40 protein-coding genes, 1 tRNA gene, 2 pseudogenes and 1 riboswitch (1 of these 44 running past the window's edge) are annotated in these 57,671 nt (G+C 69.4%); of the genes and pseudogenes, 28 read left to right on the top strand and 15 right to left on the bottom strand.

What is annotated here, in order from left to right:
• Window positions 1–548 carry the final stretch of an MMPL family transporter gene (locus HKK72_RS10310; protein WP_187234067.1) on the top strand. The gene continues 1,636 nt to the left of window position 1, outside the view, so the window shows 548 of its 2,184 coding nt (coding positions 1,637–2,184); its start codon lies off the left edge, out of view; the stop codon is at window positions 546–548.
• Window positions 549–934: 386 nt separating this feature from the next.
• Here the strand turns inward: HKK72_RS10310 and HKK72_RS10305 are convergent, their stop codons facing one another.
• Both HKK72_RS10305 and HKK72_RS39785 read right to left on the bottom strand, forming a co-directional pair.
• Window positions 935–1,963: an IS3 family transposase gene (locus HKK72_RS10305; RefSeq protein WP_187234066.1), complete on the bottom strand. Its 1,029-nt coding sequence runs from the start codon at window positions 1,961–1,963 to the stop codon at window positions 935–937.
• Window positions 1,960–2,379 carry a transposase gene (locus tag HKK72_RS39785; protein WP_222720553.1) on the bottom strand — a complete coding sequence of 140 codons (420 nt, stop codon included), beginning with the start codon at window positions 2,377–2,379 and terminating at the stop codon, window positions 1,960–1,962. Before HKK72_RS39785 ends, HKK72_RS10305 begins: the two co-directional genes overlap by 4 nt.
• A 215-nt stretch (window positions 2,380–2,594) precedes the next feature.
• On the opposite strand from HKK72_RS39785, the gene HKK72_RS10295 reads away from it, so the two are divergent.
• From HKK72_RS10295 to HKK72_RS10280, 4 genes are all read left to right on the top strand, one after another.
• Window positions 2,595–3,683, top strand: coding sequence for a hypothetical protein (locus tag HKK72_RS10295; RefSeq protein ID WP_187234065.1), 1,089 nt, complete (start codon window positions 2,595–2,597; stop codon window positions 3,681–3,683).
• Between the two features lie 719 nt (window positions 3,684–4,402).
• Window positions 4,403–4,591: a hypothetical protein gene (locus HKK72_RS39780; RefSeq protein ID WP_222720552.1), complete on the top strand. Its 189-nt coding sequence runs from the start codon at window positions 4,403–4,405 to the stop codon at window positions 4,589–4,591.
• A 194-nt stretch (window positions 4,592–4,785) separates the two neighbouring features.
• Window positions 4,786–5,544: a hypothetical protein gene (locus HKK72_RS10285; RefSeq protein WP_187234064.1), complete on the top strand. Its 759-nt coding sequence runs from the start codon at window positions 4,786–4,788 to the stop codon at window positions 5,542–5,544.
• On the top strand, window positions 5,493–5,927 hold the full coding sequence (locus HKK72_RS10280; RefSeq protein ID WP_187234063.1) for a hypothetical protein: 435 nt from the start codon (window positions 5,493–5,495) through the stop codon (window positions 5,925–5,927). Before HKK72_RS10285 ends, HKK72_RS10280 begins: the two co-directional genes overlap by 52 nt.
• 497 nt (window positions 5,928–6,424) lie before the next feature.
• On the opposite strand, the gene HKK72_RS10275 is transcribed toward HKK72_RS10280, so the two are convergent.
• Together HKK72_RS10275 and HKK72_RS10270 are read right to left on the bottom strand one after the other, a co-directional pair.
• Window positions 6,425–9,895: an NB-ARC domain-containing protein gene (locus HKK72_RS10275; protein ID WP_187234062.1), complete on the bottom strand. Its 3,471-nt coding sequence runs from the start codon at window positions 9,893–9,895 to the stop codon at window positions 6,425–6,427.
• Between the two features lie 756 nt (window positions 9,896–10,651).
• The gene (locus HKK72_RS10270; RefSeq protein ID WP_187234061.1) at window positions 10,652–11,563 is read right to left on the bottom strand and encodes a LysR family transcriptional regulator; all 912 of its coding nucleotides are present in this window, start codon (window positions 11,561–11,563) and stop codon (window positions 10,652–10,654) included.
• A gap of 270 nt (window positions 11,564–11,833) precedes the next feature.
• Between HKK72_RS10270 and HKK72_RS10265 the strand changes: the two genes are divergently transcribed.
• The 3 genes from HKK72_RS10265 to HKK72_RS10255 all read left to right on the top strand — a co-directional run bounded on the left by HKK72_RS10265 (window position 11,834) and on the right by HKK72_RS10255 (window position 14,067).
• Window positions 11,834–12,454: an NADPH-dependent F420 reductase gene (locus HKK72_RS10265; protein ID WP_187234060.1), complete on the top strand. Its 621-nt coding sequence runs from the start codon at window positions 11,834–11,836 to the stop codon at window positions 12,452–12,454.
• 52 nt (window positions 12,455–12,506) lie between these two features.
• The gene (locus HKK72_RS10260) at window positions 12,507–13,439 is read left to right on the top strand and encodes an SDR family oxidoreductase (protein WP_187234059.1); all 933 of its coding nucleotides are present in this window, start codon (window positions 12,507–12,509) and stop codon (window positions 13,437–13,439) included.
• A 73-nt stretch (window positions 13,440–13,512) separates the two neighbouring features.
• A complete protein-coding gene (locus tag HKK72_RS10255) occupies window positions 13,513–14,067 on the top strand; it encodes an NADPH-dependent F420 reductase (protein WP_222720551.1) in 555 nt (184 codons plus the stop codon).
• Window positions 14,068–14,124: 57 nt separating this feature from the next.
• Here HKK72_RS10255 and HKK72_RS10250 read toward each other — a convergent pair whose 3' ends face one another.
• Both HKK72_RS10250 and HKK72_RS10245 read right to left on the bottom strand, forming a co-directional pair.
• Complete coding sequence (locus tag HKK72_RS10250) at window positions 14,125–14,748, bottom strand: NADPH-dependent F420 reductase (protein WP_187234058.1); 624 nt, start codon at window positions 14,746–14,748, stop codon at window positions 14,125–14,127.
• A 33-nt stretch (window positions 14,749–14,781) separates the two neighbouring features.
• On the bottom strand, window positions 14,782–15,516 hold the full coding sequence (locus HKK72_RS10245) for an SDR family NAD(P)-dependent oxidoreductase (RefSeq protein ID WP_187234057.1): 735 nt from the start codon (window positions 15,514–15,516) through the stop codon (window positions 14,782–14,784).
• 144 nt (window positions 15,517–15,660) lie between these two features.
• On the opposite strand from HKK72_RS10245, the gene HKK72_RS10240 reads away from it, so the two are divergent.
• A complete protein-coding gene (locus HKK72_RS10240; protein WP_187234056.1) occupies window positions 15,661–16,272 on the top strand; it encodes a TetR/AcrR family transcriptional regulator in 612 nt (203 codons plus the stop codon).
• 386 nt (window positions 16,273–16,658) lie between these two features.
• Here HKK72_RS10240 and HKK72_RS10235 read toward each other — a convergent pair whose 3' ends face one another.
• The gene (locus HKK72_RS10235; RefSeq protein WP_222720550.1) at window positions 16,659–17,699 is read right to left on the bottom strand and encodes an IS3 family transposase; all 1,041 of its coding nucleotides are present in this window, start codon (window positions 17,697–17,699) and stop codon (window positions 16,659–16,661) included.
• A complete protein-coding gene (locus tag HKK72_RS10230; RefSeq protein WP_187234055.1) occupies window positions 17,696–18,154 on the bottom strand; it encodes a hypothetical protein in 459 nt (152 codons plus the stop codon). Before HKK72_RS10230 ends, HKK72_RS10235 begins: the two co-directional genes overlap by 4 nt.
• A 203-nt stretch (window positions 18,155–18,357) precedes the next feature.
• On the opposite strand from HKK72_RS10230, the gene HKK72_RS10225 reads away from it, so the two are divergent.
• Window positions 18,358–18,975, top strand: coding sequence for a hypothetical protein (locus HKK72_RS10225; RefSeq protein ID WP_187234054.1), 618 nt, complete (start codon window positions 18,358–18,360; stop codon window positions 18,973–18,975).
• Between the two features lie 159 nt (window positions 18,976–19,134).
• On the opposite strand, the gene HKK72_RS42720 is transcribed toward HKK72_RS10225, so the two are convergent.
• The gene (locus HKK72_RS42720; RefSeq protein ID WP_187234072.1) at window positions 19,135–19,272 is read right to left on the bottom strand and encodes an AsnC family transcriptional regulator; all 138 of its coding nucleotides are present in this window, start codon (window positions 19,270–19,272) and stop codon (window positions 19,135–19,137) included.
• A 204-nt stretch (window positions 19,273–19,476) separates the two neighbouring features.
• On the opposite strand from HKK72_RS42720, the gene HKK72_RS10215 reads away from it, so the two are divergent.
• The gene (locus tag HKK72_RS10215; RefSeq protein ID WP_187234053.1) at window positions 19,477–20,457 is read left to right on the top strand and encodes an aldo/keto reductase; all 981 of its coding nucleotides are present in this window, start codon (window positions 19,477–19,479) and stop codon (window positions 20,455–20,457) included.
• 346 nt (window positions 20,458–20,803) lie between these two features.
• Window positions 20,804–21,454 (top strand): annotated as a pseudogene (locus HKK72_RS10210) (helix-turn-helix domain-containing protein); the annotation flags it as partial.
• A gap of 54 nt (window positions 21,455–21,508) precedes the next feature.
• Here the strand turns inward: HKK72_RS10210 and HKK72_RS42715 are convergent.
• A pseudogene (locus tag HKK72_RS42715) lies at window positions 21,509–21,754 on the bottom strand (DUF6933 domain-containing protein); the annotation flags it as partial.
• A gap of 302 nt (window positions 21,755–22,056) precedes the next feature.
• On the opposite strand from HKK72_RS42715, the gene HKK72_RS10205 reads away from it, so the two are divergent.
• The 9 genes from HKK72_RS10205 (at window position 22,057) to HKK72_RS10165 (ending at window position 44,268) form a co-directional block, all read left to right on the top strand.
• Window positions 22,057–24,006: a S8 family serine peptidase gene (locus HKK72_RS10205; protein WP_187234051.1), complete on the top strand. Its 1,950-nt coding sequence runs from the start codon at window positions 22,057–22,059 to the stop codon at window positions 24,004–24,006.
• Window positions 24,003–28,607 carry a DUF6603 domain-containing protein gene (locus HKK72_RS10200; RefSeq protein ID WP_187234050.1) on the top strand — a complete coding sequence of 1,535 codons (4,605 nt, stop codon included), beginning with the start codon at window positions 24,003–24,005 and terminating at the stop codon, window positions 28,605–28,607. The genes HKK72_RS10205 and HKK72_RS10200 overlap by 4 nt, the downstream gene beginning before the upstream one ends.
• Before the next feature lie 16 nt (window positions 28,608–28,623).
• Window positions 28,624–29,775 (top strand): Kelch repeat-containing protein, encoded by a 1,152-nt coding sequence (locus HKK72_RS10195; RefSeq protein WP_187234049.1) that lies wholly within the window; start codon window positions 28,624–28,626, stop codon window positions 29,773–29,775.
• Window positions 29,772–32,987, top strand: coding sequence for a hypothetical protein (locus HKK72_RS10190; protein ID WP_187234048.1), 3,216 nt, complete (start codon window positions 29,772–29,774; stop codon window positions 32,985–32,987). The genes HKK72_RS10195 and HKK72_RS10190 overlap by 4 nt, the downstream gene beginning before the upstream one ends.
• A complete protein-coding gene (locus HKK72_RS10185; protein WP_187234047.1) occupies window positions 32,968–38,247 on the top strand; it encodes a hypothetical protein in 5,280 nt (1,759 codons plus the stop codon). The genes HKK72_RS10190 and HKK72_RS10185 overlap by 20 nt, the downstream gene beginning before the upstream one ends.
• Window positions 38,240–40,138: a hypothetical protein gene (locus tag HKK72_RS10180; RefSeq protein ID WP_187234046.1), complete on the top strand. Its 1,899-nt coding sequence runs from the start codon at window positions 38,240–38,242 to the stop codon at window positions 40,136–40,138. Before HKK72_RS10185 ends, HKK72_RS10180 begins: the two co-directional genes overlap by 8 nt.
• A gap of 1,777 nt (window positions 40,139–41,915) precedes the next feature.
• Entirely contained in the window at window positions 41,916–42,863 is a 948-nt protein-coding gene (locus HKK72_RS10175; RefSeq protein ID WP_187234045.1) for a sulfotransferase domain-containing protein, read from the top strand.
• 153 nt (window positions 42,864–43,016) lie between these two features.
• A complete protein-coding gene (locus tag HKK72_RS10170; protein WP_187234044.1) occupies window positions 43,017–43,535 on the top strand; it encodes an RNA polymerase sigma factor in 519 nt (172 codons plus the stop codon).
• Complete coding sequence (locus HKK72_RS10165) at window positions 43,522–44,268, top strand: hypothetical protein (RefSeq protein WP_187234043.1); 747 nt, start codon at window positions 43,522–43,524, stop codon at window positions 44,266–44,268. The genes HKK72_RS10170 and HKK72_RS10165 overlap by 14 nt, the downstream gene beginning before the upstream one ends.
• 372 nt (window positions 44,269–44,640) lie before the next feature.
• Here the strand turns inward: HKK72_RS10165 and HKK72_RS10160 are convergent, their stop codons facing one another.
• Window positions 44,641–45,237 carry a hypothetical protein gene (locus tag HKK72_RS10160; protein ID WP_187234042.1) on the bottom strand — a complete coding sequence of 199 codons (597 nt, stop codon included), beginning with the start codon at window positions 45,235–45,237 and terminating at the stop codon, window positions 44,641–44,643.
• A gap of 1,072 nt (window positions 45,238–46,309) precedes the next feature.
• On the opposite strand from HKK72_RS10160, the gene HKK72_RS10155 reads away from it, so the two are divergent.
• Together HKK72_RS10155 and HKK72_RS10150 are read left to right on the top strand one after the other, a co-directional pair.
• On the top strand, window positions 46,310–46,543 hold the full coding sequence (locus HKK72_RS10155; RefSeq protein WP_261986702.1) for a DNA-binding protein: 234 nt from the start codon (window positions 46,310–46,312) through the stop codon (window positions 46,541–46,543).
• A 6-nt stretch (window positions 46,544–46,549) separates the two neighbouring features.
• A complete protein-coding gene (locus tag HKK72_RS10150) occupies window positions 46,550–47,086 on the top strand; it encodes a hypothetical protein (protein ID WP_187234040.1) in 537 nt (178 codons plus the stop codon).
• Window positions 47,087–47,114: 28 nt separating this feature from the next.
• Here the strand turns inward: HKK72_RS10150 and HKK72_RS10145 are convergent.
• Window positions 47,115–47,188: transfer RNA gene (locus tag HKK72_RS10145), tRNA-Arg, on the bottom strand.
• A 222-nt stretch (window positions 47,189–47,410) separates the two neighbouring features.
• Complete coding sequence (locus tag HKK72_RS10140; RefSeq protein WP_187234039.1) at window positions 47,411–48,769, bottom strand: FAD-binding oxidoreductase; 1,359 nt, start codon at window positions 48,767–48,769, stop codon at window positions 47,411–47,413.
• Window positions 48,770–48,790: 21 nt separating this feature from the next.
• Between HKK72_RS10140 and HKK72_RS10135 the strand changes: the two genes are divergently transcribed.
• The 4 genes from HKK72_RS10135 to HKK72_RS10120 all read left to right on the top strand — a co-directional run bounded on the left by HKK72_RS10135 (window position 48,791) and on the right by HKK72_RS10120 (window position 53,671).
• Window positions 48,791–49,588: a phosphotransferase gene (locus HKK72_RS10135; RefSeq protein WP_187234038.1), complete on the top strand. Its 798-nt coding sequence runs from the start codon at window positions 48,791–48,793 to the stop codon at window positions 49,586–49,588.
• Window positions 49,589–50,290: 702 nt separating this feature from the next.
• Window positions 50,291–51,508 (top strand): cobalamin biosynthesis protein, encoded by a 1,218-nt coding sequence (locus HKK72_RS10130; protein ID WP_187234037.1) that lies wholly within the window; start codon window positions 50,291–50,293, stop codon window positions 51,506–51,508.
• A complete protein-coding gene (locus tag HKK72_RS10125) occupies window positions 51,505–53,001 on the top strand; it encodes a cobyric acid synthase (RefSeq protein WP_187234036.1) in 1,497 nt (498 codons plus the stop codon). The genes HKK72_RS10130 and HKK72_RS10125 overlap by 4 nt, the downstream gene beginning before the upstream one ends.
• Before the next feature lie 112 nt (window positions 53,002–53,113).
• A complete protein-coding gene (locus HKK72_RS10120; RefSeq protein ID WP_187234035.1) occupies window positions 53,114–53,671 on the top strand; it encodes a DUF1444 family protein in 558 nt (185 codons plus the stop codon).
• A gap of 48 nt (window positions 53,672–53,719) precedes the next feature.
• Here the strand turns inward: HKK72_RS10120 and HKK72_RS10115 are convergent, their stop codons facing one another.
• Together HKK72_RS10115 and HKK72_RS10110 are read right to left on the bottom strand one after the other, a co-directional pair.
• The gene (locus HKK72_RS10115) at window positions 53,720–54,769 is read right to left on the bottom strand and encodes a Gfo/Idh/MocA family oxidoreductase (protein ID WP_187234034.1); all 1,050 of its coding nucleotides are present in this window, start codon (window positions 54,767–54,769) and stop codon (window positions 53,720–53,722) included.
• Between the two features lie 203 nt (window positions 54,770–54,972).
• Window positions 54,973–56,496 (bottom strand): AMP-binding protein, encoded by a 1,524-nt coding sequence (locus HKK72_RS10110; protein WP_187234033.1) that lies wholly within the window; start codon window positions 56,494–56,496, stop codon window positions 54,973–54,975.
• A 190-nt stretch (window positions 56,497–56,686) separates the two neighbouring features.
• A riboswitch (cobalamin riboswitch) is annotated at window positions 56,687–56,863 on the top strand.
• 39 nt (window positions 56,864–56,902) lie between these two features.
• On the opposite strand from HKK72_RS10110, the gene HKK72_RS10105 reads away from it, so the two are divergent.
• A partial coding sequence (locus HKK72_RS10105; RefSeq protein WP_187234032.1) for a cobaltochelatase subunit CobN occupies window positions 56,903–57,671 on the top strand: 769 nt, incomplete at its 3' end.

The raw sequence follows: 57,671 nt of genomic DNA, 5'->3' as shown, positions 1-57,671 counted from the left end.
TGACCGGTGTGCTGAACGTGGCGTCGACCGGCGCGGCCTACGGGGTCATGGTCCTCGTCTTCCAGCATCAGTGGGCAGAGGGGCTTCTCGGATTCGAGTCCAACGGGGCGATCGTGTCCTGGGTGCCGTTGATCCTCTTTGTGGTGCTCTTCGGGCTGTCAATGGACTACCACGTGTTCGTCCTGAGCCGGGTGCGGGACTACGTCGCAGCGGGATCAGACCCGCGCGAGGCCATCCGGCAGGGCGTGATGCGCTCAGCCGGAGTGGTGACAAGCGCGGCGGCCATCATGCTCGCCGTCTTCGCCATCTTCGCGACTCTCTCCACGGTCGAGATGAAGCAGCTGGGCGTCGGCCTGGCAGTGGCGATCTTGCTCGACGCCACTCTCGTACGCGGCGTGCTTCTGCCCGGGATGCTGGCACTTCTGGGCAGCGCGGCCTGGCCAGCGAGCGTACGGGCGGGAGGGGAACACCTCTCACCCGTGGCGGAGGCTCCGAGCCGGGCGGCAACTGATTCCAAGCCGTCGACCGAGCCGGCGACAGAACACTGAACGATCCGAAAGGGCACGTTGTGGCTCATGCCGTCCGAAAGCCAGCCTTCGCTGGCAAGATACCGGCAGTAGTCGTGCGCTGGCTGATGTCCGTGGTTGCTCGGTGGTCGCTCGTATGCCATGGAACGGAGCGGTACGCCACGGCACGACGCAGCGTTTAACGGCGGAGTCGCGGATGTACCGCACAGGCCGACAGCGAGAGTGCCGGTCCGGTGCGCATGGAGCGGCTTTAATCCGTCGGTTCTGGGTTTGAGTCCCAGGCGGCCCACCACGTCTGGCTGAATCGCTCCGGGTCTGATGGAGACTCTGGTCTGCCCCGGGTGTGGTGGCAGGGTCTCGGCAAAGCGGTACGCGTCAAGTCAAACGGGACAAGAGGGCATCTATCGCTAAGCTGATACCTCCTGGGTGTGTTGGTCGGAGTCTTCGTCGGGCCTGTTGATCCATGTCACGGTCGGGATCTTGGGCAGTCTGGGCTTGCGGGTGAATCGCTGAGGGTTGGCCGCGCGGAAGGCTTCGATGGTCGCGGCACGCTTGTCCTGGATGGCGTGCGCGGTTCCGATGTGCACGGTGAATGGTGTGTGAAGGCCGACCCCGGAATGGTAATGCCGGTGGTTGTAGTACTCGAGGAACCGGCGGCAGAAGCTTCGTGCGTCGGCGAACGAACCGAACTGGCCGGGTAACACCGGGCAGTACTTCAAAGTTCTGAACTGCGCCTCCGAGTACGGGTTGTCGTTGCTGACCTTCGGTCGGGAATGCGATTTGACGATCCCGAGCTCGGAAAGAAGCTCGGCGACCGAGATCGACGTCATCGCGGTGCCACGATCAGAGTGGAGCGTGCCGGGCGCGATGCCGCCATTCGCGCGGATGGCGTTCTCGATGAACCTCTCTGCGAGCTCGCCGGATTCACTGAGATGGATCTCCCAGTGCACCACGTACCGTGAATAGATGTCGATCATCACGTACAGGTCGAAGAACCGGCCACGGACCGGACCAGGCAGTTTCGTGATATCCCAACTCCACACCTCATTCGGCGTGCGGGCCTCAAGCTGGGGCTTTTTCTTGGCCTCGTGCCGCGCCTGAGCACGGCGCTCCCGCACCTGCTCGCGAGCCCGCAACTCCCTGTACATCGTGGACGGCGAGGCCAGGTAGACACCACGGTCCAACAGCGCCGCCCATACCTGCCGCACGGCCTTGTCACGGAACTCCTCGCTATTGAGGGTCGCGATCAGCTGGTCGCGTTCGGCCTCGGTCAGCGCATTCCGCGGAGCCGGCCGCACAAGCGGATCCGGCTTTTCCGGCTTCGGTGTCCGCCGCCGATACAGGGTGGACCTGCTGATCCCGGTGATCCGGCAGGACGCCTGGATACCGACATATGCCTCAAGACTTTCACGGGCTTCCTCGCGAAGCCCGGTCACGAGTTCTCCGAGTCCGCGCTCCCGGACATCATCTCCAAGAGCGCGTGCCATTTTCCCACGATCTCCAGGGCTGCCTCGGTCTGCTGCAGCTTGCGCGCCATCCGCTCTTTCTCACGGAGCATCTTCGCGTTCTCCTTACGCAGCCGCTCCAGTTCAGCCCGCTCGGCCGACTTCTCCTTCCTTGGAGGAACGGCCGTGCCCGAGGCGGTCAACTGGCCGTTGTCGCGCTGTCGGCGCCACTTCTGGATGCTGGATTCATACAGCCCCTCCCGGCGCAGCAGCGCACCTTTCTCGCCGTGCTCGGCAGCGTCGTACTCCTCGATCATCCTGAGCTTGTAGGCGGCCGTGAACGTCCGCCGCTTGGGCCGGTCGGCCCGCGGCCCCTCACCAGCGTCGTGGAGATCATGCCCGGTCATCGTCACTCTGCCCGGTACCCGTTATCGCCCTGCTCATATCAGTCTGGGAACTTCATCCCCTTGTGTCCCACTTGAGCTTGGCACAGAGAGGAGCACCAAGCCGCCTTGCGCGTCTTACAGCTGTCCCCAACCAATGCAGCGAGGGGATCAAGGCTGGTCGCGGGCGACTTCGGGTACCCTGCACCATCCGACACGTTTGAAAGTATTTCACCGCTATGCCAAACGATGCTATCCACGGGAGTTCCGCAGAGTTCGCCGCCTGTCTCGTGGCCACCACCGCCGCTCCGCTCGACCCCGCGTCGGCGGACGCTCCACAGGTGCTGCACTGGCCCGGGCGCAGGCTGCTGGTGCAGCGCGGGGACACCGAGCTGGCCGTCCGCGACCTGGACGGGGAGGGAACGGAGGTCCGCTTCCCCGCGCCCTGGCCTCGCCGGTACGGCTCGGTGGCGGTCTCTCCCACCGGTGATGTCGCCGTCTTCGCCGGCGTGCACGCGTTGCGAGCCGTGGATTCGACCGGCGCCGCACGGTGGGAGACCCGGCACGGTTGCTGGTCCGCCGCCGTGTGCACCGAAGCCCATGCCTCGTTCTCCGAGTACGCCGACGACTACTACCACGGCCACGCAGACAGCGGCTCGGCAGCCTTCTCCTCGGACGGCAAGCTCCTCTGGGCCCACATCCGCAACTACGCGGGGGGCGACGTCAAGGAGGAATGGCTGATCCTCGACCCCGCCGACGGCACGGTGCTGGCCCGGGCCGAGACGATGACCGTGGGATCGGGCTCCGTCCACTTTCCCCATCCGGACCCGGCGTACATGGGGCTGACCGTCCTCGAGGGCGAGGAGGACTCGCCCGTGCTGTGGGGACACTGGGATGGCGCGAAGCTCACTGTCCAGCGGTTCGTCGAGGAGGTCCTCCTCGCCGTGAGCCCGTCCGGGGAGCACTTCCTGACCACGGATCCGGGGCAGTGGGCCCTCTACCTGCACCGGGCGGAGGACGGCATGGAACTGCGGCGTCTGAACGCCGCGGAAGCCGTGCCCCCTCCCTCAAGCGAGGACGACGACCGCGTTTGTTGGGACTACGAGGCGGCGTTCCCGTACGACGACACCGCCGTGGTCGGCACCGAGTACCACGCGGAGGTCCCCCGCCACTGGTGTGTCGACCCACGCACGATGGCCCTGCGCGGCCGCATCGCCTACCCCTTCCATGTCTCAGGATCTCCCCGATCGGCAGGGCAGGGCGCCTGGTACACGGTCTCCAAGAACCAGACCACCCTCCACCTGTGGAAGCTGCCGCACGGGGACTGAGTCATGGAGAAAGCGTCGTGCTCGCCGTCGGCGAGCAGCACGTACTTTCGATGAAGCTCCCGCAGCACCTGCTCGTTGACGTTGTCCATGGCCTACCAAGGCCGTCCCCATTGCAGGAATCGGGACGAGGACACCGGGGCGATCCGGGCGCACGTGTGCACGGCCTCGCAGGGGCCGTCCCCATTGCAGATCGGCGCCGCTCTTCGGGCCGATATCGCCGTACAGGTGTCCACGGCCTCCCAAGGCCGTCCCCAGTGCAGGACCCGAATGACGTGCGTCCCGCCAGCCAGAATCGGGGTGTCCACGGCCTCCCAAGGGCCGTCTCCATTGCAGGCCCGAGTGGTATCCGCATGACCATGACCGATTTCTGAGGTGTTCACGGCCGCGGAGCCGCCACAGCCTAGACACGGACTGGAGTCGGCAACGGGAACCACGCAGATGGCTGCATAGTTTCCCGGGCCGCACCGGATAGCCGGCCTTGGTCGTTACGCTCCTCGTTATGACGACCAGGTTCACTGCCCAGGCGGCGGGCGCAGATGAAGAACCCGAACTCGAATGCCTGACGGCGGGCGTCGCCGAGGGCGAGGACGGCAGCGGCATGGTCCTGCTGTTCATGTGTGGTCTCCACGAGCCCGACGAGCAGGACATCGCGCTTCGGCGACACCCATTGCCTGGTCACAGCAGACCAGGGAACCGCCTACGGTGTCGTCCAGGAGGTCATGCTCCGCGACAAGGTGCTTCACATCAAGGTCGCTGCCGACAGTCTGGACGTGTTGGGACTGGACGACCAGGAGATCGAGGCGTTCCTCGATGTGGATGACGATGCTATCGATCAGCTTCGTGATGGGCTGCGGCGTGTCGTGGCCTATGGCCGCCCCGACGCCCGTCCGGTGGTGGTCGAGCTCTGATCTGTCGGGCCCCACTGGCCGGCGGGCTGGGTAGTCGACCGTCGTCAACGTGGTTGGCGAGATTGATCATGACGGCTTCAGCTCGATGCCGAACGCATGGCCCCGATGCCGGCTGACGTCGGTGGTTGCTCGGTGGTTGCTCGTATGTCATGGAACGGTCTGGCACGACGCGGCACAACCCGGCATCGGAAACGGTGAGCATCGGCTGCTGCCCAGTTCCCGAGACCGCGACCGCGGGCGGCGCCAAGCGCTACCGGCTGCACGGCGAGGAGTTCAAAGGGACGCGCGCCGAGAGCGAGGGCGCTGCCCCCGAACCGATCAAACGCTCGTGGACGGTGCTACCGGTCGTGCATACCGCGGTCGCCATCCTCGAACAGCTCACGACGATCGAGTTCCTCTTCCCGGTCCGTCCCTACTGGCTCAGTTCCGCCGCCAACGGCCGGCACCGAACGTCGTCGGCCAAGGCCTCCGAAACCGCTACCGGTCGAGGTGCCCACGGGCATGGGCGACGGCGGCGCACCGGAGCCGTCATTACGGCCAAGACCGCCAACCAGCGCATCGCGCAGTTCATCCTCTGGGTCAACGACTTCGCCCAGCGCAACGACATGGCCGGCGAGATGATCCCTGCCGATCCGGATGGGCCCGTCATCATGAGGCGCTTCCGCCGCACTCTGGCCTGGCACATCGCACGTCTGCCCGGCGGCCGCCTAGCGCTGGCGGTCCAGTACGGCCACCTGCGGCCCTGGGCTTCGACGGTGACTGACGGTTACAGCAGCCGCGCCCGTCATGGCCTACGGCGCGTGCTCGACGTGGAGACCGCCCGGGCCATGGCCGACTACCTCACCGACCTCGCCGAGAGGCTCGAACAGGGGAAGGCGTGTCCGGTCCCGCTGCGCGCCGCATGCTGGAGGCCGCCAGCGACGCAGCCGCGCGTTTCGAGGGAATGTTCTTGACCCCGAAGCAGGCCAACGCTCTGCTCGCCGAGCCCCGATTCAACATCTACGACAACCCGGAAGCGTTTCTGACCTGCAACAACGACCCGGCCAAGGCGTTGTGCCATCCCGACCGCACTAGCCCGGGAGGCAGCCGCGACCGTCCCCCCGCGATCGACCGATGTGATCCGGCATGCGGCAACATCGCTCGCACCGATTCCCACATCCAGTCGCTCCAGGCCGAGATCACCCAGCTCACGGAAGAGATCGCCAGCTCGTTGACACCCATCCCGCTCCGCGGGCGGCTATCTGCCTGCCGCCGCCATCTGCAGGGGATCGCAGATAGACACCAAAAGACCCGCATCGCCAGGTCTGACACCGGAAACGAGGTCGATCGGCGGTGACTGACGACGAAGAACGCGACCAGATCACTGCAGCCATGCACCGCCTTCTCGCCGGGACGGCCGCTGCGCAGCTCCGGCAACCTCGACGTCCTCTCTCTGGCGACCGAAGCCGGACTGAAACGCAACAAGCTCACGCATAAGCACACCGATCTCAAAGATCTCTTCTACGCCGAAGTCCGCGCGCGAAACCGAACACCGGAAAGCGAACTCAAGCTGCGCGAACAGGTCAGCGACCTCCAGGCCAAGTAGCTGGTCTCAAAGCGGAGCGTGATCAATACCGCATCACATCAGAGGTCTTCGCCCGCGCGATCCATGTCCTGACGATCGAGAACGAGGCCCTTCGCAAGGACCTGGCCCGTGCTCAGGCGCGCACAATCCGGCCGATCAACCCCGGTGGCTGAGTGATCGAGCGCTCACGTGCTGGACTGAGGCCGGCGTGATCATCGACCACTGGCGTTCCCCTGGCCGCCCCGCACCCTTATGGCCGTTCGCCGTCCTCAGTTCCGGCGAATCTCCAGCCGAGAGGCTGTCCTGTCCGTGAGGATTCGGATCTCGTCGTTGGAGGGCATGACGACCTTCCGTATGGCCTCGTCGTTGTGCCACAGTGCGACCGTCGCTGACGTCGCGACCTCCCACACCCGCACCGCCCGGTCGCGACCGGCTGTGACGAGGTGGGTGCCGTCGGGGCTGTAGGCCATCGCCCACACCATGTCGGTGTGGCCGATGAGAGTGGTGTGCTGACCAGTGGTCAGGTCCCATATCCGCACCGTTTGGTCCTGGCTGCCCGTCGCCAGGTGAGTGCCGTCCGGGCTGAAGGCCACCGCCCTCACTGGACCGGTGTGGCCGGTGAGGACGGAGTGCTGGCCGGTGGCCAAGTCCCACATCCTCACCATCCGGTCCTCGCTGCCGGTGGCTAGGTGAGTGCCGTTAGGGCTGTAGGCCATCGCCCACACTCCGTCGGCGTGACCGGTGAGGGAGACGTACTGGATGGCTGCCAGATCCCACACCCGCACCTCATCCTGGACACCGCCAGTAGCGAGGTGGGCGCCATCCGGGCTGTAGGCCATTACCCAAACCCAATCGTTGCCAGTGGTGACAACACTCTCACCATCAGTAGCTCTGCTGGTGTCTGTGGTGAGGATGTACCTGAGGGAGTTGCCGCCGCTGATGAGGGTGCTGTACTCGCCGGTCGCTAGATCCCACACCCGGACCGTTCGGTCGTCACTGGAAGTGGCGATGTGAGTTCCGTCGGGGCTGTATGCCGCTGCTCTCCCCCTCTTGGTGTGGCCGGTAAGGGCGGCTAGCTGACCGGTCGCCAGGTCCCGCACCCGCATCGTGCCGTCGTAGCCGACCATGGCGAGGTGGGTTCCGTCGGGGCTCAGCGCGGACGCGGATGACTCCTCGAGCTCAGCGGGATCGTCCTGGCCGGCCATCGCGGGCTCCCACACACGCACGGTCCGATCGTGGCTGGCGGTCGCGAGATGAGTGCCGTCGGGGCTGTACGCCACCGCCCACACCGCACCGACGTGGCCGGTGAGGGTGATGTGCTGGCGGGCGGCCAGGTCCCAGACCCGCACGGGCCGATCGTCACAGGCCGTGGCAAGGTGGGTCCCATCGGGGCTGTAGGCCAACACCCAAGGTGCTCTGGGGTGCGCGGCAGTGAGCTCCGACACTTCTCCGCTGTCGAGAGTCCACCCCAATACGGACATGCCGTCGTTGTTGCAGATCGCGAGATGGGCTCCGTCGGGGCTGAAAGCCAACGCCCACATCCAGCCGCCCAGGGGGCCGAGGGTGGTCTGCTCGCCAGTGGCCGTGTCCCACACTCGCACCGTCGCGTCGTGGCTGCCCGTGGCGAGGAGACCGCCGTCAGGGCTGTAAGCGACCGCCCGAACCACATCGGTGTGGCCTGTGAGGGTGGTGTGCCGACCCGTGACCAGGTTCCATATCCGCGCTGTCCTGTCCTTGCTGCCCGTGGCGAGATGGGTGCCGTCGGGGCTGTAGGCCAGCGCCCACACTCCGTCGGCGTGACCGGTGAGGACGGTACCTCGGCCGGTGACCAGGTTCCACACCCGCACCGTCCGGTCATTGCTGCCCGTAGCGAGATGGGTGCCGTCGGGGCTGTACGCCACCGCCCGCACCTCAGCGGTGTGGCCTGTGAGGGTGGTGTGCCGACCGGTGGCCAGGTCCCATATCCTCACCACCCCATCGTTGTCGCCCGTGGCCAGTTGAGTGCCGTCGGGGCTGTAGGCCACCGCGTTCACTTCGCCGAGGTCACCGGTCAGGGTGCGTTGGAGCGAGGTGGTGGTGGACGTGAGGATGTCGGGGGCGAGGGGGACGATCCACGTGGTGGCGTGAGGTGGGGTGAGGGCGGCGGCCCAGGCGCTGATGGCGGGATCGGGGTGGCTGAGGAGCCGTCCCATGAGCTGGCCGGTGAGGAGGTCGGGGTCGAGGGACACGGCGGCCGTGGAGATGGCCAGGGCACGGCGGATCGTTTGGGTGAGGGGCGTGGGGGCGTGGGTGTAGTCGGTGAGCAGGGCGGCGAGACCGGCTGAACGGATGCGGTGGAGCATCCAATGCTGATCGGTGAGGAGTTCTGCCAGAGCGTCCGTGGAACCCGCCTGGTGGAGATGCCAGGCGAGATTGGCCGACAGATAGGCGTCTTCGCGGGCAGCCATGGACCACCCCGTGTCATGGCTAGCGCTCCAGCCGTCGATGAGGCACCGGTGGGAGTGGGTGAGGTCAGGGGCGTCGGGATGCTGGTTCATCGCGTCGTATTGCAGGTCGTGGGCGATGTACCAGCCGTCGTACTCGGTGAGCAGGGACCGGCTGCGGAACTCCTCCAGGACCTCGGATACCGCGTACAGGTCAGGCAGGGTCGCTGCCCACAGGGCCTCGGCGGCCGAGCGGGGGAACGGGCCGCGTCCGGTGAACACCGCCAGCTCCAGATAGCGGTCTCGCGGCCCGCCCGTTCCCATGCCCGCGAACTGATCGGGCAGGTCGTCGATTCCGGCGTCGATCGCCGCCCTGAGCGTCCTGTAGCTGTAGAGCGGATCGAACCGTCCGGAGATCCGGCTGAGGTCCCGGTCGATGAGAGCGGTCACCTCTTCCGCTGAACGGCCCCGTGCGATCATCGCTCCGGCCATCGCCACCCCGAGCGCGAGATCTCCCAAACGCGCGCACAAAGCCCGCGCCTCCGCCTCAGGGACGGGTCTGTCGTGAGTCCAGCGGGCCAGGAGCGCCAGCGCCTGCTCCCGCGTGAGTTCCTCCACCGGGATCCGCTCGGCGTTCAACGCCCGGGCCAGGTCCTCGCTGCGGGTCGTGAACAGCACCGACGTCCGGCCGAGGCCCACGAAGGCACGGAGCGAATCCTCGGTCCAGACGTTGTCCAGCACGATCAGCAGACGACGGCCGTCGAGCAGCGCCGTCACCGCGTCCCGTGCCTCGCCCACACTCGAATACGTGGCTCCGGCGTCGCCGAGCCGATGCCCCAGTTGGGTCAGCACCGACAGCGGTTCCACCGACGGCCCCACCGGCAGCCATGTCGTGTGCCGGAACCGGCCCCGGAAACGACCCCTCAACTGCGGCGGGCGCGCCGCGGCCGCCGCCAGTGTGGACTTCCCCGACCCACCCAATCCCACCAGCGCCACGGCGCGCGTGCCGCCTCGCAGAGCGGTAGAAGCCGCCACGACCTCGGCCGGACGGTCCACGAACTGCGGGGGCAGCCTCGGGGACTCCCCCCAAAAGCCCGGACCGCCCGCCAGTATTCGCCTTCGCCCGCCCTCCCGGGAGGCCGCCAGCGCCTCGCTCACGAACGACCCGGCAGCGCCCGCCGCCATCGCGACCAGCACCGCCACGGGCCGCCGCGCCCAGACCGGCCAGCCTTCGGGAATCCACTCGCCCGCGGCCGCCAGGGCACCGGCCGCCACCGTGAGGAACACCCACAACGCCAACCTTCGCCGACGCACCATCACATCAGGATCAACCAGCCGAACCGGCCAGGTCGATCCCACCGGCCCGCCGAGTCCAGACCGTGACCAGCAGTCCGTGGCGGACGAGCCCACCCCCGAGGAGCGAGTCGGCGTGATCAAGAGGTTCAGCAACAGGCGCTGCGCAACATCAGTTACGACAACACGCTGACTTTTCGGGGAATTCACCTTCCCCGGAATCTCGCCGTGTTGCAGCAGGTCGTGTTGCCTTCGCTATCGGCCCGTGTCCCAGGTGGTCGTCGAGGCCGCCGGGCGAGCCGACGTCTTGTGAGCATCGCGTCTCTACAGGCTCCCCGATCCGGTTTCGCCGTCAGCCAGCCCGCCTCGGACCGAATGATCCCCTCCCCGCGTCCGAGTTCCCGGGTCGGCGATCCCATCCACAGTCGCTCTACCGGCATGTGACGTTGAAACACCCAGCGTCGGTCAGCCGGTCATCCGGCGAAGGCGCCGGTCAGAAATCCCATCGGGAGCGCTGTATCCGACGCTGATTGGGCCAGGAATAGCAGCCCGCGCGGATTCTCCGCATGCTCGGTGAGATTGAGATTGAGGAGTGGAAGTGTTATCGACAATGCCTTTGACGACTTCAACAAGATCATTATTTTCACTATTTTAGAGGCGGCCCGCGTGACGATGTCGATTCTCACTGTGCGCCGGCATCGCCTCCGCCCCGAGCTCGATGCCTTCACATTGCTGTGGCCGGGTGCCCTCTGTTGGCGCTGCTGTTGTCAGTCGAACTGCTCAACCGTGCTTTGAAATGGCACCGTTTCCAAGCTGCCACATTTCGTAGTTTCCGCATTCTGCCGTGATCTCGGCCGTCGACTGAGCCGCGGTGAAGAAGTCGTCGACCACCGGCGAGGTGCGCGTTGCCGCCATGGCGAGGCACACCTGGTCGGGCGCCAGATCCGGGACGGGCACGTAGCTGATGTCCGGATGTGAGTAGAACACGGTCGCCGAACGGGCCAGGAACGAGATGCCCCGGCCGGCCGCGACGTGCTCGAGCGTCTCGTCCACCCCGCGCACCAGGTATCCGGCGTTAGGGTGCGGGCGCCTGGTGGGCTGCGTGCTCGTGTCGGCATGCCAGACCAGCGGCTCGCCGGCCAGGTCGGCCTCGGTGACCTGATCCTTGCCAGCCAGCCGGTGGCCGGCGGGCAGCACTGCCACCCGCGGCTCGGTGTACAGCGGGGCGACCCGCAGGCCGGCCTCGTCGATGGGCAGCCGCACATAGCCGACGTCGATGCGGCCGTCGAGCAGCATCGTGGCCTGATCGTCCCATTCGATCCGCTGCACGTCCACCAGAACGTCCGGGTGCCGCTCGGCGAACAGCCGTACCGCCGGGGCGACCGCGACGCCTGCCCGGAAGCCGACCATTAGCCGCTGGCTGCCGCGTGCGGCCACGGTCACCCGGCGGCGGACCGCGTGCGCCGAGGCCAGCAGCGGGCCGGCGTCGCTCAGCAGCTGCCTGCCGGCGTCAGTCAGCGCCACGCCGTGGCTGTCCCTTGTCAGCAGCGGGGTGCCGAGATCCTGTTCCAGCGCGCGGATCTGCCGGCTGAGCGCCGGCTGCGCGATGTGCAGCTCATCGGCGGCGCGGCCGAAGTGCAGCGTGTCGGCGACGGCGACGAAGTAGCGCAACTTGCGCAGGTCCAGATCCACGGAGCCTCCCGGTATGGCGATGCCTCCAGGGTATCGCCACCGCCAAAAGAAGTCTTGGACACCGATTCAGGCCAATGACATCTTTAATACGTACCTGATGGTGCCGGGGCGAACTCGGTACAAGAATTCGACAGCAGGGCCCAGGCCCAGGATGAGCACATCAGGAATCGAGCGCCGTCCGCCGCGTCATTCGGCGGCACCGACGACACGGCCGTTAACGACGACGGGGCGGGCACGGCGTCCTGTCCAGCATCAGAAAGCAGGCACACCATGAGCAGCATCAGCATTATCGGCCTGGGCGGCATGGCCCGCGCCATAGGCGCCCGCGCGGTCGAGGGCGGCAACGCCGTCGAGGTCATCGGCCGCGACGCGGCCAAGGCCAAGGACCTGGCCGCCGCGCTCGGCGGCGGCGCCACGGCCGGGGCATTCGGCACCGCCCCGGCCGGCGACATCGTCATCCTCGCGGTGCCTTACGCCAGCGCCGTGCAGGTTGTCGCCCAGTACCGGGACGCGCTGGTCGGCAAGGTCATCATCGACATCTCCAACACCTTCAACGCCGACGCCACCGGGCTGGTCACCCCTGACGGCACTTCCGGCGCGCAGGAGATCGCCAAGGCCGCCCCGGCGAGCGCGCACGTCGTGAAGGCGTTCAACACCGTCTTCGGCCACGTCCTGGCCCAGGGCCGCCCGCTGGACGTGCTCATCGCCGGCGATGACGCGCACGCCAAGGCGAGCGTGTCGGCGTTCATCGAGAGCCTCGGGCTGCGCCCGCTGGACACGGGAGACCTGGCGATGGCGCACTGGCTGGAAGGAGTGGGCCCGCTGCTGATGGGCCTGGCCCGCCACGGCGCAGGGTTCAACATCGACCTCGGCGTCAACGTCTCTGGCTGAGCGCGCCCGCACCACCGCTTCCCGCGCCACATCACTCTCAAGGAGCAGCAGCATGCGCGTTTTCGTCGCTGGCGGGACCGGCCATTCCGGTTCCTACATCATCCCCGAGCTCATCGCCGCCGGGCACGAGGTCACCGGCCTGGCTCGGTCGGACACGGCCGCGGCGGCGGTGTCGGCGCTCGGCGCGAAGGTGCGCCGCGGCGACCTCGAGGATCTCGACGGGCTTATGGAGGCGGCCGCGGACTCCGACGGCGTCATCCACGTCGCGCACAGGCAAGACCTGCTTCCGTTTGGCGGGATGGACGCCGTGTCCGCTGCGGAGCTCCCGGTCATGCTCGCGTACGGCGAGGCACTCGCGGGAACCGGAAAGCCGCTGGTCGCGGCGGGGAGCATTGGCTCGTCCGGGAAGCTGGGCCGCCCGGCCACCGAGGAGGACCCGGCCCTTCCCGTCGGCGATGAGCACAAGGGCACCCTCCGGGTCCGCAATGTCGTGGAAACCGCCGTCATCGACCTCGCCGAGCGTGGAGTGCGGTCTTCGGTCGTGCGGATTGCCAACATCATGCACAGCACGACCGATGCCGGCTTCCTCCCCATGCTGATCGTGCTCGCGAAGGAGAAGGGCTTCGCCGGCTACCCCGGAGACGGCGCGAACCTGTGGAACGCCGTGCACGTCCGCGATGCCGCCTCCTTGTTCCGCCTGGCGCTGGAGAAGGGCCCGGCCGGCAGATTCTGGCACGCGGTTGAGGACGGGGGCATCCCGTTCCGCGAGATCGCCGAGGCCATCGGCAGTCGCCTGGGCCTGCCCGCCGTCAGCATTCCCGCAGACGAACTGATGGTGCCGGGATACTTCGGGCTCCTCGCGAACATAGTCACGCAAAGCTACCCGGCGTCCAACCTCATCACCCGCCGGACCCTCGGCTGGGAACCCGCTCAGCCCAGCCTGCTCGCCGATTTGGAGAACGGCCACTACTTCCCCGCCAGCTGACGGCAGGGACCCGAATCACAACGAATCCGGCACCTGACAATCGTGCGGATCTTCTGAAAGGGATGCTGAGAATATGACCACGGTGGGATTCATCGGAAGCGGACAGATCGGCAGTGCCATCGCACGGCTCGCCATCGAGGCCGGGCACCAGGTCGTGCTCAGCAACTCGCGCGGTCCAGAAACGCTCGCGGACACGGCCGCGGAACTGGGGCCGCGGGCGTCCGCGGCGACGAGCGGGGAGGCCGCTGCGGCCGGTGACATCGTCGTGGTCACGGTGCCGGTCAAGGCCTTCCCTGACTTGCCCGCCGCGCCACCGGCCGGGAAGACGGTCATCGACACGTGCAACTACGGCCACGAGCGTGACGGCCACATCCCCGAGCTGGACAGCAAGTCGCTCACCTTGAGCGAGCTGCTGCTGCGGTACACCCCGGACGCCATGCTCGTGAAAGCGTTCAACAACATCTTTCTCGGGTACAGCGTGGTGGACGCGGGTTCGCTGGCCGACAGCTGGCGGCAGGCGACGGGCACGCCGGTATGGGGGACCCCGTACGGGCCGTACTCAGACGAGAAGGGCCAGCCGGCCGGCGAGGACGCCATCCGCGCCGCACTGGCCACCGCAACGCGGTAACCGCAAGCTGGCGCGGGCGCGGTACGGGCCCACCGCAGGTGCGAAGAGCCCGTTTGCTCAGGTGGGAAGTTCGGTGATGCTGAGGGCGAAGTCCAAGTTCCCCACCCCGTGGTTGGCGAGGCCCACCGTGACCACGCCCGCTCCTTCCAGCCAGTGCGCCATTTTCAGGCCGCCGACGTCCAGCGGGCGCAGCCCGAGGCTCTCGATGAACGCCTCCACACTTGCCTTGGCCTGCGCATCGTCGCCGGCGATGAAGACGTCGGGCCGACCCTTCTCCAGGACATGACGGAAGATGGTGTTGAACGCCTTCACCACGCTGGCGCTGGCCGGGGCCGCCTTGGCGACTTCCTGCGCGATCGAGGTCTCCTCGCGGTGGGTTAGCCCGTCGAATGTGGAGTTGAAGGGATTGCTGATGTCGACGATGACCTTGCCTGCGAGAGCGTCTCCGTACTGGGCGATGGCCGGCACGACAGCGTCGTACAGCAGGGCCACGATGACGATGTCCCCGGCCGGGGCGGTGCCCCATTCTCCCGTCGTGGTGCCGCCGCCGAGAGCCTTGGCCAGGTCAGCGGCCTTGGACTGATCGCGGCCCATGACCTCGACGGTGTTGCCGCCCGCTACCGCCCGCGCGCCGATGGTGCGGGCCATGTTCCCGGTGCCGATGATGCTGATGTTGCCCATGAGATGTCCTGTCCTGGTTGTGTGTTGTTCGGTTCAGATGGCGGTGGTGCCGCCGTCGGCGACGAGTTCCATGCCGTTGACGTAGCTGGAGTCGTCGGAGGCGAGGAAGAGGGCGGCGGTGGCGATTTCGTCGGGGCGGCCCATCTGGCCGCGGGGGATGAGGGACTCGAACTGGCGCTTGGTGGCCTCGTCGAAGAGTTCTTCCTGCTTGGCGGTGGCGACCTGGCCGGGGGTCAGGACGTTGACGCGGATGCGGCGGTCCTTGAGCTCGTTGAGCCAGACGCGGGCCCAGGCCTGCTGGACGGCTTTGCTGCCGGCGTAGACGCTCCAGCCGGGGAAGGCGCCGAGGGAGGCGTTGGAGCCGGTCATGAGGATGGAGCCACCGTCGTTGAAAAGCGGGAGGGCCTTCTGGACGGTGAACAGGGTGCCGCGGGCGTTGAGCCCGAACCAGGTGTCGAACTGGGCCTCGGTGATCTCGCCGAGCGGGGCGGGCTCGCCCCCGCCGGCGCTGGCCCACAGCACGTCGAGGCTGCCCTTCTCCCGCTTGACGGTGTCGTACAGGCGGTCCAGGTCGTTCAGGTCGGCGGCGTCGCCCTGGATGCCGGTGACGTTGCGGCCGATCTGCTTCACGGCCGCCTCCAGGGCGTCCTGGCGGCGGCCGGTGATGAAGACGTGCGCTCCCTCGTCGACGAACAGCTTCGCGCCGGCCAGCGCCATGCCGGTGGTGCCGCCGGTGATGACCGCTACCTTGCCGTCAAGCTTTCCCATAGTCGCTCCCTTGGGTCGGTGGTGCCGTGCGCACCTGGGGTGACGATGTTATGTACACCGCTCTGTGTGCTTACGGTACGGGGTGGACGGCCGGGGCGCAAACTATGTACACCGGTCGTTACCCAACTGGGGTACCATGAACCCATGACGGAGTTGGAGAAGGGCCCCAAGGGCCGCCGTCGCGGCCGGGGCGCCCGCGAGCGCATCCTCAGCGCGTCCCAGCAGCTGTTCCGCGAGCAGGGCATCAACCGCACCGGCATGAACGAGCTTTGCGCGGCGGCCGAGGTGTCCAAGCGCACGGCCTACCAGCACTTCACCGGCAAGGACGAACTCGTCGCCGAGTACCTGCGCCGGTTCGACCCCTCCGTTCTGTCCGGCGTGTTCGACCGCACCGACCTCACGCCCCGCGAACGGCTCCTCGCCGCCTTCGATATCCCCCCCACCACCCCCCTGTGCCCCTACATCGCCGCCGCCGTCGAACTCCACGACCCCCAGCACCCCGCGTCCCAGTACGCGCGCGACTACAAGAAAGCCGTCGCCGCGCGGCTCGCCGACACCGCCCGCGAAGCCGGCGCCGCCGACCCTGAACAGCTCGGCGAGCAGCTCGCGCTGCTCATCGACGGCGCCGCGGCCCGCACCCGGGTCCTCAACGCCGACGCCTTCCCCACCGCCGCCGCCATCGCCGCCGTCCTCATCGACAACGCCATCCCCGCCACAGCCAGCGACGACCGGCGACGGGAGGAAGTGTCAAGCTAACTTGGCACTCCGCGGCCGGGCTGGACGCGCTGCCGGTCACGCGGCTGCACCCGCTGGTACGCGACACCAGCCGCCCGGCACCTGGCCCGGACCTGCTGGCTTTCATGGAACTGGCCGCCCGCCTGCTGAAGGCCGAGGCAGAAGCCGCCGGGGAGACCGGCGACCCCGAGGACCCGCCGACGTGGTCGGGCCAGGCGACTGCTGGCCCCGCACGCTGCCGTAGTGCTGAACAGCCTCAGCGCTCTGCCGGACAGCTCAGACGAGACGATCGGGGCGGCAGCAGACGCTGCGTACATGGCGGCCCGGTACCGGGCAAGCCAGGGATCTTACGCTGCGGCGAGCCTGCGGGAAATCGCCGAGCGGAAGCTGTCAAACCGGATGAGACGTCAGGCTACTTGCGTGATCTGTGGTGAGTAGCCGGTCTGCTGGGTGGCATGTGGCTGGTTGATCCATACCTTGGTCGGGAGCGGTGGCGGGTAGGGCCGTCGGCTGCGGAACCGTTGGGGGTGGGCGTGGAAGGCCGCGTGGAGGGTAGCGGCCCGTCTGGCCTGGATCGCTGTGGCGGTGCCGTCGTGTACCGAGGCGGGGGTGTGCATCGCGATCCCGGAATGGCGGTGTTCGTTGTTGTAGTAGGTGAAGAACTGTCGGCAGAAGACGTTTGCGTCTTCGATGGATCCGAACCTTTGGGGCACCGCCGGGCAGTATTTGAGTGTTTTGAACTGCGCTTCCGAGTAGGGGTTGTCGTTGCTGACGTGCGGGCGGGAGTGGGATTGGTCGATCCCCAGGAGTGCGAGCAGGCCGGTGACGGTATTGGAGGTCATCGACGTGCCGCGGTCGGCATGGATCGAGCGTGGCGCGGTTCCGTCGTTGGCGGCGATGGCGTTCTGGATGAATTCTTTGGCGAGGGTGCCGTTCTCGGTGGGCCAGATCTCCCAGTGCACGGTCTTGCGGGAGAAGATGTCGATGATGACGTACAGCAGGTAATAGACGCCGCGCGCCGGCCCTTTCAGTTTGGTTATGTCCCAGGACCACACCTGGTTGGGGGCGTCCGCCTCCAGTTCGGGTTTGACGGTGGCCGGGCGCACGGCCTGGGCGCGCCGCTCCCCGGTCTGGCCGCGCTCACGCAGCAGTCGGTACATGGTGGCCTGGGAGCACAGGTAGACGCCCTCGTCCAGCAGGATCGCCCAGACTTGGCCCGGTGACTTGTCGGCGAACCGGGGCGAGTCCAGCACCGCAAGCACATGCTCGCGCTCTTGCTCGGACAATTCGGCCGGGTGGTGGAACGGCCGGCGCGGGCCGTGGCGGGGCGGGCGCGGGTTGCGGTGCCGGTGCAGCGTGGCCCGGGATCTCCCAAGGATCGCACATGCCCTTACCGTGCCGATTGACTTCTCCAGGGCCGGGAAATACTCGTCGATGACCCGATTCAATTCTCGTCGGAGTCCGCGCTGCTTGAGATGTCCTGAAGCAGCGCGAATGCTTTTCCCGCGATATCCAAAGCGGTCTTGGTCTTGCCCAGCTCGCCGGCGAGCTTTTCGTTACGGGACTCGAGCTTGGCGGCATCAGCCTTGAGCTTTTTATTCTCAGCCCGCAGCCGGGCCAACTCCTCCGATTCCGCGTCCCTTTTCGGCTTGCCGGTCGAGGCGGCCAGTGTTCCGTTCTCGGCCTGCTTCCGCCAATGCTCGATGTGAGAGTGATACAGCCGCTCGGACCGCAACAGCGCACCACGCTCGGGGCTGCCCTCGGGCAGAGCGTCATAGGCAGCCAGGACCCGCGCCTTATAGGCCTTGGTGAACGTCCGCCGCTTGGGACGGCCCGGCTGCTGTTCGGTCACCCGACCATCCTGCCCCGTCATGACGGCCTGGTCGGCGAGGGTCATCGTCACTGTCTCGATCGTCCTGTCTCGCCCTGCTACGTATCAAAAGGACTCATACGTCCCATGTCTCACAACAGTCTGACAGACAGGGGCTCCGTACCCGCATCGAGTCGCGTGAGCGGCTGCTCAAGCCCGCACCCAGGACCGTGCTTGCAAAAGACGACCAGCAGTCTGACCCGTTCCAGGTGTCCCATGCCGCCGCTAGTGCGTTGATGACTGCGGTCGACCACCTTCATGCTCTGCGCCGCATGACCATGGACTGCGAGGTGTGCCATCCAAACGGGATGACCTTCCAGATCACGGTGCATTGGACGCTGCTGCGCGCTGCTCTGGAGAACGGCTCACGCGCGATCTGGCTCCTGGGCCCGGAGGACCGTTCCGAGCGTGTGTTGAGGGTCCTGCGGCTGCAGGCGGACAACGTGGCGAACTCGGACGCGGCGGCGCAGAAACTACCCTCTGGCCCGACAGAGCCGAAGGCGCAGCGGATAGCTCGTGTGAAGGAGATCGCTGACCGCGCCGGGCTGTCCCGGGGCAAGGCTGTTGCGAAAGTCGGATACGGCGAGATTGTGCGCTACGCCGGAGACTTCGTCGCGAACGAAGCCGACCATGTCGAGTTCCTATGGCGCGCGTGCAGCGGAGCAGCTCACGGAGATACCTGGGCGATCCTGAGCCTGCAAGACCGGGAGCCGATCGACTCGGCGAACGGGATCACCACAATGCGGCTGACGGTCTCAGTCCGTGGGTTGTCCATGGTGGCCCAGGAAGTGACGGCGCTTGTCGAGGCTGGCTTCGGCCTGTTCGACTACCGGGACCAACAACCTCCGAGGTGACATCAGGCAGGCGTGAAAGCAAAGGCGCCGACCTGATGACTGCGACCCTCGCGTGGCCGACAGAGATTTTCGTCGCGCCGAGCTGGGCGCGGCAACCGTGCATCACTGTGACCGGAAAGCCCAGGACCCGCGGCTTGACCTCCGCGCGATAGCCGGTGATCATTCCGGTCTTCTCCAGCCGCTGAACCTTGTCGACCAACGCGGGGCCGACAGGGCGACCCGGCAGGCTAGTTCGGCGAAGCTCACTCTGGCATCGACCTGCAGCTCAGCGAGAATACGAAGGTCGAGGGCGTCGATTCCTTATGGTTCGTATGTCCGCTCAGGTCTGATCTTTCGATTCGCCATTCTTCTAAATCACGGGTTGGCCGACGATGGCGTCATGCCGCCCACCGGCCCTCGCGCTGCTCTCCGCGGCGCCGGCATGGACCTACTTCATCGGGAGCGCCGTCTTCCACTACCTCGGCCCGGCTTTCGCCGTGTCTCACAGGAAGGTAAGACGAAATGCGATACATGAAGCTGGGCTCGTCGGGACTGCAGGTCTCCCGGATCTGCCTGGGCATGATGACCTACGGCGATCCAGGTTCCTGGGAGTGGATGCTGCGCGAGGACGAGGCCGAGCCGATCGTACGGCGCGCGGTCGAGGCCGGTGTGACGTTCTTCGACACCGCCGACATGTACTCCGACGGCGCGAGCGAGGAGATCACCGGGCGGCTGCTCAGCAAGCTCTTCGCGCGCCGCGACGACTACGTTCTCGCCACGAAGGTCTACTTCCCGACGGGGCCAGGCCCCAACGACCGAGGACTGTCCCGCAAACACGTGCTGGCCGCCATCGACGCCTCGCTGACCAGGCTTGGAACCGACTACGTCGATCTCTACCAGATTCACCGCTGGGACTACGAGACGCCGATCGAGGAGACCATGGAGGCCCTGCACGACGTGGTGCGGGCCGGCAAGGCACGCTACATCGGGGCCTCCAGCATGTACGCCTGGCAGTTCGCCAAAGCGCAGCACACTGCTCAGACGGCCGGCTGGACCAGGTTCGTGTCGATGCAGAACCACTACAACCTCGTGTACCGGGAGGAGGAACGAGAGATGATCCCGCTCTGCCTGGACCAGGGGGTGGGCGTCATCCCGTGGAGCCCACTGGCACGCGGACTGCTCACCGGGAGCCGCCACCGCGACGGCCGGCCGCGCACGGTCCGATCCGGCAGCGACCTGCTGGCCGACAGCATGTACGACGACGCAGACTTCGACGTCGTCGACGTGGTGCGTGCGGTCGCCGGCGAACGAGGCCTGCCACCAGCACAGCTCGCGCTCGCGTGGCTACTCGGAAGGTCCGGGGTGAACGCGCCGATCGTCGGGGCGAGCAAGGTTGGTCATCTGAACGACGCGATCGCGGCGGTGGATGTGTCCCTGAGCGAAGAGGAGACGGCCCGATTGGAGGCCCCCTACCGGCCACACCAGATCATCGGGCACTCTTGAACGGGGGCGATGGCGTGGCTCACGGCGGAAAAGCGGCGGCGTACAGATCACGATCGGGTGCAGCCGAGCGCTGGGGAACGTCATTGCCGTGACGGTAAGCCGCTCAGCCGTGTGGTAGAGATCTGTTTCCGTGGATGACTCGTCCGTAGAGGCTATGAGCGCGACTGCTGGTTGCGTGTGAGCAGGTCGTCCACGTTCCGAACCTGCAAACCACGCGAACTAGCTGTACTTGCCCAGGCAGGTTGGTTGAGGTTGTGTGACGAAGTGGTCTGAACACGCGCAAGGCGAAGGCCTCCGGTTGTGGAGTGGAACTGCCTAGGAACCGCTCCGCCAACAGGAGGCCTTCGTGTCCCACGCTAACGCTGCCTCGACTCCCCGCGCGCGTCTTCGGCTGGCGCGGTTGATCGTCGATGACGGGTGGCCGATCGCCCGGGCGGCCGAGCGTTATGACGTGTCCTGGCCGACTGCCAAACGGTGGGCCGAGCGCTACCGCCGGCACGGCAGGTCGGGAATGGCCGATCGCTCATCACGGCCGCATCACAGCCGGTCGAAGACACCACAGCCCATCGTGCGCAAGATCGTTCACCTGCGCTGGAAACAGCGACTGGGACCGGTCCAGATCGCCGGACGCCTGAACATGCCGGCCTCCACGGTGCACGCCGTCTTGAGACGGTGCCGGCTCAACCGGCTGTCCCACATCGACCGCGCCACCAGTGAACCCATCCGGCGGTATGAGCACGACCGACCCGGCGCGATGCTGCACGTCGATGTGAAGAAATTCGGCAACATCCCTGATGGCGGCGGCTGGCGCTACGTCGGCCGAGCCCAAGGCGAACGCAACCGCGAGGCCACAGCCCGCCGCACCGGCGCCCGCAACACCCGCTACGAGCCCCGGCTCGGCACCGCATTCGTGCACACCGTCGTCGACGACCACTCCCGCATCGCCTACGCCGAGATCCACGACGACGAGAAAGCCACCACCGCCATCGAGGTAGTCACGCAAGTAGCCTGACGTCTCATCCGGTTTGACAGCTTCCGCGTGGGCGGCGAGCACCGCAGCGACCTGTTGCGGGAACCTGGCCATCAGGGTCGCTGCGGGAGCCAGCGGCATCAGCACCGGTAGCAGCGTCGGTTCGTTGACGAACAGCGCAACCTGGGGCTTCCAGAACACGGCGGTGGCGTACCACTGGCCCAGCAGGGTGGTGGACTCCTCGCCTTCACCCAGGCTGGGCGGGCCGATGCGGTCGAGGTCGCGCGCACGATAAGCACCCGCCCATCCTTCCTCCAGACCGGGCATGATGCCCCGTCGGGACGTCGGCGGGCCGGTCTTCACCCTTCGGGCGACGGATCGTTGATTGATGACGATCCGCTCGTGAACGTACTCTTCTGCCGCCTCCCGGCGGCCTTCTTGGCTTCGTAGTAGGCGCGGCCCTGGGTGGGATTGCGCAGCTGCACGACAGCCCGGTTCGAGACCCCCAGCGGTGAGACTACGGAGGGGCCGAGACTGGCCACGGACTGTTAAGCCAGCGGATTTCTGTGACACCTTGCCAGCGGGGCACGAGTTAAGGGGTTGTCATGGCGATCAAAGGCAGACCTGGCGTGACTGCTGGTCACTCGGAGGTCGTCACTTCGACGTCGGCTCCGACGACGTGCCCGAACTGCGACGCTGAGGTGCTGCGCGCCCTCGTCGACTGGGAAGGGCGCGGCGCGGATCCGGGCGACCGCATCGACGTGTTCGTCACGTTCGACGGGGATGTCAAGGAGATGGCCGAAGCGGGCCTCGACCCGGGCCACGTCATCGGCGATCTCGTCACCGGGTCGGTCGCCCTCGCCGACGTCGCCAAGCTCGCCGCGACGGCCGGTGTGCGCTGGATCGCCGCGTCCGCGCGCACGCACCTGCACATCGATCGCAGCATGGGCGAAGTAAAGGCCACCGCGCTCCGCGCAAGCTCTCCGCCATACAACGCGGGCGGCCTGCCCGGCCTCACCGGCAAAGGCGTCCTCGTCGGCGTCATCGACAACCGGCTCACGGTCACCCACCCCACGTTCGTCGTGCCGAACACGACGCCGCCGAAGTCGCGCATCATCGGTTACTGGGACCAGTTCTCCACCCCCAAGCCAGGACAGAAGCCGCCGAGCCAATTCGGATTCCCCGCCGGGTTCAACTACGGCGTCTGGTGGGACGAGGCCGCCGTCGCCAATGTCGTCGCCAAAAACCTCGTCGACGAGATCTGGACCAACGCCGAGTTCGACCACGGCACGCACGTCGCCGGCATCGCCGCGGGCAACGGGTCGGGGAAGGACGGCCCGTTCGCGCCGTTCACGTTCGTGGGCGTCGCGCCCGAGGCCGACATCGTCTTCGCCAACTCGGCCACGCTCGTCTCCAGCAGGGCCGTCAGCGAGGCCGTCGCGCTGTTCTACCAGCTCGCGGCGCAGCGCGGCGCCGGGGGCGTCCCCTGCGTCGTCAACATGAGCTTCGGCACCCACGAGGGGGCGCGCGACGGGACGTCCGCGCTCGAGCTGGCGATCGACAAGCTGATGCACGACGCGAGCGGCAACCCCGTCCCCGGGCGGGCGATCGTGGTCTCCGCCGGAAACGAGGGCGACACCCGCCGTCACAGCCGCAAGAACATCAACGCGTTCGGCAACGTGTCGTTCCGGCTCGAAGTGGAGGAGATCGTCTTCCCCAACGGGAGCAGGCTGTCCGAGGACCGCGTCGACGATCAGCTCTATTTCTGGTACGACGGCGCGGCGCGAATCGAGCTGCGCCTCACGCCGCCGCGGTCGACCCCGAGCGCGTGGACGCAGCCGGGCCAGCAGAGCGTGATCTCCATCGGCGGTACGCCGGTCGCGACCGTCGTGTCACCGCCGCAGCCCGACCCGAACAACGGCAAGCGCAAGATCGACGTGACGCTCAATGGTCCCGTGCGCAAGGGGATCTGGAAGATCGAGCTGCATGAGATCGGCGGCGCGGCGGCGGCGGCGGTCGACGTGTGGGTCGAGCGGGAGAACATCGACGTGTGGCCGCAGTTCGGGTTCGGCGACATCATCACCGACAACACCGTCGAATCGCCGTCCACGGCCCGCAGCGTCGTTGCGGTCGGCGCCTACGTGTCCGAGCCGGGCAGCAACTTCAGCGCCTACGGCTCGATCGCGGAGAGTTCGAGCCGTGGCCTGGACAGCGCGTCCGGGGTGCCGCCCGATCGCGTCCGACCCCATCTCGTCGCGCCCGGCCGGCGGATCATCTCCGCCGCGGTCTCGCAGGAGATGCACCCGCAGGACATCAAGGTCCGCTTCGGCGGTTGGCTGCTCAACCGCCACGTCATCTTCTCCGGCACGAGCCAGGCCGCGCCGCACGTGGCCGGGGTCATCGCGCTGATGTTCCAGAAGAACCCGACGCTCACGTACCGCGACGTGCGGCAGATCCTCGCCGCGACGACGAAGAAGGACCAGATCCCGCCCGAGCTCGTGCTGCCCAACGCGGTGTGGGGTGCGGGCAAACTCGACGCGGCCGCCGCGCTGGCGGCGACGCCCGTGAGAGCGTCATGAGCGAAGCCGGAACGTTCGAAACGGTCGCCGCGCTGATCGGCGAGGCGCTGCGGCCGCTCGCCGAGGCCCTGGCCGATCCGGGCGAGATGTTCGTCGAGTTCGGCGTCGCGATCGACCACGACGCGCTCGCCGGAGTCGCGGGCGCCGCGGCGGACACGGCCCGCGCGGTCGCCGACCTCGGCAACTTCGTCACCGCGCTTAACGTGGCGATCGACACCGACGACTCCATCGGGATCACGGCCAACGGAGCCGCGGTCGCGCAGCGGCTCGCCACGGTCCTGACCGGGCTGGCGAACGTGCACAACGGCGTGAACGCCGCGCTGAACTCGTCCTCGATCACGCCCGAGCAGCGCGCCCGGGCGCAGGCGCTGCTGGACGATCTGCCCGGCCTGATCCTCACGCGCATGGTCGTCGACCGGCTCCGCGTGCGGCTGCCCAAGGTCACGATGTTCCTCGCCGCGTCCGGGCTGCTCGAAGGGCGCGACGACCCCGGCGATCCGGCCGACCCGATGTTCCCGCCGCACTTCTCCTGGACGATCCGCTGGGACCGGATCGGGCGGTTCCTTGGCGATCCGCCGTCGGTGCTCCGCGACGCCTACGGCCTCGGCACGCCCGGCTTCGACGGGAAGGTGCTGTTCGAACTGCTCGCCCAGCTGATGGACACCGGGGACGATCGCCTCGCCCGCTCCTACATCACCACCGGCGCGGGCGGGGTCGGCGCCGTCCTGATCGGACCAGCGCTCATCGTCGGCGTGCGCGACGGCGGCATCGCCTTCCCGATGCGGCTCGGCATCGCCGGTAAGGCGACGCAGCAGTTCCCGCTCGGCGAACGCACCGCGCTCACCGTCGGCGTCGACGGCAACCTCACCGCGGGCTCCGAGCTGCGCCTCTCACCCGCCCTGGATGTGACGATCGTGTCCCCGGCGGGCGCGCCCTCGGCCACGTTCTCCGCCACGGCCGCGTTCACCGTCGGCAAGGCCGGTGAGCCGATCACCCTGCTCGGCGACACCCGGATCGGCGGCCTGAGCATCGAGACGGCGAGCCTGGGGGTGTCGCTCAACGCCCGGGCGAGCCTTGACGGAACCGCGACGGCGGAGCCGTCCGCCCAGGTGGAGCTCACCGGCGGTCACCTGGTCATCGACCTGTCGGGGGCCGACGGCTTCATCAGCAAGCTCGTCGGCGCGAAGTTCGAGACGGACTTCGACCTTCGGCTGCTGTGGACGCCGTCGTCCGGGCTCCATCTGGAGGGCAGCGAGACGCTCGAACTCGCCCTGCCCCTGCACCTGAGGCTGGGCCCGCTGGAGATCACCACGTTGCACCTGAGCGTCGGCCTGCCCGCCGACGGCTCCCTGCCGATCGAGGTCTCCGCCGACTTCAAGGGCGCGCTCGGGCCGATCAAGGCGTCGGTCGACCGCGTCGGAATCGTCGCCACGCCGCGCTTCCCCGACGGGGGCGGCAACCTCGGCCCGGTCGACCTCACGCTCGGGTTCAAGCCGCCGAAGGGCGTCGGCCTGGCGATCGACGCCGGGATCGTGGCCGGTGGCGGATATCTGTCCTTCGACCCGGAGCGGGGGGAGTACGCCGGGGCGCTGGAGCTCGAGTTCGCCGGGTTCATCGAGGTCAAGGCGATCGGGCTGATCACCACCCGGATGCCGGACGGCAGGCCCGGGTTCTCGCTGCTGATCATCCTGACCGCCGAGTTCGGCGGGGGTGGGATCCAGCTCGGGTTCGGGTTCACCCTGCTCGGCGTCGGCGGCATCCTCGGGCTGAACCGCAGGATGGACCTCGCGGCGCTCGTCGAAGGGGTCGTCACCGGGGCCGTCGAGTCGGTGATGTTTCCGCGCGACGTGATCGCGAACGCGCCGCGGATCGTCAGCGACCTGCGGAAGTTCTTCCCGCCGGAGGACGGCCGGTTCCTCGTCGGGCCGATGGCGAAGATCGGCTGGGGCACGCCGACCCTGGTCAGCGTCTCGCTCGGGGTGATCGTCGAGATCCCGCCGGGCAACATCGCGATCCTGGGTGTACTCAAGTGCGCCCTGCCCAGCCAGGACGTGGCGCTGCTCGTCCTCCAGGTCAGCTTCATCGGCGCCTTCGAGGTGGACAAGTCGCGGCTGTGGTTCTACGCGCAGCTATTCGACTCCCGTGTCCTGACGATCACCATCGACGGCGGGATGGGCCTCCTCATCGACATGGGGGACAATCCCGACTTCGTCCTCTCGGTCGGCGGATTCCACCCGTCGTTCAAACCGCCGCCGCTGCCGTTCCCGATCCCGCCGCGGGTGTCGATGGACATCCTGAACGCCCCCGGACGGCTGATCCGGGTGTCCGGCTACTTCGCGGTCACCAGCAACACGGCCCAGTTCGGCGCGAAGGCGGAGATCCGGCTGGGCTTCGACGACTTCGGCCTGGAGGGGCACCTCGCGTTCGACGCGCTCTTCCGGTTCTCGCCGTTCGCGTTCGTCATCGAGATCTCCGCCGGCGTCTCGCTGAAGGCGTTCGGGGTCGGCCTGTTCGGCATCGACCTGCACTTCAAGCTGGAGGGCCCGTCGGCGTGGCGGGCGCACGGCCGCGGCTCGATCTCCCTGCTGTTCTTCGAGATCTCCGCGGACTTCGACATCTCCTGGGGCGAGGAGCGCGCCACCACGCTGCCGCCGGTCGTGGTGCTCGAACTGCTGGAGCGCGAGGTGCGCAAGCCCGAGGGCTGGCAGACCCGGCTGCCGGCGGGCGGCGCCAACCCGCTGGTCACGCTGCGCCAGCTGCCCGCGGGCGATGAGCTGGTGCTGCATCCGCTCGGCACGCTGTTCATCCACCAGCGGGCCATTCCGCTCGGCGTGCGGATCGACCGGGTCGGCGCGCAACGGCCGAGCGACGGCAAGCGGTTCACCGTCGCGCCAATACGGGGCAGTGGCCTGGAGCGGGTGTCGGACACGGACGACCAGTTCGCCATGGCCCAGTTCCAGGACATGGACGACGCCGCGAAGCTGTCCCGTCCCGCGTACGAGAAGCAGGACGCCGGTCTTGAGCTGACCGCCGAGAAGGGTGCGATCGCCTCGCCGCGGGTGGTACGGCGCAGCGCGCGGTACGAGCTGCACATCATTGACAGCAAGCCGCCGAGGCCGACGACGGCCGCGCGCACAGCCACACGCGCAGCCGCGAACGGACAGGCGGCACCCCGGGCGCCGAAGCTCTACAGCCCGCCACCGGCGGTGTTCGGGCAGCTCCTGGACGGCAGCAGCACCGCTCGTTCGCCGATCTCGCAGCGGGAGGCGCGGCTGCGGCAACCCTTCGCGGCGGACGAGACCGTGCGGGTCACCGGCGACCGCTTCGTCGTCGCGTACCGGCGCAACAACCGTCAGGCGTTCCCGCCCGTGCTGGCGGGCTCCACCACGTCGAGCTTCCGGAGCGCGGCGACCGCGGCCGACGCCATGGCCGACTGGATCCGCGCGGACGCGACCCTGGCCGGGCAGCTGCACGTGCTGCCCCAGGCCGAGATCGGCGGAGGCGCGGCCGCCCAGCCGGGGACCTGGACGGTGGCGAACCCGCCGCAGTCCGTCGTCTCGGGCGCCGACGCGGTACGGCTGACCGGCGGCAAGGTGCTCATCGCGGGTGGCGCCGACGCCGCCGGAAAGGCCGTGACCGGCGCTGCGGTGTTCGACCCGATCGCTGGTACCTGGGCCGACGCCACTCCGCCGCTGGGGACGGCCCGGCGGCGGCACACGACGATGAAGCTCGCGGACGGACGCGTCGTGGCCGCGGGTGGGCTCGGCGCCGACAACGCCCCGCTGGCCTCGATCGAGGTGTTCGAGCCGGTCGCCGCCGTCTGGAGCACCCCGCAGGCCAAGTTGAACACCGCCAGGTACGGGCATTCCGCCACGGCGGTGGGTGAGCGGCTGCTGGTCGCGGGCGGCACCGGTACCCGGGGCGCCGCGCTGGCGTCGGCCGAGCTGCTCGATCCGGGGACGCTGACCTGGACCGAGGTCAAGCCGATGGGCTGCGCCCGCACCCGCCATCAGGCGGTGCCGATTGACGGCAAGGTGCTCGTCATCGGCGGCGCGCTGCCGACCGGCGAGGGCGAGCGCGCGCTCGCGTTCTGCGAGATCTACGACCCGGAGACCGGATCATGGACGCCGACCGGCAGCTTGCTCACCCCACGGAAAGGCCACCAGGCGACGCTGCTGGGCGACGGCCGGGTGCTCGTCACCGGAGGCGACGCGGTGCCGACCGTGCCGTACCGCCCGGACAGCCTGGCCTCGGCCGAACTGTACGACCCGGACACCGAGACCTGGACCCGCGTCGCGGACATGCCAGGCGGCGGCCGCAGCGGACACCGCAGCGTCTGGACGCCCGCCGGCGTGGTTGTGACCGGCGGCACCGGACGGCTACGGCCCACCGCCGGTTACCGCAGCGTCGTCGTCTTCGACCCGAGCTCCGGCACCTGGACGACCACCGGCCCCCTGGGCACGAGCCGATGGGACTTCCCGGCTGTCGACCTCGCGGACGGCCGGGTGTTCGTGGTCGGCGGCCTGGCCTTGGCCGGAGCGGCCGCACCCGGCCCCGATCCCACCGAGCTAGCCGCCACCGCCGAGATCTACCTTCCCTGACGAAGGGTGTAATGCGATGACCACTGCCACCCTGGCGGCCGCCGACGCGTGGTCGTCCGCCCCCGACTACGCCGCGTCGGTGAGCTGGCTCGGCCAGCACGACGCCGCCGTGGTGCTCAAGGACGGCAAGAAGGTGCTGGTCGCGGGCGGCGCCGATGCCGCGTCCGCCGCCGTCCGGCAGAGCGCGGTGTACGACCTGGAGCAGAACACGTGGGCGGCGCCCGTCCTGCTCGGCACGGCCAGGCAGCTGCACGCCCTGACCCTGCTGCCGAGCGGAAAGGTGCTGATCACCGGCGGCAGGGGCGGACCCGGCGCGCCCGCGCTGGCCACCGCCGAGCTGTACGACCCGGCACAGGGCATCTGGACGGCGACCAAGCATCCGATGGCCGCCGGACGCTGGGGCCACAGCGCGGTCCTGCTGTCGAACGGCCAAGTCCTGGTCGCGGGCGGCAGCACCACCAGGCCGGGCGGCACGGTGATGGCGGTGCCCTCAGCAGAGCTGTTCAACCCGGCGGACGAGACCTGGACCGCCGCCAAAGACATGACCGACGCCCGCACCGGGCACACCGCGGTCGTCCTCCAAGCCGGCAAGAAAGTGCTGGTCTGCGGCGGCAGCGTCCCAGTGGGCACCGGCGACGACCCGGCGCTGGCGTTCTGCGAGCTCTACGACACCGACAACAAGACCTGGACGCCGACCGGCAGCCTGCGCCATCCGCGCAGCGCGCACACCGCGACGGCGCTGTCCGATACCACCGTGCTGGTCACCGGCGGCCGTGCGCCCGGGGCGCCCGGCGACGGCAGCTTCGACCCATTCGCCCGCGCCACCGTCGAGGTGTACAACCTGACCCCGGGAAGCTGGCAGGACACCGCGCCGATGCCTGCGGGCCGGGCGCTGCACCGTGCGGTCCCGCTGGGTTCGGGGAAGGTCCTGGTGGTCGGCGGCACCGACGACGTCCGCAACGAGGCCGGATACCGCAGCGCGCTGGAGTACTCCGCCGGCGCGTGGACGACGGTGCCGGGCCTCGCCGAGGGCCGGTGGGGCTTCGCCGCCGCGGCCTCCGGGGCCAAGGTGATCGTCGCGGGCGGCGTGGCCCGTACCGGGCTGGCCGCCGCCGGGCAGGGCACCGAGCTGACCAAGACGTCCGAGCGGCGCGGGGGTGGTTCGTGAGCGCGAACGCGTACTCCTTCCTGCCCTGGCTGCGGACCGGCCTGACGACGCAGATCACCGAGCCCCCGGGGACCGAGACCCGGGCCACGATCAACGTCCAGCTGAAGCTGACCGGGGACGCCCTGAAGGACGGCGACCAGCCGCCCAGCCGCCTGGTCGAACAGCCGCTTCAGATCTACGGCCCCGGCGACGTCATCGGCGTCGACCCGCGGGCGATCTCGCGGGTCGAGCCGCTGCCGTACATCGCCACCTTCGAGCCCAACTTCCTGGCGCACATCGAGTTCTACGACGAGGTCCTCCCGTGGCGGTACAGCCCGGCCCCGCCGGATGGCGGCACGAAACGGCTGGCGCCATGGCTCGCCCTGATCGTGCTGGCCGAGACGGAGTTCGAGGACGGCGCCCTGCCGGACCGGCCGCTGCCGTTCATCACCGTCACCGACCCGCGGGCGCTGCAGCCGTCCGGTGAGCTGGGGGCGTGGGCGCACGTCCACGTCAACGGCGAACTCGACGTCCCGCTGGCAGTCGACGATCCCGATGACATGGGGGCGGCGCTCGCGAACCTCGGCCGCGTGCTGCGCGAGGCTCCGGACAGCGCGTGCTCCCGAGTGATCTGCCCGCGGCACCTGTCGCCCAAGACGCCGTACGACGCGTTCCTGGTGCCGGCGTTCGAGATCGGACGGCGGGCCGGGCTCGGCATCGCGCCGGGCGCGATCGCGGCGATGACGCCGAGCTGGGGCGTGCCGCAGGACGTGGCCACGGGCCAGCTGCCCTACTACCACCGCTGGTCGTTCACGACGGGCTCGGTGGGCGACTTCGAGTACCTCGTCCGGCTGCTGAAGCCGTTCGAGGCCAAGGAGCCGGTCGGCCGCCGCGACATGGACGCGCACCGCAAGCCCGGCTTCGGCCTGCCCGGCGTCACCACGCCGACCCAGCCGGACGGCGTGCTGCGGCTCGGTGGCGCGCTGCAGCTGCCCGACTCCGACGAGAACCCCGACGCCTGGGAGAACTGGGACAACTTCTACAAGCTGCGGCCGCCGCCCGCGCCGCAGTACCCGAACCAGTGGCAGCAGGCGATGGCCGGGCTGATCAACCTGGCCGAGGCGTACCAGCGGCAGCCGGCGGCGACGGCGAACACCGAGCTCGCGGCGAGGGTCTCCGACCTGGAGGAGCAGACCGACCCGGTGATCACGCCGCCGCTGTACGGGCGCTGGCACGCGCTCACTCCGCAGTTGCTCGTCGACGCCAAGGGCGACCCGGTCAGCGACGCCGTGCTCCGCAACTGGGTGCACCGGCTCAACCTGGATCCGCGCTTCCGGGTCGCCGCGCAGTTCGGCGCGCAGGTCGTCCAGGAGCGGCAGGAGGAGCTCATGGCCGCCGCCTGGAACCAGCTCGGCGAGGCCCAGCGGGCGAACGAGAAGATCCGGGCGGCGCAGCTGGCACGCGAGGTCGGCAACCGCCTGCACGACAAGCACTTCGAACTCCCCACCGCTCCCCCCGTGCCCCTCGACGCCACCGGACCGCGCGCCGCGGCGGAGCCGCCGCCGTTGGCCTCGGCCAGGACGCTGACGCTGACCGCGCCCGCGCACGGCCGGGTGATCGAACGCGTACCCGAGACGCTCTCCGCCCTCCCGGAGCTCGGCGAGCAGCTGGCGGTCGGGTTCAAGGTCGCGCGCAGCCGCGTCGCGACGGCCCCGGTGTCCGCGGCGATGCGCCGGATCACCCGGCCGGGCTCGCGGCTGATGAAAGTGCTGGAGTTCCCGGAGGTCAGACCCGCCGAGACACTCGTCTCGCGCATCGACGAGCTGGACATCACGGCCGCGCCCTCGAAGGGCACCCCGCCGGCCGTCGTCACGCCCGCGGAGCTGGACGAACGGCTCCCGCCGAAGCCGCCCGGCCACCCGGTCGACGTCCTGGCCCTCAACCCGCTGTTCGAGCTGCGGGAGTACGGCGAGACGGCCACCACGCCGGTCGGGGACCACGACAGCGAAGAGGCCGAGGCGTTCAAGCGCGCACTGCGAGAGCTCTACGCCGGATGGGACGACGCCGCCGCAGGCGGCCACGTCGACGACCCGCCCAAACTGGGTGTGATCGACGCGACCACCGACATGATGACCGGCCTGCGCTCGGACAAGACCGTCCTGGACAACCTCATCGCCTCGATGAACCTGCCGGACCGGCTGAGGCCCGCCACCGGCGAGCTGGCCGAGCTGACCGAGGTGATGGCCTACCCGGTGTTCGACATGCCGATGTACGAAGACCTGCTGAAGATGTCGGTGGACACGTTCGTGCCCAACCTCGGGCTGATCCCGGCGAACTCGATCACCCTGCTGGAGAACAACCGCCGGTTCATCGAGTCCTATCTGGTCGGGCTCAACCACGAGATGGCGCGGGAGATGCTCTGGCGGGAGTTCCCGTCCGACTCGCGGGGGACCCCGTTCCGGCAGTTCTGGGATCCGCGGACGGCGCTGCCCGAGCCGGACGAGACGGCCGACAAGCGACGCGAGCGGCTGTACGACATCCCGCCGATCCACAAGTGGAGCACCACCACCGAGCTGGGCGGGAACAGCCGCCGGAAGAACGACCTCGTGCTGGTGATCCGCGGCGAGTTGCTGAAGAAGTACCCGAACGCGGCGATCTACGCGCACAAAGCGGCGTGGCCCGTCCTGAAGGACCCGCCCGGGACACCTGACACCAGCGGCGAGCGCGAGCTCGCGAAGCTCCCGGCGAACCTGCCCCCGCCGCCTGAGCTGGTCAAACTGCCGATCTACGAGGCCAAGGTCGAGCCTGACGTCTACCTGCTCGGCTTCGATCTCGACGCGGACAAGGCGCGCGGCGAGGACGGTGACCTCGGCTGGTTCTTCGTGATCAAGGAGCGTCCGGGCGACCCGCGGTTCGGCGTCGACGAGGACCCGCCGGGCGAGCTGCCCCCGGTCGAGGTGTGGAACGACTTGTCCTGGGGCCGCGTCGACCCGCAGGACCGGCACGGCTTCATCCAGTTCGACGCCGACATCAAGGTCAAGCTCGCCGACGAGTTCAACGGCGACGAGGACGACCAGGAAAAAGCAGAACAGCGCCTGGACGACGAGAAGATCCTCACAGGCTGGCAGTCCGACATCAGCTCCGCGGACGTCGCCTACATGCTCTTCCAAGCACCGGTTCTGGTGGCCGTACATGCACAGGAGATGCTGCCGGATGCCCGACCTCAGTCTTGACTTCCCGGTGTTGCTCGGCCCGGTCCGGGTGGAGACGCGGTTCACCCAGGACGAGCTGCTCGTCCGGGTCTTCCCCGACGAGTGGGCCATCGACAAGTTCGAGCCCCGGCCCACCCGGGCCGAGCTCGCTGCGCTGGACGCCTACTGGACGGGCTTCTGGGCGTCCGGCGGGTCGGCGGTGGGGGAGCGGGCCGCCTGGCACGAGCTGGTCGGCCGTGTCCCCGCCGGGCGCGCGGGGTGGCTGCTGCAGGGGTACCGCCCGGCGAATCCGGCCGATCGTCCGACCGGGGTGTCGGCGGAGACGACCGTACTGGTGATCGTCAGCGCCGCACCGCTGGCGGCGAACGACCGCCAGCCCGCCGTCACGTACTGGACCGCCGTCTGGCGCGCGCACGGCGACCGCGCCAAGCTGCGGGACGCCGACATCGCGCTGCTCGCGTCCGTCGGGAAGACCCGGGCCGACGCGATCCGGGCCCGCCGCCCGCACAGTGTGGACAGCGCGCCGGTCACCAGCGGAAACAATGTCGTGGTGGCGTTCCTCGTGCTGTCCCCGCCGCCCGCGAACCAGATCGCGCCGCAGTCCTGGACCGTGGCCGCGAAGGCCACGCTGCTGCCCGACCGGTTCGTCGTCTTCGGGTATGTGAACGGCGCACAGGTGTTCTCGAAGCCCGGCGGCCCGGTGCAGCCGGAGCTCGCGGTGAGCCCGGATCCGGGCGAGACGGAGGCGAACCAGCTCAGGATCGACGAGGCCACGGGCGTGCTGACCGTGCCGCCCGCGCTGCGCTGGCTGACCGATTTCAAGGAGGCGGTCAACGCCGGGATGGGGATCCGGATCCCCATCGAAGCCGCGTTCCGGAACGGGGTCGACCGGCTCATCGTGCTGGGGTTGCGGGAGCAGGCCACGCCGGAGCAGTCCGCGACGGCGCTCGGCGGCCTGCTTACCCGCCAGCTCCGCAGCCCGGCCGGGTTCAGCCTGCTGCCCCAGGGGACGCCGACGAACAACACCGAGCAGACCCCGGCCGGCCAGGACGCCGCGGCCGAGTCGGAGGCGGGGCTGGCCACGGCGGCCGGGTTCGCCGCCACCGCCGCGGACTGGACGACCAAGACCGACGGCGAGTGGTTCGCCGAGCTGCTCGGCCTCGACCCGGCGGTGCTGGCCGGGGTGCCGAACGCTGAGGGCGCCGACCGGCGCGACGCGCGGGCCGCGCACACCGCGCTGTGGCCGGCGACCTGGGGCCACTTCCTGCAGTCGCTGCTGAACGGCGTGCTCGGTGACGAGCAGATCGCGCAGACCAGGAGCTTCTTCCTTGAGCACGTGTCCGGGCGCGGCCCGCTTTCCGCGGTGAAGATCGGCCGCCAGCCGTACGGCATCCTGCCGACGACCGTGTTCTCCCGGCTGGCCTGGCCGGACGCGGCGAAGCACCGCAAGGCGCTGAACGTGGTCCTCAAGGAGGCGGCGAAGGACTGGCAAGCCGCGCTCGAACACGTCAAGCACCTGAACGGCCCGGCCGACGTCGCAGCCGGCGTTGCGGCCGACGACCCGGCGGACGGCCCGCACCAGAAGCTGCTGGACATCCTGGCGCTGCACCCCACGTCAGCGGAGTTCCACCAGCGCTACGCGCAGAGCGTCGAGGACATCTTTAACCGGGAGAACCTGCGCGCGCTCGGCTCCCAGGTGAAGGACGCGCTCGACCAGCTGGCCATGCCGCAGCCGATCCGCGCGCTGCTCGCCCGGTTCGGCCGTCCGACGAGCGACCCGGCGGCCGACCCCGACCTGCTGCGCCGGCTGTTCACCGACGTCCACCATCCGCTGCTGGCGCCGTTGGTCGACGACCGGCCGCTGTCCGAGACCGAGCTGATCCGCGCCTACACCGCCGACCGCCGCAACTACCTGCGCTGGCTCGCCGACCATGCCCGCAACGACCTGGACAAGGTGCGCAAGGAGGAGGGCTACCTCGACAATCTGCCGCCTTCGGCCCTGCTGTACCTGCTGGCGCGGCACGCGGTGCTGCTCGGCTGGGCGGAGGCCGCGCGACGGCTCGCGCTCGCCACCCCGGGTTCCGTGGTGCCCGATCCGCGGGACGCGCCGTTTGTCCACATCAAGATCCCCAAGCCGGGCCAGCCGATCCTGAGCGAGAGCCGGTACCGCACGCTGTACTCGACGAACCCGGCGATGACCGGCAGCCAGACCATGCTGGTGCACGAATACCTCCGTACGGTGCTGGGCGCCAACCCGGCCACTGCGGAACTCGACGAGCAGACCAAGGCGCTCGGCCTGCTGGCCGGGCTGCCCACCGCGCGGCTGGAGCGGGTGCTCGCCGAGCACATCGACTGCGCCACCTACCGGCTCGACGCGTGGCGGCTCGGGCTGGCGAACGAGCGGCTGGCCGAGCTGCGGTACGGCCCGGACGGCGCAGCCCCGCCGAAGCGCGGCGTCCATCTCGGCGCGTACGGATGGCTGGAGAACGTCGCCCGGAGGGAGAGCGACGAGGTCGAGCACGTCACACCGCCCGCCGACCTGGCGACCGTGTTCGGTACCGCCCCGATCCCGCTCGACACGGACAACGGCGGCTACGTCCACGCGCCGTCGCCCGCCCACGCCCGGACGGCCGCCGTGCTGCGGGCCGGATACCTGGCCAACAAGACGCCGGACACGAGCGCGTTCGCCGTGAATCTGAGCTCCGAGCGCGTCCGGCTGGCCCTCACCATCCTGGACGGTATGCGCCAAGGCCAGTCGCTGGCCGCCCTGCTCGGCTACCGCTTCGAACGCGGCCTGCACGACCGCAGGATCGGCCTGGATCGGTACATCGCCGGGCTACGGCTGAAGTTCCCGCTCCGCGCCAACAAGATCGACGAGACCACCCCGACGCCGGACGATCCCGCGCGGCCCGAGCGCATCGAAGAGGTCGAGGCCCGCATCGTGATCGACGGGCTGGCCCTGCTCCGGCACGTGAACGCGTTGCCCGAGGCGGACCAGCACTACCCGTTCGGTTTCACGGACCTGCAGCCCGCCGACGAGGGCGTGGTCGCCGACATCGGCAAGGAGATCGACGCGCTGCGCAACGTGCACGACGCGCTCGCCGATCTCGCCGTGGCCGAAGGCACCCACCAGGCGTTGCAAGGCCATCCCGAACGCGCTTCGGCGACCATGGACGCCTACGCCAAGGAAGGCGTCGCGCCCGAGCCGTCCGTCGTGGAGACCCCGCGCAGCGGCACCACCCTGACGCATCGCCTCGGGCTCCAGCTCATGGCGGATCGTCCCCCCGGCCTCGGCACTCCGCGGGCCAAGGCCGAGCCGGCCGTGAACGCCTGGCTGCCCGCGGTGCTGCCGAGTCCCACGGCGGTGGCCGCGCTGGTGACCTGGCGGGACCCGGACGACGGCGCGAAGCGGCACCGGCTGGTGACCCAGCATGAGACCGGCCTGGACGCGATCGACCTGCTCTGGGCCCTGCGCCCGGTGGACGAAGCGGCGATGACCGACCTGGACGACCGGATCCTCGGCGTCGTAATCGAGCAGTCGAAGCCGCGCCCGGACGTCGAGCTGACGATCGAGTACACCACCCGCATCTCCGACCAGGACGGCATCGGATTCTCCGGCAAGGTCGGCTTCTTCGAGCTGTCGCCGCTGATCGCGGCGCTGCGCACGCTGCTGACGACCGCGCGGCCGCTGCGTCCGAGCGACCTGGCTCCGGCCGCCGGGAGCGCCCCGGTCGCCCGGGCCGCGGACGACGCCGTATCACTGCCGCGGGAACGCCCGGCCAAGGTCCTGGAGTCCCTGACCGACCTGCAGGACGACGTCGCCGAATTCATCGCCGACCTCGGGGAGCTGTACCCCGCCGGCGCGCCCCCGGCCCGCGCCGCGTTGATCAGCGGGATCGACACGTTCCTCGGCCGGTACGCGAAGCTGACCGTGGCGGCCGGCGGGTTCGGCCTGGTGCGCAGCAGCTGGGGCGAGTTGGCGCTGTGGCGGCGCGGCGTGTTCACCGCCGTCCTGGTCGCCGTCGCCGAGGCGGCCGCGCGGATGACCCGCGCACTCGAGGCCGCCGACGTGCTGCTCGCCCAGTACGAAGCCCTGCCGCCGTCCACCCCCGTCGAGGAGCGATTCCGGATCCTGCAGCAGGCCGAGGGCCTGCTCACCACCAAGCCGGGCCCGCGCCCACCGGACGTGGACGACCTCCGAGACCGCGTGGACGACCTCCGAGACGACTTCGACGACCGCCTGAAGAAGCTGAAGCAGATAGCCAAGACCAACAAGACGACGCTGAGCGGCCTGCTCGCCGAGGTTGCGGCACAGCTGCCGCTGACCGACGTCGATCCCGCCGGGCTGGACCTCACGCCCTACGAAGACCAGGTCGTCGCGTTCGGCGGCGAGATCCTCACCCGCGCCGGGAAACTGAAAGACGAGCTGTCCGCGCGCGGCAAGGCCGCGAACGCGGCGCTGGAGATCCACGACAAGGCGCTCCCCGGGCCGGACCGGGTGCAGGCCGCGGTCGACGCGCTCAAGGCCCTGCTCGGCGAGGACGTCCTGGCCGTGCCCCAGTTCACCGCACCAAGCCAGCTCCTCCCGCAGTGGAGCAAGGCGCGCAACGACAGCGACAGGCTCGTCGCGCACCTCACGCCCGCCCGGGACTTCCCCGTCGACGACTGGCTGCACGGCATGGCCCGCGTCAGAGAGAAGCCGCGGCTGTGGGAGAAGACCGTGACTCTCGCCAGCGGGCTCCTCGGGCCCGGCGGATTGCTCGGCATCCTCGGCTGGAAGGAGCCGGCGCTGTCGCCCGTCCAACTGCCGTACGTCGCGGGCGACCACTGGCTGGCCATGGAATTCGCGAAGGATCCGAACCTGCCTGACCAGCTCAACGAGGACCGGCTGCTGTTCACCGCGCACTACACGTCCCCGCTGATCGGCGACCAGTGCGGGCTGGTGTTCGATGAATGGACCGAGGTGATCCCGGCCGAGCGCGAGACCACCGGCATCGCGATGCACTACAACGGCCCGGACGCCGAACCCCCGCAGGCGATGCTCCTCGTCGTCCCGCCGGTACGCGACCCCGCCGGTCATTGGACGCCCGGCGACCTGATCGACGCGATCGTCGAGACCTTCGACCTGGCGAAGACTCGCGCCGTCGAGCCGGAGCATCTCGGCGGCACGGCGTACGCGCACCTGCTCCCGGCCACGGTGATGTCGGCGACCCGGCGGCAGATCACTATCGGCACCGACCTCGCGATCGCCAACCTGCGCTGGAGGGCCGCCCATGAATGAGCCGAACCCCGTCCCGCCGACGTTCGCCGAAGAACTGGCCGGACGCCGCCACCCGACCGTGGGCGTGTGGAACCGGCTGGAGGGCCGCCCCCGCACCGCCGACTTCGAGCGGGCGCTGCGCGTCGAGGTGCGCGACCCGCTGTGGATGCTGACCCGGCAGTGGCAGCTCGGCGAGTTCCGCGGCACGGACGCGGGATCGCCCGTCACCGCCACCTACTCGGTCAGCCCCTCGAGACCCACCCGGTTCCGCCCGCACGGCGGCCCACCCGAGGACCTGCCCACCGACCGGCCATTGGAGACCATGGCCGAACGGCGGCTGCTGCCGTTCGCGTTCGGCGACGAGGAGATCGCCTTCGACCTGCGCGTGATGATCGGCCACCGGTGGCTGAAGCTGCTCGGCAAGCACAACCTGCTCGGCCTGGACCTCTTCCGCTTCGAGAAGCAGTACATCGCCAAGTACCCCATCGAGCTGCCAGACCCCGAACACCCCGCGAAAGAGGACACCGCCCGGCTCGCGCATCCCGAGGTCTGGGCGACGATGCAGACGATCGCCGGCCGGCGGATGGACGGCTACCTGCTCTACCGGCACATCAAGGGCGGCGGGAACGCCGCCGACGGCATCAATGGGCTGCTGCACCGCGCCACGCTCAACAGTCTCGGCAAGCGCCTGGTCGCCTGGTTCGACGCGCTGATCGACCAGCCGGTCGGCGTCGCCGCAGAACGCCCGGACGGCGACGCCACCTGGGACCCGCGCCGCCTCGAACACCGCTTCTCCGTCTCCGCCTCGGTACCTGGCGGCGGCGAGAAGGTCGTCACCGCCCAGGAATACCCCGGCGGTGAACTGGACTGGCACGCCTTCTCCGTCGACCCCGGACCGCCCCTCGGCGGGACGAAGCCCCCGGAGAAGACGCTCAGCCGCACGGTCTTCCCGGCCCCGGTCCGCTTCTCGGGAATGCCGCTGCCGCGCTGGTGGGCGATCGAGGACGGACGCACCAACTTCGCTGCCGTCCGCCCGGACAGCACCGACCTGGCGCGCTTGATCTTCCTGGAATTCGCGCTGGTGTTCAGCAACGACTGGTACCAACTGCCCTGCGACCTACCCGCGGGCACGATGAACAAGATCCGCGGCCTGGTCGTCACCGACGTCTTCGGGGAGAAACTCTGGATCACCCCCGCCGGCGCCGGCGACGACGAGGACCAGCGGCGCTGGTCGATGTTCACCCTGGACACCATCGGCACCGCCCACGTACCCGCGGACACCGACCTCCTGCTGCCGCCGAGCGTCCCGAAGGTCGCCGAGGGCCCCGCGCTGGAAGAGGTCCTGCTGATCCGCGACGAGAACGCCAACCTGGTCTGGGGCATCGAGCAGACCGTACGGATGCCGACCGGCGAACCACGCCGCGGCAGCGAAGCCGCGGCCGAGGCCCTCACCTTCCGTCAGCGACACGCGGAACCGACATCCGACGACGAAGACCCACCTCGCGCCCCGATCTCGTACCGGGCGATGAACGTCATCCCGGAACACTGGATCCCGTTCATCCCGGTGCGCGTCCCAGGCGACAACCGGGAGATCCAACTCCAGCGCGCGGCGATGCCCAGCGTCGTGGACGGCCAGCCCGTCCCGGCCCGCACCACCCTCCTACGCCACGGCTTCGACGCAGGAAAGCAGTACTTCGTGAACGAGGAGGAAGTGCCGCAAGCGGGCACCCGCCTATCCGTCGCCTTCAACCGAACCCGCTGGCGGGACGGCCGCGTAGTGCTCTGGCTCAGCGCCCACCGCGGCGTGGGCCGCGGCGAAGCCTCCAGCGGCCTCCGCTTCGACACCCTGACCGACACCCCGATGACGCTGGCCCCATCCGAAGCCGTACCCGCGAAACGCTTCAGCGTTTGACGCGACGTCACCGCCAGATCAGCCCTCGTGACCATCTCTGACAGTCGGCTCACTCCCACATCATCGCCACCCAAATAGCATCCGAAATGCCGTCATTACGATACGATCCGCGGCGGTCATTGACAGACTTACCAGATGGGGACTGACGAGGCCAAACCGCGACCGTTTCCTTCCACAAGGACCGGCAGGACACTAAGACCGCGGGCTGGCCGCACCTGCTGGCCCTGATCGACGAGGCCGCAGCGGACGAGCGGGCGGTGTTCAAACCGTTCGTGGAAATGAGCGGCCCGGAACGACGGCAGATCGCCACACTACCGCCCACGATTGCGAAACTGACCGCGGTTAAGCATCTTGTTCTCTACGGCACGAACCTGGTGCGCATTCCACCCGAGATCGGCGCCATGACGAGCCTTGAGCTCTTCGAGCCCTACACCTCCCACCGCTTGCATTGGTACCCGTACGAACTGACCCGGTGCGTGAGGCTTGCCGACAGCACGGTGAGCACGCGGGTCCTTACGGCAACTTCGGGCGTGTGGGGCGTCGACGCGGTGCGGACCTGCAGCGTCTGCCATGGGCTGGTTGACCGCGAGCTACATCAGATGTGGATCTCTTGCCAGGTCGGTACCGACGTGCTCCCGCTGCTGGTAAACGCGTGCTCTGCGACCTGCGTGGCGGCGCTACCGGACCGCACCGCGGGTACGGACCGACGCCGCACACCGGCGGCCCGGACGTCGTGCAGCCCGCTGCCAGGTACTGAGGCACCGGCCACCACCCCGTGCCACCGCCCGGGGCAATTGCCATGTGGAAGACAAACCCGCAATGCACGCTCATGCCGCTGATCGAGCGTTGCCCGCTCGCCGACCCACGCCCTCCGACTCTGCCGCGGAGCGTGCGCTACCGCGCTGCCCAGCGGTGTAACTCTCCGTCAACATCGCACCGGCTCGCCTGCGCACGGCCGACAGGGCAAGGGCGCCGTAGCAGGTGGTGCCGAAACTCGCGAACATCGACCCGTGCCGGATCCGGGCGGTGCCCGAACTCCCGAACAACTGGTGCCGTGACTCGGGTTCTGGCGCACCTTCCGTGAAGGGTCTTGAAGTCTCGCGACTGGGCAGCGGTCACCTGTCGACTGACCAGCATCAACACCGCGCAGCCGGAACTGGTTGAGTCCACCGCCGAGTTCGTTCACGGAATGTGTGCCAGACCGTGACTCGCGAACAAACCACCTGTCGGATGGCCTTGTGAGGGTGGCCTGCCGACGCGCCCCTATAGCTGTGCCTAAGCGGCGCTGGTCACGCGTGGCTACGACGGCTTGATCTGGCCCCGCTCGGGCGGCTTGATCTGGCCCCGCCCGGGCTGGGGGCGGGTGACGGAATCCTTATGTCGGCTTGAAGTGGCCCCGCCGGGCGGGTTGCGCGCGGGAGCCTCGTGGTGCTGCGCGGCGTCAGGAGGGTCTGGTGGCGGCCGCGAAGGCTGAGCTGTTCGAGCGCACCGGCGTGATTCGTGGCGGGAGGGGCTGTCGGTCCGGGCGCTGGCCCGCAGGTACGGGGTGCACCGGCGGCTGGTGCGGGAGGCGCTGACGCATGCTGAGCCGGCGCCGCGGAAGACGCCCGGAAAACCGCACGTTCGAGCAGACCAGGCAATCACTTCGCTGCCTGGCAGGAACCGACGCTGTTTACCACCGAGGTCCGCGCCGCGTTCCGGTCATTGCGCTAGCGGGGCGCTCCGGTCATTCACGGCACGGTTGACGGCCCGATCTGGTTGCCGCCATTCTCCCCGCATGGGCTTGGGGGAACGCGTTCGCTACCAGACCTCCTTTACGGACTCGGCCCGCTGGGATGGGTTCGTGTTCCGTCCCGGCGACATCGTGATCAGCACCCCGGCGAAGTGCGGCACGACCTGGCTGCAGATGATCTGCGCCCTGGAGATCTTCAAGAGCGCGACATTCGACCGGCCGCTCGACCAGATCTCGCCGTGGCTGGACGTCCTGCTGCGCCCGCTCACCGGAGTGCTGGCCGACCTCGAGGCACAGGCGCACCGGCGGTTCATCAAGACCCATGCGCCCCTCGACGGATTGCCCTTCGACGACCGGGTCACCTACCTCTGCGCAAGCCGGGACCCCCGGGATGTGGCCGTGTCCTTGGACAGCCATGCCAGCAACACCGACCGGGCCGTGTCCCTCGCATTGCGGGAGGATGCCGTGGGCGCCGTGGTCCTTGACGAGTTGCTGGCCGCCGCTCCGTCCCTGCCGAGCGGGACCGCGCGCGAGCGCTTCTGGTCCTGGGTCAATCCGGCCGCGCCCGGGAAGGCCGTGTCCGACCTGGAGATCATGCTTCACCATCTAGACACGTTCTGGCAGGTCCGCGACCAGCCGAACATCGTGCTGCTGCGCTACGAGGACCTCCTTGATGACCTCGAAGGGCAGATGCGCTACATAGCGGCCCGGCTCGGGATCGCCATCACCGAGACAGCCTGGCCGGACCTAGTCCAGGCCGCCACGTTCGCGGTCATGAAGGGCCGGGCCGGCGAGCTCGCGCCCGAAGCCAGCCACGACGGCTTCTATCACGACCGCAGCCAGTTCTTCCACAGCGGATCAACAGGCCAGTGGCGGCAGGTCCTCAGCGAGGAGGAGCTTCCCCGGTACGCCGCCCGAGTCGCCGAATGCGCGCCCGCGGACCTTGCCGCCTGGATCCATCGGCCCGCGCTGCCGGCGGCAGGCAACCTCTAAAATACCTTGATCCACAAGTCTTGACTATTGCTCGTCGAATGTCCATCCGCACACTATGGCCCTCTGCCGCTGGTCCGCCGGCACTTGATCCGTGCTCTCTTGATGGCCTTGCAGGGTTGTAAGGAAGCGGGCCGAGCCGGACATTGCTGAGGTATGGACTCGGACGAGTTTGAGCGCTTGTTCCACTCGACCTTCCGGCGGGTGATGGCGTACTGCCTGCGGCGGACGACCGAGACCGCGGCACCGGACGTGGTCGCAGAGGTGTACGCGGTGGCGTGGCGTCGCCGACGGCACATTCCCTCCGCCGAGGATGACGCCACCCTGTGGCTGCTGGGCATCGCCCGCCGGGTGCTGGCCAATCACACCCGGAGTCGGCGGCGATGGGTGCTGCTGGTACGGCGGGTCGCGGAACAGAGCGGGCCTGTGGAACCCACCGACGACGATGACGCTCACGAAATGGCGGCAGCGCTGGCCCGCTTGCCGCCCGGAGACCAGGAGGTGTTGCGACTGGCCTACTGGGACGAGCTATCGCATCGCGAAATCGCCACCGTGCTCCGCATCTCGCAAGGTGCGGTCGCCGTCCGGCTGCATCGGGCGAGAGAACGCCTGCGCCGGTCCCTGTCCGCAGCCGAAGATCAAGAGGTGAAGGAGAGACACGATGCTCAGCGATGAGGAACTGGAGCGGCGGATGCGTCACGCGGATCCGACCCGCTCAACACATCTCGCCGACTCCGACGGCCCCATGGCCACGCGGATCCTCGCTCAGGCGCGGCGGCGGTCCCAGCGCAGGCGGGTGCGGCTCATCGTCGCCGTCCCCCTCGCCGCACTGGCCGTCGTGAGCGGGACCGCGGGCACCTACGCGTGGGTCGCCGGAGACGGCAAGGGCCATGCTCTCGACTCCAACACCGTCGACTGCGAGAATCCGGCACGGAACGGCGCCGGCGGCATCCACTTCGACGCCGCCCAAGACGACCCGGTGCGAGCATGCCGGGAGGCGTGGCCGAGATTCTTCGGCGCGCCGGCACCCGACCGGCTCACCGCGTGCGTCGACAGCTCCCCCCAAGGGTCGATCAAGGTGTATCCAGGGGGCAGGGACCAGTGTGCACTGCACCGCGCCGCGCCCTACGCCGGACCCACCGACGAGCAGCGCAGGCTCGCCCGATTCCGGGTCGAGTTGAACGACCGGTTCGCGCACCGCGGCTGCACCTCCTACTCCGAGACGCGCAAGCTGATCAAGGCGCTCCTGGCTGAGCACCGGCTCACCGGCTGGACCCTCCGCAGGCATATGACCCTCAGTACGCCCCGACAGGAGGGACCCTGCGCCGAGGTAAGCGATTACAGCGAGCCGGAGCGTGTCATCTGGCTCGTCGACCGCCCTCCGTCGGAAAGCGCCAACGACACCTGATCGCGAACTTTCGCGGGAGTCGGCCGCCCAAATTCGTTCCGGGCGGCCGACTCCGCGCCGGGGAGCCTGATGGCCAGGTCGCCGACCGGCGGGTTCATGTGGCACCGAGTCCGCCTTCTGAACAACCCGCAGAGCCTGCGGTTCACCTGATGATTTCAGCAGTAAGGGCGCGGTGCATGAGTGAAGACGCGCCGGAGCTGACCGCGGAACTGGTGGCGGACGGCGTCGTGCCGTCGCAGCCAGTGATCTTGCCCGACGGGTGCCGGGTTGCCTACGCCGTCGCTCCGGCCGGCTGCAAGACAGAGCGTCGAATGTGCGCGATATGGCTAACCGCCGTTGACGGTAGCTCACCATCGGCGAAGCTGACCGCCATCAGCCTGACCGCGACGCCTGGGCGATGTCGTGCCAGGTGTGCCCGTTAAGGCGGGTGCTGGTCACGAGTTCGGGCAGGAAGCGCCCGGCCTGGTCGATGAGGGCCCTGGCCACAAGCCCCGACGAGGCCCGCCTGCGATTCGACCCCGACTCCCCGGTCGCCGACGGCCGCTGGCCCTTCGACACCTGAAACCGCAAAGGCGGGGCCACTTCAGCGCCGGCCGCAACAGCGGGCAGGACGGTGTCCGTAAGCGGAACCACACCTACGGCAAGACCCCGCATAACCTCTCCCGAGGCAGTCACGACCGGCTCGTCTCGGGGTTCACTGACATTCTCACCGGATGCCTGCCGCTGCTGCGCCCCGGCGGCATCGTCGTCATTACCACCCGCCCTTTCCGCAAAGCAGGACAGCTGGTCGACTTCCCCGTCCAGGTCTGGGCGGCTGCTCAAGACGCCGGCTTGGAGCCGGTGCAGCGGCTGGTGGCTTTGCTGTGTGGAATCAAAGACGACAGGTTGGTCACCCGGGCGTCGTTTTTCGCCATGCACGAAACCCGCCAAGCCCGCGCCGCCGGTCTGCCCCTGCACGTCAACGCCCACGAAGAAGTCCTCGTCCTAAGACGCCCACTCGACCCAGGCCAGGAGAGCGCCTCAGCACCTCAGGGACAGAGCGATCGATGATGCGGCATATGGCGATGTACTCCGGCGGCATCGGGAGCTGGGTAGCGGCACCCGCGCCTGGTCTCTGGTCCGGCAGGGCATCCGGCGGGGTGGGGCTTGACCAGCAGCGCCGAGACGAGCGTCCATGTGCTGCGCCCTGGGCGGCAGGCCAGCTGGATGCGGCCATCCCACGTCCGGCGTGGAGGCCGACTCGGAGTCATCCAGGCTGCGGCCACCGCCCAGGGTGCCTTCCCCATCTACGCCGCTCACTCAGCGATCACGGGTACCGGTCGGGTGGCCGCGAGTTCGCTGAATTGCCTGGCGATAACGTCGCCCTCGAGCGCATCGGCCGACTGTCCCCTTCGCCGGCCGGCTTCGCCAATCCGATGCTGCACTGCCCTCGCATCGAACCAACAGCGCGCGTGGATGACCGTGTCCGAGCGAGTCTGCAGCTGTGCGGAACAGCTCCCGGGTCGAAGGCCCTCCGTGGTCCGCAGAAGGTGCCTCAGCGGTCGGCCTGCCATGCCCTCGCGCCATCCGAGGCGGGTGGAGGTGCCGAAGCACACCCGATGCCCCACACCGCTGAATATCCCGGCCACCCGTACATCGCCGACGGGTCCACCCGCCGTCGAGCAGAGCCACAGTGCACCGCCACAGACCAGCACAACCGGCGCTGGTCGGCTGTGCCCAGGGCCGGTGCCGCCGGGTCATCGCCCGGCCCTGCGGACCTCGCAAATCCCGGCAGGGCGGCGCGACCGGTGGGCGCAGGCCAGCGGATCGGGCTTGACGACATGCGAGGAGCCGAGCGTGGATGCGATCGCCCCGACGCGGCCAGGTGGGATGCCGACGGCACCCAACCTGGCGTGCGGTCCAGCGGCCCGCACACCGCCCGGGGCGGACCCGATCCGCTGGAGGACGCCCGTGACACCCACGCCCGACACGCTGCCGCCGGGGGGTCGCCTGCAGGCCGCCACCCGGCGGGCGGGGGCGGGGGCGTGTGGTGATGCGCGGCATGACTGCGGCGGAGATCAGCACGCTGCCCGCAGTAGTCGATCTGGTCACAGCAGGGCGCGTGCTCGGTTTGGGACGCACCAAGGCCTACGAGCTGGCCCGCGCGGAGGAGTTCCCCTGCCGGGTCCTACGCGTCGGCGGAACCTACCTGGTGCCTACCGCCGGACTGCTCGCCCTTCTCGGGCTCGACAACCCGGCTAACCCGGCGGTGCAGCCTCCACCGGAAGACAGGTGAACACCTATGGTGGCCGGAACCACCTACAAGTCCTGCGGATGCCGCAACGAGAACGGCACGCGACTGCGTAAGAAGTGCCCCAAGCTCAGGCGCAAGGGCGGCTCATGGAGCCCGACCCACGGCACCTGGTACTACCAGCTCGAACTCCCGCCCAAAGCCGACGGCAGACGGCGTAACCCACTCCGACGCGGCGGGTTCACCACCCAGGACGCCGCCGAGACCGAAATGGGCACAGCAGGCGAACTGCTGACTATCGCTGCTGGCCTGGATGGCAAGATCCAGATCGCTGATCTGATCCTCGCCACGGTGAAGAAGTCCAAGACGTTGCCTGAACCCGTAGCTCACGATCACAGCATGAGCGCAACGGAAAGGAGGTCAGCCGGTTCTTCAGCACCTTGGGACCGATCCCATCGTGATCTGCAACAAAGATCACCCAAAGGAGATCCGACCAGTGCGCGGGCGACAAGATCACGACAGGCGAGCAACCAACGAGCAACCACGGGCCGCAAACCACCCCAAAACGACGACCGGACATGCTCATGATCTTTGAGAATGTCCAGGTCAGACGGTGCGCGCCCGGAGGGATTCGAACCCCCGACCGTCGGATTAGAAGTCCGATGCTCTATCCGGCTGAGCTACGGGCGCCTGGTGCCGTCCTGAGTGTAGAGCGAGGCCGGTGCCTTTCGCACGATCGTATTCGCTCGGGGCGGCGTCACCCGCTCTGACCAGGGCATACGGGTCTCTCTGCGGGCTGCCGACGCGGGTCCGGCGCGGACGCGCATGCCGCCGCGACCGGACAGATTGATCAACTCGACGGCATCCGCCTACGGCGCCGAACCAAGGGACGGGCCTACGTGACCTGGCGCGTTACGGATCGGACGGCAGGATCACGCCTGGGTTGAGCAGGCCGTGCGGGTCGAGGGCGTGCTTCACGGCGCGCATGGCGGCGATCTCGGCGGGCGACCGGCTCAGTCCAAGCCAGCGGGCCTTCGCCCGGCCCACCCCGTGCTCGGCACTGATGCTGCCCTGTACCGCGGCGACCCGCCGCAGCACCGCCTCGGTCAGTTCCTCGGCCCGATCTCCCGCCCCCAGCAGGTTCACGTGGAGATTGCCCTCCGCGAGATGCCCGAACAGGTACGACGTCGCCACGCCCGCCACCAGTGCCTGCAGGTCCCTGACGAAATCCGGGAGGGCGGCCAACGGCACGGCGATGTCCAGCTTGAGCGGCACACCCGCCGTGTTGATCGCCTCTGTGTGGCCCTCGCGATAAGCCGACATCCGTTGCCGGTCGGCCCTGTCCACGGCCACCGCCGCCTCCTCTATGGCCGTCAGCTTCTCGATGACCTCGAACAACTCGTCCGTGGGGTCGTGCGACGCCGCGCACTCCACCAGCAGGTACACCGGATGGGAGCGGGCGAACGGGGCCGGCAGCCCCGACGTACGGCACACCAGATCGAGCCCGTTCGCGAAGAAGAACTCGGCCAGTTCCAGTGAGGGCAGCGCCCGCAGAGCCGTGACCGCCGACACGGCGGCGTCCATTGAGTCGAGCGCCAGGAGGGCGGTGGCCCGGCCCGCCCGCAGCGGTACGAGCCGCAACCGGGCCCGGGTGATGATGCCGAGCGTGCCCTCGCTGCCCACGAGCAGCCCCGGCAGGTCATAGCCGACGTTGTCCTTCGGCAGCCCGGCCAGCCGATCGATCGTGCCGCCGTCCGCCAGCACCGCCTCCACGCCCGCCACGTTGGCGCGTGTCGTGCCGTAGCGCAGCACTCGTTCGCCACCCGCGTTCGTCGCGACCATGCCGCCGATCGTCGCCGAGTCACGTGCGGCGAGATCCACTCCGAAGTCCAGCCCCTCGGCCCGCACCCGCCGCTGCAGATCGGCGAGCGACACACCCGCACCTGCGGTCACCTGCATGGCCGCGGTGTCCACCGGTCCGATCGACGTCAGCCTGCGCAGGGACAGCACGACCTCGTCGCCGTGGGGCACGCCGCCGCCGACCAGGCCGGTGTTGCCGCCCTGCGGCACGATGGCCGCGCCCTCTTCGCCGCAGGCACGCACGATCTCGGCCACCTCGGAGGTGTCGGCCGGCCGCACGACCAGACGGGCCGGCCCGCCGAACCGTCCGGTGAAATCGGTCGTGTACGCCGCGATGACCTGCGGATCCGTCAGCACATGGGTGCTGCCGACCGCCGCGGTCAAGCGGGCGACGAGCGGATCTGTGTCCATGAAGCCCTATCGTCTACCACCATGACCGTGGACCAGGAAGTGCCTCTGCTCGGTGGGGACGTGACCGAGGGCGTCGTCCGCGTCGGCGACACGGTCCGCCGTCCGGTGCGCTCGCACACGCGCGCCGTGCACGGGCTGCTGCGCCATCTGGAGAGCGTCGGCTTCGACGGTTCGCCCCGGGTGCTCGGCGTCGACGATCAGGGGCGGGAGATCCTCAGCTGGATGCCCGGCCGTACGCCGCACCGGCCGCTGCCCGGTTTCGCGGCGACCGACGAGACGCTTGTCGCGCTGGCGCGGCTGCTGCGCCGACTCCACGACGCCGCGAGCTCGTACGACCCGCCCGCCGATGCGGTCTGGGACGACGAGGCGACCTCGAATCTGGACGGCCCGTACGACCTCATCGGCCACTGTGACGTGACACCCGAGAACGTGGTGTTCCGCGACGGCCTGCCGTACGCGCTCATCGACTTCGACCTGGCCCGTCCGACGACGCGGCTCTACGACCTGGTGACCACGCTGCGGCACTGGGCTCCGCTCGACGACCCGGCCGACCGCGACCTGGTGCAGCGCGACGCGGACGTGGGGCACCGGATCGCCTTGTTCTGCGGGGCGTACGGCTTGGACCGCGAGCAACGACGTGACGTTCTGCCCGCCGCGCGCATTCGCTTCGAGCGCTCCTATGACGCGATGCGCACCCGGGCCGAGCGCCAGGGCGGCGGATGGGCGCGCATGTGGAGATCCGGCGTCGGCGAACACATCCGGCGGGCCCAGGACTGGCTGGAGAGAAATTGGGACGATCTGGACGCGCATCTTCGGTGAGAATCACGGGAGAATGCTGACGGCGTTGGGTCCGGCCGGGCAGCGAGATTAGGCCCGTCTGGGCCCCTGGGCTTTTTCCGCAACGTATTCACCGCCATACGTTGCATGCCACGTTCCGGCGCGTGCCGGAGCCCTGTGCGACCTCGCAACAACGCGACCGGCAAATTGGCGAAGGCGCGGTATCGTACCTGGCGGTGACACGCCGGGCCCAGTTGAATGCCCTCCTGCAGCCAATGCTCAATGATCCGCAAACTTCAGGCATACTGAGCGACCTTCTCGGGCTCACCAGCCCAGCGAAGTCTGAGGATCGAATGGAAAGCGGATCAGGAGGTCCGGGCCATTAAACAGTGCAGAATGCTCGGCTCGGTATTTAAGTTTGAAAGGGGCGCCTATGCAAAAGTGAAGGAGTCGATAGGGGACAGCGATGAGCGTGACCGGGCCGAAGACGAGTGGAACAAAGAGTTCGGCAGTAAGTTCTGTCAGATGACCAACTGGCTTTGCTTCTCGTGGTGATGCCACTCACAGGAGCGGTGCCTACCCGGCGCGAACCGGTGTGTGATCGCGAGTTGTGGACCGGTCATGGACCTGCGAGCGGATCTGTGTCGATGAAGCCCTATCGTCTACCACTATGAGCGTGGACCAGGAAGTGCCCTTGCCGAGTCGCATGGCGACCGGGGAGACGCTCGTCGCGGTGAGCGTCGTATGAAGGATCGTGGTCGCTCTGGGTACGAGGACCCGTCATTCCGGCGGGCCGCACCTTGGAACGCCGCGGGGCTGCTGGCCGGGGTCGTGCTCGATGCGGTGCTCGGGGATCCGCGGCGCGGTCATCCGGTCGCCGCGTTCGGCCGGGTCGCGGGCCGGCTGGAACGGCGGCTCCACGCGGATGCGAAACCGCCGGGCGTCCTCTACGCCGGTCTGTGCGTCGGCGGAGCGGCCGCTCTGGGTCTCGCCGCGGATCGGCTGACCAGCGGTGGGACGCGGTGGCCGGGCGACGGGCGAGGCGTACCGCCGCCACGAAGGTCATTCGTCACCGCACTTGCCCGTACGGCTGTGACGGGAGTCGCCACCTGGGCCGTGCTCGGCGGCGCCTCTCTCGGCCGCGAGGGCATGCTGATGGCGCGCTCCCTTGAAGCCGGAGACCTCGACGCCGCCAGGGCCAGGCTGCCACATCTCTGCGCCCGTGACCCCGAGGGGCTCGACGCCAAGGCCCTCGCGCGGGCGACCGTCGAGTCGATCGCGGAGAACACCTCCGACGCCGCCGTGGCGCCACTGCTGTGGGGCGCGGCCGCGGGGGTGCCCGGCCTGCTCGCCTACCGTGCGATCAATACGCTGGACGCGATGGTCGGCTACCGGAGCCCCCGCCATGAGAACTTCGGCTGGGCCTCAGCCCGTCTGGACGATCTCGCCAACTGGATTCCGGCCAGGGTGACCGGCCTGCTCACCGTCGCCTGCGCGCCTCTTGCCGGAGCGACCCCCGGCGGCGCCATTTCCGCCGGAGCGACTCCCGCCGGAGCCATCCCTGCCGGAGCCATCCCTGCCGGAGCCACCGCTGCCAGCGTTCCACCGTCCTCCGGCACTTCTCGCCGGTGGCCCCGTGCGGGGGTTCTGCGGTCGCGCGAGGCGTACGAGACGCTACGGCGGGACGGGGGCGCTCATCCGAGCCCGAACGCCGGCCGGTGCGAGGCCGCTTTTGCCGGAGCCCTCGGCGTACGACTCGGGGGCGTCAACGCCTACGGCGGCAGGGTCGAGCAGCGCCCGGAACTGGGCGACGGCCGATCGCCCGAGGTCGCCGACATCCGCCGCGCCGTCCGCCTCTCCCGCGCCGTCACCCTGACGGCGGCACTTCTCTCCGCCGTCCTCTCGCTCGTGATCATGCAGTTGTTCACGCGCGCAGCGCGGCGTGGGATGGGGGAGCGGTGAAGGGCGCGTTGCTGGTCGCGGGGACCACCTCGGACGCCGGGAAGAGCGTCGTCACGGCGGGGCTCTGCCGCTGGCTGGCCCGGCAGGGGATCAAGGTCGCGCCGTTCAAGGCGCAGAACATGTCGCTGAACTCCATGGTCACACCCGACGGCGCTGAGATCGGCCGGGCCCAGATCACGCAGGCGCAGGCGGCCGGAATCGAGCCCACCGCGCAGATGAACCCGATCCTCCTCAAGCCCGGCAGCGACCGGCGCAGCCAGGTGGTCGTGCTCGGGCACCCCGTGGCCGACGTCGACGCGGTCGAGTACCGTGCGCACCGCGAACCGCTCCGCGAGGTGGTCCTCGCCAGCCTCACCGCGCTGCGTGCCGAGTACGACATCGTCATCTGCGAGGGCGCGGGCAGCCCGGCCGAGATCAACCTGCGCGAGGGCGACATCGCCAACATGGGCCTGGCGCGGGCCGCCGAACTGCCGACGATCGTCGTCGGAGACATCGACCGGGGTGGGGTGTTCGCCGCGCTCTACGGCACCGTCGGCCTGCTGTCGCCGGCCGACCAGGCACTGATCGCCGGGTTCGTGATCAACAAGTTCAGAGGCGCCCCCGAGCTGCTCGCCCCTGGGCTGGACCAGCTCGAAGCGCTCACCGGTCGGCCGACGTACGGAGTGCTGCCGTGGCAGGACGGTCTCTGGCTCGACGTCGAGGACTCTCTCGGGCTGGACGGCCCGCGGATCGCCGCGCAGCCGCCGCACGGCCGGCAGACGCTGCGCGTCGCGGTCGTGCGGCCGCCGCGCATCTCCAACTTCACCGACGTGGACGCGCTGGCGTGCGAGCCGGGCGTCATCCTCCGGTTCGTGACCTCGCCCGGTGAGCTGGCCGACGCCGACCTGATCATTCTGCCGGGGTCACGGGCGACCGTGGCCGACCTCGGCTGGCTGCGGTCACGCGGGCTAGCGGCCGAGATCGCGCGGCTGGCGGGCGAGGGCAGGCCGATCCTCGGCATCTGCGGGGGTTACCAGATGCTGGCCGGCGACATCCTCGACGACGTGGAGTCGTGCGCCGGACTTGTCGCCGGGCTCGGCCTCCTGCCCGTCCGGGTCGAGTTCGCACCGGTCAAGACGTTGCGGCGACCGGTCGGCACCGCCTATGGCGAACAGGTGCACGCGTACGAGATCCATCACGGGGTCGCGGCGGTCGAGGGCGGAGAACCCTTCCTGGACGGCTGCCGGGCCGGCACGGTGTGGGGCACCACGTGGCACGGCGCCCTGGAGAACGACGGCTTTCGCCGGGCCTTCCTGAAGGATGTGGCCGAGGTGGCCGGGCGGGACTTCACGCCCGCTCCCGACACCGGCTTCGCCGCGTTGCGCGAGGCCCGGCTCGACCTGCTCGGTGATCTCGTCGAGCAGCACCTGGACACGGGCGCGGTTCTGCGGCTCATCGAGCGAGGTGCACCGGCCGGGCTGCCGGTCGTCGCCCCCGGCGGCCCGCTAAGGTGATCCACTCCACCCCTCCGCACAAGTGACCGACGACGACTGCCGAACGACGACTGCCGACATGAACGACGACGCACGACGACTGGCGAGTCAGGACGAATCGAGGATCGCCCGAATGACCGAGCCGCGACACACGCTCATCGTCCCGATCATGCGAGCCCGCGTGCCCGTGGAGCTGCGGCTCGAGTTCCCGCCGGCCCCCGACGCCGAGCCGGTGCGCGAGCCGTTCGCCGGTGACCTGTACGCGTCGTACGCCCTCGAACTGCCGGACCGCTACGAGTACGTGGCGCGGCGGCACTGCGCCGAGCTGGGGATCGAGCCCGGTGCGCTGCGCGCGCAGGCGGCGGGAAACCTGCGGACGCGCCGCCCGGACCTGTCGATGAACTGGTATCCGGACGCCAAGGCCGTCTCCATAGGGCTGGGCAACGACCTGGAGGCCGGGCTGCTGCTCGACGACTCGCTCATGGAGAAGCTGGCGCAGGACGTCGAGGGCGACCTCGTGGTGGCCGTGCCCTCGCGAGAGGTCTTCGTGGCCACCGGCACCGCCCACCCGGACGGCCTGGAGAAGCTGCGATGGGCGGTCGACCAGGTGTGGCCCGCCGGGCGCGACCTGCTCACCCGTGACCTGCTGGTGCGCCGCGACGCCTCATGGGAGGTCTTCGTCGCGGCGTGAACCGGGAGGGCGGCGTGAACCGAGAGGAACGGCGGCCCCCGGGGTCGTTCACCGCAGGGTGACGACCCCGCCTTCGCGGGGCGAGCGCATCGCCGCTTCGATGACCTCGAGTGCGGTCACGGCGTCGTCAAGGGCCACCGGCGGTGTTGCCTCGCCGCGTACGGCTCGCGCCACGTCCGCGTAGAACTCCTGGTAGGCACCTGGTTCGGTCGGCACGGGGACGCTGTGCTCCGGCGTGCCGACGACACCGTACGACTCGGGTGGCGAGATCCCCCAACCCTCGTCGAGCGGTGTGCGCCCGGCCCGCAGCGCGTCCTCCTGCCCGTCCAGCCCGTACGCGACATGGCCGGCGTCACCGCCCAGCACGCGGAAGCGCGGGCCGAGCAGCGGGGTGACCGCACTCATCCACAGGTGCGAGATCCGTCCGCCGGGGTGGGTCAGCGCGACGAAGGCGTCGTCGGGCACGACGGCCCCCGCCCTCCGCGTGTTCAGCTCGGCGTAGACCCGCAGCGGCCGGCCGAGCAACGTCACGGCCTGGTCGATGAGGTGTGAACCGAGGTCGTAGAGCACGCCGCCCGCCACGGCGGGATCGGCGTTCTCCTTCCAGCCTGGCTTGATCTCGGGCCGCCAGCGCTCGAAGCGTGACTCCAGCCGCCGCACGTCGCCAAGGCGGCCTTCGGCGATGAGCCCGCGCACCGTGCGGAAGTCACCGTCCCACCGCCGGTTGTGGAACGGGACCACGAGCAGCCCGCGCTCGGCCGCCAGTGCGCCGAGCGACCGGGCCTCCCCGGCCGTCGCCGCGACGGGCTTGTCCACCACGACCGGCAGGCCGGCCTCCAGCGCGGCGCTGGCCAGGGGCACGTGCAGCCGATTCGGAGTGGTCACCACCACCAGGTCGTAGGACGACGCCGCGTCCCACACCCGGTCGGCGCCGTCGAGCACGGCGGCGCCCGGGTGACGGCGGCGTACGGCCTCCTGCCGCACCGGGTCCGAGGTCACGACCGCAGAAAGGGTCAGGCCGGGGACCGAGGAGATCAGTGGCGCGTGGAAGACCGCGCCTCCGGTGCCATATCCGATGAGTGCGACACGCAGCGACATGTACCGATCCTTGCGGATCGGCGGCCGGCCTTGCCCGCCGCCCCGGCAGTCCGTTCAGATCACCGGGTGTCCACGGTCTGATCACCGCGTGGCGGGAGCCCGATCACCGCGTGACGGGAGCCCGATCACGGTGTGCGGAGCCTGTTCACGTGGAGGCCTCCGCTGCTCCTGGCAGGCCGCGTGAACCGCGGCGTGGCCTGGGATCAGGGCTCCGTGAGCGGGGCCCGGCGCAGCGCGGCGCGGTGGAGTTTGCCGGCCGGGGTGCGGGGCAGCGCGGAGACGAACCGCACCGACCGCGGCACCGCGGGCGACGGGAGCCGCGCCCGCGCGAGGCCGACCAGGTCGCTCTCCAGCGCGGTGGAAGGCGGATGTCCGGCCATGAGCACCACGAACGCCCACAACGCGTCCTCCTCGCCGTCCCGGCCGGCGACGGCCACCTCCGACACGGCCGGATGGGCGCCGAGGACCCGTTCGATCTCCAGCGGGGTGACGACGTCGCCGCCGACCGTCTCGAGGTCCTCGACCCGGCCGTGGTGGTGCACGAATCCGTCGGCGTCGACGTGGACGAGGTCGCCGGTGCGCAACCACCCCTGTGCGTCCTGCACATCGCCGATCGAGCCCGTGCCGCCGAGATACTCCGTCGGCACGGACGGGCCGCGTACGTGCAGCACGCCGCGCTCGCCGATGGCCGTCTCGCCGCCGTGCTCGGCGCGGACCGAGATCTCGTACGGATCCAGCACCACGCCGAGGGTGCCGCGGCGCCGGCGGGTGACGGTGTTGGAGACGAACGTGTGCCCCACCTCGGCGGTGCCGAACCCGTCGAGCAGCGGGCAGCCGATCGCCGTCTCGATCCGGTCGGTGAGCGAGGGCGGCAGCGGCTCGGCGGCCGAGGCCGCCGCACGCAGGAACGAGAACGCCGGCCGATCCGACTCGGCGGCGCCTCCGATTCCGAGGGCCACGGCGAGCCGTGCGTAGAAGGCGGGCACGGCGAACAGCACGGTGGGCCGGTGGCGCCGCGCCTGCCGCACCACACCGCGTACGGTCGGCCGGTCCGGCCAGAGGATCGCCGCCGCGCCGCAGAACATCGGAAAGAAGATCGTGTTGCCCAGGCCGTACGGGGAGCAGGCCTTGGCCACCGAGAACATCACGTCGTCGGCGCCCATCCCGAGCGCACCCAGTGCCATCGCGTAGAAATGCGTCTCGGGGTCGCTGTGCCGGTGGACGGCGCCCTTCGGCGGGCCGGAGGTGCCCGAGGTGTATTGCACGTACGCCGGGGCGCCGGGCGGCAGCGGCTCGGGGTCGGGCGTCGGACCGTGACCGCCGGCAAGGTCGGCGGCGGTCAGGACGCGCGGCCTGCCGTGGACCCGCGACGCCCCGAGACGGTCGGCGAGCTCGCCGTCGTCGCACACGACCGCGACCGGTTCGGCGTCGCTCAGCGCGCGCGCATGCCGCTCCGGAGCCTGCTCGGGGCCGACGAGCACGGCGACCGCGCCGAGCCGCATCGCGGCGAGGAGCGCCGTGGCGAAGCCGATCGTGTCCGGCAGCGCGATGAGCACGCGCTGCCCCCGCCTGATCCCCGCGCGGTGGAGCACGGCCGCCGCTCTCGCCGCCGCGTCGTGGACCTGGCCGTGGGTGTACGTGGCCTCGTCGGCGTGGAACAGCGGCCGGTCGCGCCAGCCGTACAGCGCTGCGCGTTCGGCCAGTGCCCAGGCCAGATTCCCCTCCATTGCGGGCTCCTCGATGACGTCGACGGCTCATCAGCGGATCGATGCGGCTCGATGCGGTTCGATGTGGTGCGGGCGGTACAGGCTACGGCCAGTAGTGCATCGGGCACCTAGAGTTGTCGCTGATCGGACTGGATCGCCGCCGTGAGCGCCCCGAGTTCGGCCGGCGACCGGCCTGCCGCCAGTGCGGCGGCCTTGGTCATAGACTGCCGGGCGACGGCGGAGAAGGAACCCGGTGCGAATCCGGGGCTGTCCCGCAACTGTGACCGGGGAGCGCTCCCTCGATCTGGGCCACGGCGGCAACGCTGGAAGGCCGAGGGAGAGCGGTGATCCGGGAGTCAGGAGACTTCCCGCCGTCGCCGACTCTTCCACCCGAGCCGGGGCGCGGAACCCCGGGGAAGGCATGCCGATGCGCGTCTTGCTGCTGTCCACGGCCGACACCGAACTGCTCGCCGCGCGTGCGGCCGACGCCGGATACGTGACCGCCAACCCCACCCGGCTGGATCTCGCCGAGCTGGCGGCTCTCACCGCCGACGCGGACGTCGTGGTCGTCCGACTGCTCGGCGGACACCGCACCTGGCCCGACGGGGTCGAGGCGCTGCGGGCCGGCGGAGTGCCGCTGGTGCTGCTCGGTGGTGAGGCCACGCCCGACGCCGAACTCATGGCACTGTCCACGGTTCCCGCGGGTGTCGCCGCCGAGACGCTCGCGTACCTGCGCGAGGGCGGCATCGCCAACCTGCGTGAGCTGATCCGCTTCCTGTCCGACACTCTGCTGCTGACCGGCGAGGGGTTCGCCGCCCCCGTCGCGATGCCGGCCTACGGTGTGCACGGCTCGCTCGACCCGCTCGACCCGGGGGAGCGGGATCCGGCGCCCCCCACGGTCGGTGTCATCTTCTACCGAGCCCATGAGCTGTCGGGGAACACCGGGTTCGTCGACGTGCTGTGCGACGCGATCGAGGCCCAGGGCGCCAACGCGCTGCCGGTCTTCTGCGGGTCGCTGCGCGACGCCGAGCCCGGGCTGCTCGAGCTCCTCGGGCAGGTCGACGCGCTCGTCACCACCGTGCTGGCGGCCGGCGGGGTGGTGGCCGCCGACGCGTCGGCCGGCGGAGACGAGGAGGCCTGGGACGCGGGCGCGCTCGCGTTCGCGCCGACCCGGGTGTACCTTCCGGGCCACGGCA

The sequence above is a fragment of the Actinomadura sp. HBU206391 genome (assembly GCF_014323665.1).
GTDB lineage: Bacteria > Actinomycetota > Actinomycetes > Streptosporangiales > Streptosporangiaceae > Actinomadura_C.
The sequence above is the reverse complement of the archived record's forward strand: the minus strand, read 5'-3'. Positions and strand labels throughout refer to the sequence as shown.

What these genes read in the sequence shown, in the direction of transcription:
- HKK72_RS39785 (WP_222720553.1), bottom strand. Translation starts at nt 2,379, where the DNA reads ATGACCGGGCATGATCTCCACGACGCTGGTGAGGGGCCGCGGGCCGAC.
- HKK72_RS10295 (WP_187234065.1), top strand. Translation starts at nt 2,595, where the DNA reads ATGCCAAACGATGCTATCCACGGGAGTTCCGCAGAGTTCGCCGCCTGT.
- HKK72_RS39780 (WP_222720552.1), top strand. Translation starts at nt 4,403, where the DNA reads ATGCTCCGCGACAAGGTGCTTCACATCAAGGTCGCTGCCGACAGTCTG.
- HKK72_RS10280 (WP_187234063.1), top strand. Translation starts at nt 5,493, where the DNA reads ATGCTGGAGGCCGCCAGCGACGCAGCCGCGCGTTTCGAGGGAATGTTC.
- HKK72_RS10275 (WP_187234062.1), bottom strand. Translation starts at nt 9,895, where the DNA reads ATGGTGCGTCGGCGAAGGTTGGCGTTGTGGGTGTTCCTCACGGTGGCG.
- HKK72_RS10265 (WP_187234060.1), top strand. Translation starts at nt 11,834, where the DNA reads ATGAGCAGCATCAGCATTATCGGCCTGGGCGGCATGGCCCGCGCCATA.
- HKK72_RS10260 (WP_187234059.1), top strand. Translation starts at nt 12,507, where the DNA reads ATGCGCGTTTTCGTCGCTGGCGGGACCGGCCATTCCGGTTCCTACATC.
- HKK72_RS10255 (WP_222720551.1), top strand. Translation starts at nt 13,513, where the DNA reads ATGACCACGGTGGGATTCATCGGAAGCGGACAGATCGGCAGTGCCATC.
- HKK72_RS10250 (WP_187234058.1), bottom strand. Translation starts at nt 14,748, where the DNA reads ATGGGCAACATCAGCATCATCGGCACCGGGAACATGGCCCGCACCATC.
- HKK72_RS10245 (WP_187234057.1), bottom strand. Translation starts at nt 15,516, where the DNA reads ATGGGAAAGCTTGACGGCAAGGTAGCGGTCATCACCGGCGGCACCACC.
- HKK72_RS10240 (WP_187234056.1), top strand. Translation starts at nt 15,661, where the DNA reads ATGACGGAGTTGGAGAAGGGCCCCAAGGGCCGCCGTCGCGGCCGGGGC.
- HKK72_RS10225 (WP_187234054.1), top strand. Translation starts at nt 18,358, where the DNA reads ATGACTGCGGTCGACCACCTTCATGCTCTGCGCCGCATGACCATGGAC.
- HKK72_RS10215 (WP_187234053.1), top strand. Translation starts at nt 19,477, where the DNA reads ATGCGATACATGAAGCTGGGCTCGTCGGGACTGCAGGTCTCCCGGATC.
- HKK72_RS10200 (WP_187234050.1), top strand. Translation starts at nt 24,003, where the DNA reads ATGAGCGAAGCCGGAACGTTCGAAACGGTCGCCGCGCTGATCGGCGAG.
- HKK72_RS10195 (WP_187234049.1), top strand. Translation starts at nt 28,624, where the DNA reads ATGACCACTGCCACCCTGGCGGCCGCCGACGCGTGGTCGTCCGCCCCC.
- HKK72_RS10185 (WP_187234047.1), top strand. Translation starts at nt 32,968, where the DNA reads ATGCCCGACCTCAGTCTTGACTTCCCGGTGTTGCTCGGCCCGGTCCGG.
- HKK72_RS10180 (WP_187234046.1), top strand. Translation starts at nt 38,240, where the DNA reads ATGAATGAGCCGAACCCCGTCCCGCCGACGTTCGCCGAAGAACTGGCC.
- HKK72_RS10175 (WP_187234045.1), top strand. Translation starts at nt 41,916, where the DNA reads ATGGGCTTGGGGGAACGCGTTCGCTACCAGACCTCCTTTACGGACTCG.
- HKK72_RS10170 (WP_187234044.1), top strand. Translation starts at nt 43,017, where the DNA reads ATGGACTCGGACGAGTTTGAGCGCTTGTTCCACTCGACCTTCCGGCGG.
- HKK72_RS10165 (WP_187234043.1), top strand. Translation starts at nt 43,522, where the DNA reads ATGCTCAGCGATGAGGAACTGGAGCGGCGGATGCGTCACGCGGATCCG.
- HKK72_RS10155 (WP_261986702.1), top strand. Translation starts at nt 46,310, where the DNA reads ATGACTGCGGCGGAGATCAGCACGCTGCCCGCAGTAGTCGATCTGGTC.
- HKK72_RS10150 (WP_187234040.1), top strand. Translation starts at nt 46,550, where the DNA reads ATGGTGGCCGGAACCACCTACAAGTCCTGCGGATGCCGCAACGAGAAC.
- HKK72_RS10140 (WP_187234039.1), bottom strand. Translation starts at nt 48,769, where the DNA reads ATGGACACAGATCCGCTCGTCGCCCGCTTGACCGCGGCGGTCGGCAGC.
- HKK72_RS10135 (WP_187234038.1), top strand. Translation starts at nt 48,791, where the DNA reads ATGACCGTGGACCAGGAAGTGCCTCTGCTCGGTGGGGACGTGACCGAG.
- HKK72_RS10130 (WP_187234037.1), top strand. Translation starts at nt 50,291, where the DNA reads ATGAAGGATCGTGGTCGCTCTGGGTACGAGGACCCGTCATTCCGGCGG.
- HKK72_RS10120 (WP_187234035.1), top strand. Translation starts at nt 53,114, where the DNA reads ATGACCGAGCCGCGACACACGCTCATCGTCCCGATCATGCGAGCCCGC.
- HKK72_RS10115 (WP_187234034.1), bottom strand. Translation starts at nt 54,769, where the DNA reads ATGTCGCTGCGTGTCGCACTCATCGGATATGGCACCGGAGGCGCGGTC.
- HKK72_RS10110 (WP_187234033.1), bottom strand. Translation starts at nt 56,496, where the DNA reads ATGGAGGGGAATCTGGCCTGGGCACTGGCCGAACGCGCAGCGCTGTAC.